This window comes from Ferruginibacter albus, from assembly GCF_020042285.1.
In the GTDB taxonomy this organism is placed as follows: Bacteria; Bacteroidota; Bacteroidia; order Chitinophagales; family Chitinophagaceae; genus Ferruginibacter; species Ferruginibacter albus.
The window spans coordinates 3192205-3249875 of the sequence record NZ_CP083388.1; the positions used below are offsets into that span (position 1 = coordinate 3192205).

The window sequence follows — 57671 nt, forward strand, 5'->3', positions numbered from 1 at the left end:
TTTCGCAAGCGCTGCAAGCGAATTATTTACGTCATTGGATTGTCATTTCTGAGTAAAAAAATAATGTGCATAATTTCATTTTTTATATGATAATTTTTCAGCACGCTTTTATCATAGCTTTGCAAACATTTTAAGTGTATGAAAAGAGGAATTATTTTAATGAATCTTGGCTCGCCTGATTCGCCGGAAGTAAGCGATGTAAAGCGCTACCTGCGTGAGTTCTTAATGGATGGAAGAGTAATTGATGTTCCTTTTTTAATACGTAATTTTTTAGTGAAAGGAATTATTATTCCTGCCCGTGTAAAAAATTCTGCTGAAGCTTATAAAAGCATTTGGACAAAAGATGGTTCTCCGTTGGTTCATCTTACTAAACAATTACAAGAGCAGGTTCAGAACGAATTTGAAGAGCTTGTTGAAATTGCGATGCGCTATGGCAATCCAACACCAAATGACGCATATAAAAAATTACTACAAAAAGTTCCCGGCTTAGATGAAGTAATTCTATTGCCTTTGTATCCTCATTACGCTATGAGCAGCTATGAAACGGCAGTAGAATACATGAAAGAAGTTCACAAAAAAAATAAGTATTCTTTTAAGCTTACTACAATACAGCCTTATTACAATAACGAAGAGTATATAAATGCATTGGCGGAAAGCATTCGTCCTTATATAGATAAACAATATGACCATTTATTGTTCAGCTATCATGGCATTCCCGAACGACATATTCATAAAAGCGATGTTACCCAATCTCATTGCTTATCATCTGATGCCTGTTGTGAAATAGATTCGCCGGCGCATGAATTTTGTTATCGCCATCAAGTACGACAAACAACGAAGCTGGTAACAGAAAAATTAAATTTACCTGCTAATAAATACAGCATTTCTTTTCAATCAAGATTAAATCAAAAATGGCTGAAGCCATTTACGGATGTACGTTTTCAGGAAATGCCCAAAGAAGGAGTAAAAAAACTATTGGTCGTTTGTCCTGCCTTTGTAAGTGATTGTTTGGAAACATTGGAAGAAATAGCAGAACGTGGTAAAAAAGAGTTTTTACATGCAGGTGGTGAAAGCTATGAAATGATCCCTTGCTTAAATGTTCATCCGCTTTGGGTAAAAGCAATTGTTAAGTTGATCGAAAGTCAAGAGCTGGAAGTTGGAAGCCAGGCTTCGGAATTATCAAGCACCAATTAATAAACAGCATGGAATACATACTCGCTCTACATATCATTTTCATTGTAACGTGGTTCAGCGGTATGTTCTATATTGTTCGTTTGTTTATTTACAATACTGAAGCGGGAGAAAAAGAAGAAACAGAAAAACAAATCCTTCGCAAACAGTTTACTATAATGATGAAACGCTTGTGGTACATCATTACATTACCATCTGCTATTCTTACATTAATATTTGGTCCATTGGTTTGGTATACCTACTATAATTTTTCTTTACCACAATGGCTGGCAATAAAACTGGTATTTGTTTTTTTGTTGTATGTATATTTTATTACACTACATATAATTTTTAAGCAGCAGGTAAAAGGAGTTTTTAAATTCACTTCTCAACAACTTCGCATATGGAATGAGATCTCCACTATCTTTTTAATTGCTATTGTTATGTTGGCTGTAGTAAAGCAAGGCATCAGTGTTGTATGGGGATTAATTGGATTGGTATTATTTATTGTTGTGTTGATGAGTGCGGTTAAGATTTATAAATTACTAAGAAAAAATTGATCGCTGTATTTTATTAATCTATCAAAAGCTTTCGCCATTCATTTCCTTCTGCTATTGATTTTAATTCCTCATTTCTAATCAAAAGAAACCTGGTCATATAATTTTTCAAGAATATTATTTCCGCTAATTTTCCTAAAATGCCTAACGGAGCTTTAAACTCGAAAGTATCTGTCATTTTAGTTTTCCCATCAAGTTTTTCAAATTGATGCACATGATTCATAGATGAAAATGCACCTTTGATCATTTTATCTGCAAATAAATTTGGCCTGTCAAATTGCGTGATCTCTACCGTTAAGTTTTGATAGATACCTAAGTGTTTTGCTCTCCAGGTTACTGTTTCACCTAAATTAATTAACCCGGAAGTTCTTCCTGAAATGGCTTCTTCATTTGTTCCTTTTGTAGAAAGTTTGTGTAGGTCTATGCTTCTTGCTAAATCAAAAACTCTTTCAATGGGAGCATTTATAAATGTTTCAAGATGAATTTTTGCCATTTGAAAATTAGTAGCTTTTTATCTTCCAAATCCAGGCATTCTTCCCATTGGCATTTTGTTCATCATTTTCATCATGCTCTTCATTTGTTCAAATTGCTTTAGGAATTGATTTACTTCATTCATATCTCTTCCACTGCCTTTTGATATACGTGTCTTGCGGCTTGGACTTATCAGGTCTGGATTACGACGTTCTTCTAATGTCATAGAGTTTATGATCGCTTCAATTCCTTTAAACGCATCGTCTTTAATATCTACATCTTTCAATTGCTTGCCTACGCCTGGAATCATTCCCATCAAGTCTTTCAGGTTTCCCATCTTTTTTATCTGCTGCAATTGCGTTTTAAAATCTTCAAAGTCGAATTGATTTTTACGGATCTTTTTTTCTAATTTTTTTGCTTCTGCTTCATCAAATTGTTCCTGCGCTTTTTCTACTAAACTCACAATATCTCCCATACCTAAGATACGTTGCGCCATACGTTCGGGATAGAACACATCCAATGTTTCCATCTTTTCGCCACTGCTTACAAACTTGATCGGTTTCTTAACCGTGTATTTAATAGAAAGTGCCGCACCACCTCTTGTATCACCATCCAGCTTCGTTAATACAACGCCGGTAAAATCCAACTGTTCATTAAATGCAGCAGCAGTATTTACTGCATCCTGCCCTGTCATACTATCTACTACAAATAATATTTCCTGTGGATTGATAGCAGCTTTAACGTTCGCAACCTCAGTCATCATCACTTCATCCACTGCTAAACGACCGGCAGTATCTATAATAACCACGTTCTTATTTTTTGTCTTTGCTTCTTTTATAGCATTTAATGCAATGCTTACTGGGTCTTTATTTTCACGTTCGCTATAAACATCTACATTTATTTGTCCGCCCAATACTTCCAATTGATCGATCGCCGCAGGACGATAAATATCTGCAGCAACCAACAATGGCGATTTACCTTTTTTTGTTTTTAAATAATTCGCCAGCTTACCGCTGAACGTTGTTTTACCACTACCTTGTAACCCTGCAATTAAAATAACAGCAGGATTACCTGTAATTGTAAAGCTGCTTTCTTCGCCGCCCATTAGTTCGGTTAGCTGATCCTGCACGATCTTCGTCATCAATTGCCCGGGACTAACCGCTGTTAATACTTTTTCGCCTAATGCTTTTTCTTTTACAGTATCGGTAAACTCTTTGGCTATTTTATAGTTCACGTCCGCATCAACCAATGCACGACGAATATCTTTTACTGTATTGGCAATATTGAGTTCATTAATGCGGGCCTGACCTTTTATATTTTTAAAGGCTCTGTCTAATTTTTCACTTAAACTTTCGAACATGATATTTAGTTTGTGAATAATGAATTGTGAATAGTGAAATGTCGTCGGGTTTAAAATAAATCAACCTTATTTCACCATTGACTATTCATCATTAACTTGATGAATATTGATATGCCGTACAAGTGAGTGACACAACGATGTTGCTATCTGCACATCTGCCCGGACAATAATTAAAATAAAAAAGTGAACCGAAGTTCACTCTACTATTAAGTTTGCAAATGTATGAAAATCTTATGTTCCCAAATAAGTGCGCAATAACTTGCAGCGGGAAGTTGTACGCAGCTTGGTAATAGCCTTGTCTTTTATCTGGCGTACTCTTTCTCTTGTAAGATTAAAACGCTCTCCGATATCTTCCAGACTCAGCGGATGATCTACACCAATACCGAAGAAGAAACGAATTACTTCTTTCTGGCGATCGGTTAATGTGCTTAATGAACGTTCTATTTCTGTTTTTAAAGAAGCTTTGAAATTAATATCCATGTCGGTGCTGTCAGCATTGGGATTTGCCAGCACATCAATTAATGTACTCTCTTCACCATCACTTAATGGCTGATCCATACTTACGTGACGGGCAGATGCGCCTAATGTTGCGGCTACTTCTTCTGTTTCCAGGTCTAACAGTGTTGCTAATTCTTCAGCAGTCGGTTCACGTTCAAACTCCTGTTCTAATTGTGAAAACGCCTTGCTGATGCGGTTTGTAAGCCCTACTTTATTTAAAGGTAAACGTACAATTCTTGATTGTTCTGCCAACGCTTGTAAAATACTTTGACGTATCCACCAAACAGCGTAAGAAATAAATTTGAACCCTTTGGTTTCATCAAAGCGTTGTGCAGCTTTTATTAAGCCTAGATTTCCTTCGTTGATTAAGTCGGGAAGTGTTAATCCCTGGTTTTGATACTGCTTGGCAACAGATACTACAAAACGTAGATTGGCTTTGGTAAGACGGTCTAACGCGGACTGATCGCCTTGCTTGATACGAATAGCCAGTTTCACTTCCTCCTCGGGAGTAATCAATTCAACCTTGCCGATCTCTTGTAAATATTTTTCAAGACTCTGGCTCTCACGATTAGTGATCGACTTCGTGATTTTGAGCTGACGCATACTCATGGGTTGGTTGGTTTTGGTTTATTGTTAAGATGATTATTTTAAAAAATATTCAGCAAATCGTTAGGCTTTTTAAAGCTCATCTCTACATTAACGTAATTTATATCATTTTAATATGTGACCAAAATTTTATTTTAACAAAAGTCAAATTTTTGGGGTAGGTATTTGGATGTTTAAGAAAAAACACATTGCCATTTAACAAAAAATACTTGCTAAAAATATTTTGTTAGCAAGTATATTTTCCTATTATTGCAGCATTCAAAGATTATTTAATTAAGTGGAATGAGTAAAAAAGCGCTTTACACCCTGGAATACCCGGTTAGATGTTCGCCTGGAATATTGTATGATTTCTTAAGTACACCTGCCGGATTGCAAGAATGGTTTGCTGATAAAGTAAATGAAAGAGATGGTATTTTTAGTTTTTCGTGGAATGGCTCTGATGAACAAGCAGAATTATTGGAAAGTGAAGAAGACAATTTTGTACGTTTTCATTGGTTGCATGCACCTAAAGATGAATACTTCGAGTTCAGTATAGAAAAGTCGGAAGTTACCAATCAAACGATCCTTAAGATCAAGGATTTTGCAGATAAAAAAGATATTAAAGACTCCAGTCAACTTTGGGAATACCAGGTGAAAGACCTTTTCCATCGCCTAGGAAATTAATTCTTCAGCAAGTTTATTAATTGCAAAAATGACTGCTTTATAAAAGCAGCTGTATCATTCCATTGTTCTACCGGAATTTTTGCAGCAATTTTTAGAAAAGAGTAACTGTTAAGCATAACCGAAAACTGCTCGGCAGTAAACTCTTTTATGGGCCTGTAATTATCTTCCTCAAAATGATGCTCCCACGGGTCATTAGCAATGCATATCCAAAAATCATGTTGTTGTAACGATGAAAAGCTTTGTTGAATAGTGCTTAAGGTTTTTTCTTTTATCTCTCCCGACAACTGTAAGTGAATGCTGAAAAAATTGCCCCACCAAAACATGGTGCGAATTGCCAAGGTTTTTTCTTTCTCAAAACAGCGGGGATAATCCAATATTACATAAGGCAGTAGCTTATAATTTTCTCCCTTGGATATTTTAGGACTCATTGCATATGCTTCTTCAGGAATTTTATCCTTTTCGTTGTTGATCCGGCTTTGCATCCATTCTGCCTCTTTTCCGAACAATGCATATACTTTATCAATTATAGCATGCTTAGTTAAAATCCAGTTGGTATTGCTTACTAATTCAAGTTCCTTATCAGAAAGAGTTATTTTTGTTTCCTGTTCCATTTATTAAAGATACCACGATAGTGGAATTTGGAATATAAGCATCGTGATAAAAAAATTAGATAAACTTATTCTTAAAGCCTTCATCGGACCATTCCTCGCAACATTCTTTATTGCGTTTGTTGTGTTAGTAATGCAAAACCTTTGGAAGTATATTGATGACCTGGTTGGAAAAGGGCTTGACTTCATTACCATTGGAAAATTTTTGTGGTATGCCGGCGCTACGCTGCTCACTTTATCCATGCCGATCGCTATTCTCATTTCTTCTATAATGACGTTTGGTAATTTGGGCGAAAGCTTTGAATTGGTTGCTATTAAATCATCGGGCATTTCGTTGTTACGCTTTATGCGACCCATCATTTGGGTGTCTGTTCTTCTCTGCTTTATCACTTTTTTATTTGCCAACTATGCTATTCCTTATGCTAACCTGAAATTCAAAACACTCTATTACGATATTAAATACAAACGACCGGCACTGGATCTGCAGGAAGGAACTTTTTTTACTGCCATTCCTAACTATGCTATTAAAGTAGGCAAAAAAGAAAAAGACGGTAAAACCATCCATGATGTAGTAATCTTTGAACAACAAAATTCTTTACGTGATAACAGTATTATTGCCAAGCAAGGTGTAATGAAGATCTCTGATGACCAGCGTTTCCTTGAATTTATTTTACAAAATGGCACCCGTTACCAGGAACGTGGTAATTTGTATGATACAAGTACGGAATTCATTATCACTCAATTTAAGGAATACAAAAAATTATTCGATCTCTCATCACTTGCATTAGCTAAAACATCCGACAGTATTTTTAAGAATGATTCAAAAATGCGCAGCGTTCGGCAATTGGGATATATAATTGATTCGGTAAAAAAAATAAATGACAGTTTAAGTGCAAGAGGAGCCAGAGAGGTTGACCGAAACTTTCATTACTTAAAAAATCCGGCAGATCCTATTTGGAAAAAATATCCTGCTATTGCTTCATCTACTAAGAACATCAAACTTTTTCCCGATTCCCTGGAAGAAAAAGTTTACTACAATGCAAGCTATCGAGCCAACAGCATAAAAAGTTCTTTGCAGTACTATGCCTCCGAAGGAAAGTCCAATGATAATGAACTGCGGTCTGACCATGTGGAATGGCATAGAAAATTTTCTCTATCCTTTGCCTGCCTGGTGTTGTTTTTTATCGGTGCTCCGTTAGGCTCCATCATTCGCAAAGGAGGCTTTGGTATGCCGTTGGTGTTTGCCATTATCTTTTTTTTAGTGTTCCACTTGTTAAATATGTTTGGCGAAAAATTTGCACGGGAAGGCATATTACCCGTATATGCAGGCATGTGGTTGCCGGTGCTGGTGTTAAGTCCTGTCGGAATTTTTCTTACGTATAAAGCCATGCACGACTCCCAATTATTTAATAAAGAATTCTACAATCGTTTACTAAAGAGGCTGAAAGCATTTTTAACATCCCGCAATAAAAATACAGCGCCGGAAAGCCGGTAAGAGGTTTGGTATTTTATTTATTATTCTTAAGGTCTTCCCGGCAAATTTTCTGCGTACATTTATGTTCTAAACACATTTGTATGAAACCTTCATCTCGCAGAAAATTTTTAAGCGATAGTACCAAGATCGGGTTGGGTTCTTTACTTATTTCTCCAACGATCGTATCAGCTTTAAACAATACTTCTTTTTCTAAAAAAGATATTTATTTTTTGCCAACAACAGGATTTAAACAAGAGCCTTTATCATATGCCTACAATGCATTAGAGCCTTATATTGATGCGCTTACAATGGATATTCACTATAACAAGCATGCATCGGCATATTGTAAAAATTTAAATGATGCAACCATTGCAGAAAAGGTGGATGTCACTAAACCGGTAGAAGATCTGTTAGCTACTATTTCAAAATATTCTGCAAAAATGTTGAACAATGCCGGCGGTCATTACAATCATGAATTGTTCTGGAAATTATTATCTCCTAAAGGCGAAACAAAACCAACCGGAACATTATTAGCTGCTATTGAAAAAGACTTTTCTTCCTTCGATAGTTTTAAAACAAAGTTTGCAGATGCAGCAAAAGCAAGATTTGGGAGCGGTTGGGCATGGCTGATCATCAACAGCGACAAGACGCTTGTCATTACTTCAACTCCTAATCAAAACAATACTTTAATGGATAATGCCGAAGTAAAAGGTTTTCCTTTATTAGGTCTGGATGTTTGGGAACATGCCTATTACCTGCATTATCAAAATAAACGTGCAGATTACATTGACAGCTTTTGGAAGATCCTTAACTGGGATTATGTACAGCAACGATTTGATTCAATTAAATAATTATAACATGGAGAATTTGTATTAAAAAGATACTCATTATAAATTCTTCTCTACTCATTTATCTTCGTAAAAAATTATATTATGCAGGTTTGGAAAGATTACCAGGAAAAAAATAAGGATCGGTTTTTAAATGAACTATTGGAGTTATTAAAGATACCAAGCATCAGCGCTAAGAGTGAACACAAAGATGATATGCAAAGATGTGCTGAAGCAGTTAAGCTACGTTTATTAGAAGCCGGTGCAGACAAAGTAGAAATTTTTCCTACAGATGGGCATCCTGTTGTTTATGCAGAAAAAATTATTGATGCTACAAAACCAACTGTATTGGTATATGGGCATTACGATGTGCAACCTGCAGAACCTTTGGAACTTTGGCACAGCGGACCTTTTGAGCCCGTTATAAAAGACGGTAAAATATTTGCCCGTGGCAGTTGTGATGATAAAGGACAAGTGTACATGCATGTAAAAGCATTGGAAACCCTGGTAAAAACAAACACGCTTACCAGCAATATTAAATTTTGTATTGAAGGAGAAGAAGAAGTTGGCTCTCCTAATTTGGGAAAATTTGTTTCATCACATAAAGAATTATTAAAAGCTGATTGCATTCTAATAAGCGACAGCTCGATGCTTAGTTTGGATACGCCAAGCATTGATATAGGTGTGCGTGGGCTAAGCTATATTGAAGTAGAAGTAACAGGACCAAATCGAGATCTGCATAGTGGCGTGTATGGCGGTGCAGTAGCAAATCCAATTACTATTTTGTCAAAGATGATCGCAAGTTGTCATGATGAAAACAATCATATAACTATACCGGGTTTTTATGATGATGTTTTGGTAGCAACTGATGAAGAAAGAAAATTAATGGCTGCAGCGCCGTTTGATGCAAAAGAATATGCAGCTGATCTTGGTGTAAAAGAATTGTTGGGAGAAAAAGATTTTACTACTAATGAAAGAACAGGCATTCGTCCAACATTAGAACTGAATGGCATTTGGGGTGGCTACCAGGGAGAAGGCGCGAAAACAGTTTTGCCATCAAAAGCCACTGCAAAAATCTCTGCCCGTTTGGTTCCCAATCAATCTTCAGAAAAAATAACAAAAATGCTTTTAGATTATTTTAAAAGCATTGCGCCACCGTACGTTACCGTTAGTGCATTTGAACATCATGGCGGTGAACCTTATATCACACCTATTGACAGCAAAGCTTATCAAGCTGCTGCAAAAGCAATTGAGTCTACATTTAATAAAAAACCTATTCCTGTTCGTGGCGGCGGCAGCATTCCCATCTGTGCTTTATTTGAAAAAGAATTGGGAGTAAAAATCGTTTTCATGGGTTTTGGCTTGGATAGCGATAATCTTCATAGTCCGAATGAAAAATTCAATGTAGAGAATTTTTATAAAGGCATTGAAACCATTCCTTATTTCCACAAATATTTTGCAGAGATAAAATAGTAGATTTTTTTATCGTTTTCAACGTAAAATCTCGATGTTTCATCATCGTAGTTTTACTTTTTTACGCTTAAAACCGTTAATACACATTTAACATTGCACCTTTGGGTATAATTATTTTAATCCTCTAAAACCCTTTACACCAAAGGGTTTTAAAATTCATAAATCGTTCTTAGCGTCCAAAAAACAAGCGAATTATAAATTTATCCGCCATACGCTTCGGTATATCTTTGCGTTATAATTACACGATGACAGTTGAAAAATACTGTTACTTATAAAAGAAAAGTAGAATCCGACAACGCCTTTTACACTCTACCTTATAAGTTGCTCACATAGATAGCAACGTTGTTTTCCATAAAAATTTTTGGTTTAAAGCTTTAACCTGAAACAAGAAACAAGAGTATATCATTTTTTAAAAACATTTCAATTATGAAAAAAACAATTAACCGCTTTGTAGCAATAGTAGCTTCTATTGTTCTTAGCATTCCTGCAACATCTTCTGCATTTGCAGCAGGCAAAGATTCAACAACTGTAACAACAGCTCCTGCAGCTTTGGAATTTGTTGGAAAAGTAGACAATCAACCGGTTTTCCGTGTTAAAGTATTGGACAGCGCCAATCCTGCTAACATAACCGTTACTGTTACAGACGACAATGGAACCGTATTAACAGAAAACACGCTGAAATCAACTTCTATTCGCTTTGTTTTATCAGACGATGTAAGAAATGTGCCTTTGCATTTTTCTATTTATGATAGAGCAACAAAAGCAACTTCGGTTTACAATGTAAACCCAAGATTTAAAATGGATGAAAACTTTGATGTAACAAAACTTTAAAACAGTGAGCTAATGCTTAGCACATTTGTTTGTCAAAGAAAAAAATAGCGCAAAGACAATTGATTATTCGTCTTTGCGCTTTATAAAAATTGAAGAATATTTAAGAATTAGTCGCTCTTTTTATCAGACGACTTTTTATTGTCTTCGTCCATTATCTTTTTAAGCTCATTCGGGTCTTGTATCACTTTGGTCATTAACTGCATAAAAGCAGGACATTTCATTGCCAATTCAATTCCCAGGCTTTTGCCCCATTGCTCCATCTTCTCATTGTCTGTCATATCTATTCCTGCTGCGGTTGCATACTCCATCATAAGCGTCATGCCGTCCGATACAAAGCATTGCAAAAAGGCAGATTGTGCATCTTCAGTTGTTTTTATCGTGCTTTTATCGATCTTGCTGATACAGGTACAAATCGTATCCAGCAATTGCTTTCTTAATACTTTGGCTTTGGCTGAATCTACCTGCGCAAATGCGCTATTTGCAGAAAGCACAACAGTTAAAAGAAAGAAAATTTTTACAGTTAGCTTTTTCATCTTATAATTTTTTACAAAGAAAAGGGTTTTTATTGATTGATGAAAAATATGACAATAAGGATATTTTACTATTATTTTTCCGAAAGGCTTTACCCTTTATTTAGCACCGGGCAAACAATGGGTACGCAAATAATTCGAGTATAATGTGGAAAGATGTTGTCGCGTTCCTATCCCTTCGCTAATGCTATGCGTACGATTGGGGTATTCCATAAACTGGAATTGCTTATTGTACTTGATCAATTCATTCAACAAAGCTTCCGCATTATCGTAATGCACATTATCATCACCCGAACCATGTACGTATAACAAATTTCCCTGCAGGTTTTTTACATACGTTAAAGGAGATGTTTTTACGTAATCTTCCATATTTTCCTGCGGCAGCCCCATGTAGCGCTCTGTATAAATATTATCGTAAAACAATTCATTGGTAATAGCAGAGATGGCGATACCTGTTTTAAAAATTTGCGGATATTGGCATAACAGGTTCAAGGTAGAAGCCGCGCCACCACTCCATCCCCAAACAGCCACACGATCTTTGTCAAAGTAAGGACGTTCCAATAATTTCTTTGTAGCCATCGCCATATCCCTGATATTTACGATGCCTATTTTGCGATAAATTGACCTTCGCCATGCCGATCCTTTTAAGGTTGGCGTACCCCTGTTATCTACTCCAATCTGTATATATCCGTCTGCACCCATGTCACCATCATATAAAAAATTTTGCTGATTTCCATAGCTGTCATCTACGGTAGAAGCACCCGGCTCTCCATAAACATACAGCACTACAGGGTATTTTTTTGTGCTGTCAAAATTCAGAGGCTTATTTATCCATACATCCACTGTAATGCCATCTTCCGTAGTAACTTTTGCATACTCAATATTTACAGCAGTATCAATCGTTTCATTTTTTTCTATGCTGTTCATTTCATCAACCGGTTTGCCATCGGGTAAGGTTACCCATTCTCCAATAGGGTTAACATTATGACTGCTGAACTCATGTTCAGCAAATTTTCCATTAGAGGATATGTAGTAATCATGCACTCCCTTCATACCTGCCGGCGATACCAATACTGCTTTACTCTTACCATCCATTTTTACACGATACAAATACAATTGGGTGGCATTATCGGGCGAAGCCATAAAATAAATTGTATTGCTTGCTTCATCAACGGCTTTGATATTAGCAATATCATATTGTCCATTGGTGAGCAATGTCTCCGTTTTACCATCCCTGCTTACTTTATAAATATGACGCCATCCATCTTTTTCACTTACCCAGATAAACTCCTTCCCGTTATTTATCCAATCCCAGCCTGTCGGATCATCATCATCCCAACGGCTTTTAATATCGATCCACGCATTATCATTTTCTTTATAAAACGTAGTACTGCTTCCGCTTGCAGCATCGCAATATATTAGTTTACTCTCCTGCTGTTTACGATTTAATTGTTGCACTACTAATGTATTTGCATCTGCCCATTCCATGCGAGGCAAATAATGTTGACGTGGGTCGCCTTCGATATTCATCCATTGTGTTGCGCCACCACTGGCATTTACAACACCAATACGAACAGGTGACGGCGATTCGCCTACTTTTGGATATTCCACCGGGATAACCTTTGAATAAACCGAGTCCGTTGTATTCAGCATATAATAATCTCTTATCTGTGTTGCATCCACCTGCCAATATGCGATCTTCTTTCCATCAGGGCTCCAGCGAAAGCCATCTCTGCAGCCAAACTCTTCTTCATACACCCAATCAAAAGTCCCGTTGATCAATTTTCGTGTACCGTCAAACGTTAGTTGTACCGAAGTACCGGTTGCAATATCTTCTGTAAATAAGTTATGTTCGCTTACATATGCTACACTTTTCCCATCAGGAGAGATCTTTGCAAACATCAACGACTGCGCAGGCTTACCTTTTCCAACCTGGGTCAATTTTTTTTGTGCAATATTTAATACCCAGTAATCGCCTTTGGTGCGATAGCGCCATACTTTTGCCGAGTTGGTAAATAATAACACTGTATTATCATCATAAAAACTAAACCGCTCTACTTTTAATGCAGTGGTACTTCCCGCAGGAATTAATAATTGTTTGGAAACAAACGTAACAGGCTCCCCTGTCTTAATATCGATCTTATCAATTTCATTTTGGTTAAGATGATAAAAACTATTACCATCTTTTGTCCAATTGATCGCTTTACGTGGATATTGTGCAACAACTGCGTTGGTAATTATAAAGAATACAAACGCTAGAATAAAACGTACTATTTTACAACTCATAAAGGCGGTTTTTAAGAACTAAATTAAGTAAATACACCAACTGCAGCGTTACCGTTGGTATAAAAGCTTTTATTTTTGTGCAATGAAGATCGATATCATCAGCGTAGTACCGGGATTGCTGGAAAGCCCTTTTGCGCATTCCATTATGAAACGTGCAAGGGACAAGGGTTTACTGGAGGTAACCTGTTATAATTTGAGGGATTATACCAATTACCCCCGTGCACAGGTGGATGATTACCAGTTTGGCGGCGGGGCAGGAATGGTGATGATGATAGAACCGCTGGTAAATGCTATTGAGAGCCTGCAGGCAAAAACAAACTATGATGAAATAATTTATTTAACGCCCGACGGTGAACGACTGAACCAGAAAACAGCGAATCAACTTTCATTAAAGAATAATTTATTGCTGATCTGCGGGCATTATAAAGGTATTGACGAGAGAGTACGGGAACATTTTATTACCAAGGAAATTTCTATCGGCGATTACGTATTGAGTGGCGGAGAGTTAGCCGCCGCCGTTATGGTAGATGCTATCGGCAGGTTGATACCCGGTGTATTGAACGATGAAACATCTGCATTGACAGATTCTTTCCAGGATAATTTATTAGCACCGCCGGTTTACACTCGCCCCGAAGTTTTCCGCGACTGGAAAGTGCCGGATATATTATTAAGCGGCAACCATGCAAAGGTTGAAGAATGGCGACAGGAACAGGCTTTGCAACGTACAAAAGAAAGACGTCCGGACTTATTGGATTAGTTTGAGAAATATTTTGCAGGTAAGTTGCACAATGCTATCTTTGCCGTCCGAAAAAATGCCGCGTTGGTCAAGGGGTTAAGACGCCTCCCTTTCACGGAGGAATCACGGGTTCGAATCCCGTACGTGGTACTAAAAGCCTGTTAGCAATAACAGGCTTTTTCATTTATCCCAAATGCCCGTAATTAAATATAAAAACCTTTCGTAAAGACCCCTTATAATACAGCTCTAGGATCACCCGATGAAGCTCTACATAAGATTGCTGTAAAACTTCCTCAGCATGATGCTTGAATGAACGATATTCTCTATACATGGCATTTTTTGCAATATCTGGTACATAATCTAAGCTAAGGTTTTCACCTATCGCCCGTTCATAAGCTTTATAAAAGCTCAATGTATCAAAGGCAGGAAATTTACTTCGCTCTGCTTCGGGAACAGAATCTATTAAGAATCCACCAAGCTTATTATCGTAACGAAGCGTATCATACGGAGAATTATACAATATCCAGTCTGTTAATAACGGATCGGGGCCCATACTTGAAACACAATACCTGTTTTGATGCTTCATTAATATATAGAAAGTTGAGTCGCATTCAGGATAATCAATTTTTAATAGCCGCTTCTGAATATCTCCTGAAGCCGGTCCATGAAGATCGATGATCACAGTATCATCTGCTATTGACATATCGCTGCAATTGCAACTATCAATATCAAACGAAAAACTCTCATTAGACATTTCACATTTAGGAAACCATGCAGTATCATTTTTAGCAGTATTAGCAGTAGTTACCCCCAAGACTTTATCCTTTGCTTTGCGTGAGCAGGCTGTTAAACCCGCAAGAATAAATAGTACAATGAATGTTCTCATGTTGTCAGTCAGTAAAAAAAATTATTCAAAGTATTCGATACGTCGATAAATGGTATAGGAGATCAATTCAGGATCTTTGTATTCTTTATTTTTAATGAACTGTCGCGCCAGCCAATTGCCATTTTTATCATATTGAAGATAATTAACAGAATACATTAAAACAGAATCATTATTCGGTCGTCGTAAATAGATCAAACTGTCATAACCGTTTTGATTTTTAATGACAGCATACTGTTGTTCATCATAAATTTGACTTGGATTAATTCCTTCAAGAAAGGCATTCATTAAATAGTTTTTTCCGTTTTTAACAGAAACATATTTTTTATACTTTTCCAAAGTAAAGTGATTCTCGTCGTCGATTATTTTATTGTACACTACCTCGCTTAACGTATCCCCTGCTTTATAATAGGTTCTTGCATATTTTTCTTTGGATGATGTTTGGGTTATGGTCAATGAATCTTCATCTCTTTTAAAATTAATTTCAGAACCATCCATTGCATATGGTGATGGATTAATATTTTCGATCTTTATTAACTCTCCTGCTTCGTTAAAAGTATGCTCGTGATAATTAGTGTTTTGCTTTGCGAAGGTTTCGAAAGTAGCCGTTGCACTTAAGCCTATGCCAACGTTTATCTCAGCAAAGGTTTTTACTTTACCGTGAAGACCAAAAAAGCTTAGATCACTACTGGAATATTTTTTCTTCTTTTGGCTGCAGCTTATTACACCGATCATAAGTGGCAATAGAAGGATATATCTTGTTTTCATGTTTGTTGATGCTTAGTTGATATGATAAACTTTTATGAAGATAATGCTCCATAAAAGTATTACGATCTATTTTACAACGACTGTTTCCCAGCCATCATAATCTCCGTTACACTTTTCTGCTTGCTTGCGAAGCTTTAATGTTAATTGGCTGATAGAATCAATATCTATTTTATCTATTCTTGACACCTGTAAAGAATATGGCATAGAACCGGACTTCCCTTTGTCTTTAGCTTCTATTTTGAAATTATTTTGTTTGGCATATTCTTCAAAGCAATTTCTGTCTGCCACTGTTTTAAAATAGATCCAATGGTCTACTTTTCTTTCTTTAATTAGTTCATCTCCCTGCTCCTGCAGTTTCATAATAACTTTTTGGTTTAGCATGTATTCATAAGTTTCTTCGTTTGGATAAAGAAATTGCAGGTATGCTTCCCAACTGCTGTCTGTTTTAATAGTAATATAAGGCTGATAGGTTTTAAACTGCCGGCTGTACATTTTTTGCAGCTTATCCCGTATTGTAAGTGTATCGTTCACATAATAATACTCAAGACGTTGGCATTGATAGGTAAACGTGCCGACGATTTCATTCTTCACCGTCCTGTTCATTATAGCTTGTACAGAATCAGAGATGTTATACAACGCACTAAATTGTTCACCGGTAGGAAAGCCTTCACTGGTACAATCACTAAAGGTGACTCCTGTTATCACCACATAAGGCAAGCTATGGACCGGAGCTTTTTCTTTAGCGCTGATATTGATCGTGGTAGAGCCTGCGCCTTTTTCATATTGCGCCAGGTAAACATCCCACTTGTCTACTTGTGCATGCACTATGGTGAAACAAATTAAAAGAACAGCAAAAAGAAAAATGATTTTGTATTTCATATTGAGTAAAAGCTAATATAGATTGATTTTTAGTTGTATCCAACAAATGATTTAAAAGCCAACCTAACGATCTCATGTGTAGTTTTTATAGCAAAAGTCGTAGAGTTTGATGTTAGAATCGTGGAGTTTATCGATAGAAACTACGATTTTATCTATTACGGTGGGAATTTGATAGCAAGAATTGACGGTTTTGATGATAGAATCGACGACTTTGACCATGAAATCGGTGTTTTTGACGATGAAGTCGACGACTTTAATGATAGAAACGGCATTTTGATCGTTAGAATCTACGTTTATTGTATACAAACTGCAATTATTGTTAGTTATTATGGCAACTTGTTTTTGTAAGCGCAGGAATCTGTCCTGTGTTTATGTGTTATTGAACTAACAATTTTTGCTAAGTAACGTAGCGGCACAGGACGGAGTCCTGCGCCTAAAGGAGTAATTATTGTTAGTTATTATGGCAACTTGCTTTTGTAAGCGCAGGATTCTGTCCTGTGTTTATGTGTTATTGAACTAACGATTTTGCTAAGTAACGAAGTGGCAGAGGACGGAGTTCTGCGCTTAAAAGGGTGGTTATTTCCGTATATTAATTAAACATTCTCTATTAATTGGTTCTTTTACTAAGCTAACTTCAACAATCGATGCCTCATGTATTTCATTAATGCATTTGATATTATTATAAATATCTCCAGCAAAATGATTACATTCAACATAGTTCGATTTGCAAATTGAGCAAACTGATTTTGTTGCTATTCCGGTTAAACTGGCACCTTTTATCTTACCTTCTCTAATTTTCCTTTTAACCGAATTGTCTAAAATGATTGCATCATCAAATTCTAATGTTGAATAAGTAGCCTTTAATCTACACCATCCAATAACTTTCGGCTTGTGATTAATAAATATAGGAGTAGGTAAGTTTATATAAGGACTTTTGAGAGAGAAACATTTATCAAAATCTTCTTTGACTTTTTCGCTCTTTTTCTTTTTGTCTTTTATTTCGCTTTTACTAATTATCTGTTGGTTTAAATTTATTATTATTGAATTATCTACTATGATAATATTATTTTTAATGTCTTCTGTTTGATTCCATTTGTCTATTACTTTTTGAATATAGTTGCTCAAAATATTAACAATAATACCCGTTGGAATACCTATTAAAAATGTATAAACTGGATTATCAAAGAATTCATGGAAGCCTTTTTTATAGAGGTATTCAATTGGCTGATCGTTTTCAGGAGTTACAATTATCTCATAACCATTTAATCTTAATTCTTTGATAAGTTCTAACGTACCCTTAGTAACCAGCTTTCTATTTGGAAATCTTGTTTCATAAGGATTGAAAGATTCAATTTTAATTTTTTGTGTCATCACATATTTCGATTTATTGGCTTAGCAATAGCTATAATTTACTACTAAAGTTTATATTAAGCGACTAAACTATATCACACTACCAATATAGTATCATTTGCATAATTAGCATAATCGCAAATAAGTTTAATAGAGTTACATACTGTACAAGTGAGTGACACAACTCTGCTTAATTAAAATATATAAACCCGTTACAAAATATTCAATAAACAATGCTCAATATTCAATGTTCAAGTATATAAAACACAAACCCCCTTTTCTGCAAAGGGGGCCATACAACCTATAATTACCAAACACAAACAACAATTCAACTTTTAAAAAGAAAAATCCATACAGAGCTATCTGTATGGATCGTGTATTAGTCGGGTTTTTTACCTTCTAAAAAAGTATTGATGCTGCTGATCTCTGCCTGGTTATTATTATCTGTTTTTACGGTATAGTTACTGTAGAAACTTTCTACATCAGCAATCTGATTATGAATTTCCATATTGCGGCGAAGATAAGCCGGTACCGTTTCAAACTCATTATTCGGATCGGCTGCGTTGATGTTGAATGACAAATTACGCAACTTCGCTATGCGTTCTATAGCCCGGCGCCTAAGCTCCTCTGTTTCGTCCTGCATCGCAGGCTCCTCAACATTGGACATCAAGATGGGCTGAGTCTGTTGCATTGGCTCTTGCTCCGCCGCTTCATGGGATTCTTTAACCACCAACTGCAATTCAGCCTCCGGTTCGTCTTCCTTCAGCGTCAACTGCATGGCGGCTGGTTCCTCCACAGTCTTCTTGGATTCATGTGCTGGTTTGTCCTCCGCATATATGTTCGAAGGCTTCACCAAATATCCACCTGCAGACGACGCAGATGTGCTAGCTTCTTTATTCGTTATGGAAACTTCTTCTTTACGGGAGTTTTCTACGGGTTGAGGCTTTTCGGAAGGGATGGGAATTGTAGGTATATCAAAATGTACTACGGGTACCTGATCTTGTGCCGAAGATATCTCAAAAAACACAGGTTCGTCCTGCGATTTTTCCACAGTAGTTTTACTAAGTAATTCTACTTTCTCTGTTTCATCATTTTTTATTATCTGGGCTTCGGGCTCAGTTACGGCAGCTGGCGCCTGCTCTTGTGGTTGCAGAGAGAATACTTCTTTTGTTTCCACTGCCGTTTCCTGAATTGCCTCTACTTTATTTTCAATAACCGGTTCTTCTGTTTTTTCATCAAACAATAAGACCGGTTGAGGTTCTTCTTGCTTTTTGATTGATTCCTTAGCAGGCATCTCCAAGGTCATTACGATCTTATCGTCTTTTACTTCTTCCTTAGCTGCTGCTTTATTAAACGGATCTTTATGTTCAAAGCCTGTTGCTATTAATGTAATACCAATGTGATTGCCTAATGTATTATCATAACCTAAGCCTAATATCACATCTGTATCTTCTCCTGCCTGGCTTAGTAAATAATTTTGAATCACTTCTACTTCATCCATGGTGAATTCAGTTTCGCCTTCGGCAGAATTGATATTAATAAGTATCCAACGTGCACCTTTAATATCATTGTCGTTCAGCAATGGCGAGTTCAATGCATTTTCAATTGCCATTTGCGCCCTGTTTTCGCCTTCGGCAGATGCATTACCAAGAATAGCCACGCCACCGTTTTTCATCACCGTGCATACATCCGCAAAGTCAACATTAATTTGACCGGTGCTGCCAATAACATCCGTGATACATTTTGCTGCCGTTGCCAATACATTATCTGCTTTGCCAAACGCTTCTTTCATTTTTAAATTACCGAATTGATGACGCAGCTTATCATTGCTGATAACCAACAACGTATCTACATGGTTCTTTAATGAAAGGATGCCTTCTTCTGCCTGCGCCAATCTTTTCTTTCCTTCATAAGAAAAAGGAGTGGTAACAATACCAACTGTTAGTATGCCTAAGTCTTTACAAATTTTTGCAAGGATAGGCGCACCACCTGTTCCGGTTCCACCACCCATACCGGCAGTGATGAAAGCCATCTTGGTATTTACTTCTAATATGCGTTTGATCTCTTCCAGGCTTTCTTCCATTGCCTGCCTGCCGATAGAAGGATTGGCACCGGCTCCCAGTCCTTGCGTTAAGTGTGGCCCTAACTGAATTTTGTTAGGCACTTTACTTTGTGCAATTGCCTGCGCATCGGTATTGCAGATAATAAAATTTACACCTTCTATGTTTTGTGAAAACATGTGGTTTACCGCATTGCTTCCACCACCACCAACACCAATTACTTTGATGATGGAGGATTGTTCTTTGGGCAAATCAAAATGTATCATGTGCTTGTTATTTGTGGGTTAGTATAGTAAAAAGAACTTTGTATAATTGACCTCTTCAAAGCCTCTCCTTCAGGAGAGGTTTGGCATGCTTATAATTGTGCATCTTCTTCTTCCTTGAACATATCTATTAAACCGTTCTTGAAAGAATCCATGAAACCTTTTAATGTTTTACGTTGCTTTACTTTTACAACTCTTTCTTCCTGTACAGGCGTGTCGATCACTTCATCAACAGGTTGTTGTTGTAATTCTTTTGGCACTTCAATTTTGATGAACGATTCTTCAAACTGCTGATTATTGTTTTCGTAATCGTTGTAGCCTTTTAATATTAAGCCGATACAGGTGCTGTACATTGGTTTGGCTAATTCATCAATATGTCCTGATGCCAGGTGTTCATTAGGAAAGCCGATGCGTGCATTTAACCCTGTAACATATTCTGTTAACTGGATCAAATGTTTTAATTGTGAGCCACCGCCTGTTAGGATGATACCACCATTCAACATGCGACTATCCAAACCAACTTGTTTTAAGTGATAAGAAACGAAATCCATTATCTCGCTCATTCTTGCCTGAATGATATTAGCCAGATTCTTTACAGAGATTTCTTTGGGTGCCATTCCACGTAAACCGGGAATAGTAATAAATGCATTTGCTTTTGCTTCATCGCTTAATGCACTACCAAACTGAACTTTCATTTGTTCTGCCTGTGTTTTTAAAACACCTAAGCCTGTTTTAATATCGTTGGTAATGTTTTCACCACCGAAAGGAATAACAGCTGTATGTTTTAAAATGCCTTCATAAAAAACAGCCAGGTCAGTTGTACCGCCACCGATATCAACGATGGCAACGCCTGCTTCCAGATCCTGGTCACACATAACAGCAGCAGCACTTGCCAATGGTTGCAACACCAGGTCTTTTGTTGCCAAGCCTGATTTTTCTACACTGCGATTGATATTGCGGATAGCATTTTTATCGCCGGTGATGATGTGAAAGTTTGCTCCCACTTTTACTCCGCTGTACCCGATCGGGTTTGGTATGTTTTGAAAATTATCTACGGTGAATTCCTGTGGAATTACATCGATGATCTGATCGCCTGCAGGAATGTAGGTTCTGTATTGATCTGCCACTAAGCGATCAATTTCATCCTGCTTAATTTCTTCTTCTACATTTTGACGAACGATATCGCCACGTGTTTGTAAGCTTTTAATGTGGTGTCCCGCTATACCAACGTACACATCATTAATAGTAAGACTTGGATTGGATGCATAACAGTTTTCCAAAGCCTGTTGAATTGCCTTAATCGTTTGGTCGATATTTAATACCATACCATGTTGAACACCGTTGCTATTGGCTCTCCCAAAGCCCAGTATTTCCAATTTTCCGAATTCATTTTTACGACCGGCAATGGCCGCAATTTTTGTAGTTCCTATATCGAGGCCTACAATAATGGGTTGTTCCTGGTTCATAGTTGTATGTTTTGTGTTTGTGTTTTAATGGTGGTTACTATGTGTTTGTTTAATAATCGTTGTTGGGTTTTGTTGTTTGTTTTTTGGGTTCCTTGATCATTGGTTTATTAGTAGCTGCAGGTTTTGGTTTGTCAACAGGTTTGGGATTTGAAATAGTAGTCTTTGGTTGTTGTGTATAAGGTTTAGTATCCGCTGCTTTATCTTTTATAACAGGTGGTGTTGTTTTTACAGGTTTCGGATTGGTTGATTTTGGTTTTACAACTGCTTTAACCGCAGGCTTTGTAACTGTTGCCGGCTTTGGCTTTTCTACAGGAGCTGATTTTGGTTTCTCAACAGGAGTTGGCTTAATCTCTACCGGTTTAGGAACCCACGCTGAGGGCAATTGAGCACCATTACTTTCTTCATCATCTCTTTGCATCGATTGCTGAATCAAATTTTCATCTGTAGTATTATTCTCATTATCAGCTGCAAAAGTTTGCAATGAATCATTTGCTGCCCGTTCTGCATTTGCAGCAATTTGTTGCATCATTTGTATAGTATGCAACGAGTCAACACTCTTATCATCTGCGCCACGCTTTTTAGCAACTATTTCATTTTTATATTGAACATTTACCTGGCTATAATAATTCCATCCCGCTTGCGGCATTACCTGCTGATAAAATACTTTCAGCTTTCTTAATTTTTCAGCTGCATCTGTTGCGTCGCCAAATACAATGGTCGTATTACCGATCTTAGGTACCATGTCAAAAGTCTTTTGCGGCGTGATGTCTACCTGATCGATCATTGCCATGCAAAAAGCATTTTGCTGTAATGCAAGGCTGATCGTTTGTATATCCTTTAATAAATTGCTATCTGCTTTTGAACGGGCTTTATCTGTAGGAAACCCTGTAAACACAGGCAATCTTGCAGAAAACTTTTCACTTAATGGCAATATTGCGTTGGATGTATCAATGTAAAAGGTTGTTTCATTGTTGGCAAAAATTCTTGCTACCGGCTCTCGCTCAGTGATCTTTATTTGCAGCACATCATTATTATCAAAGAACAGCTCAGCTTTTTTAACCCATACATTTTTCTTCAATTTCGTTTCCATTATCTGCAGATCAAAACTGCTGATGCCTTTACCCACGGGATCTTCTCCTTCCAATACTTTAAGTGAATCCAGGATATCCTTTTTATCTACAAAACAATTATTCTGTACATCTTTAATAGTTATGTTCACGCCTTTACAACGTTGCGTATTTTTTTTCTGAACTGCAGCAACCAACAATACCAGCGTGCCGGCGCCAATACACACCCACAGTGTGGTTAACATCCATTTGATCGCTATTTGTTTTTTAATTGCCACCTTAATTTTTTAGTAGTTGTTTTATTGGTTCAACTAACGTATCAATATCTCCTGCTCCTGCTGTTATTACTAATTCTCTTTTATTATTTTTTACCCAATCCAATAATTCTTCTTTTGATTTGACACTTTTGTTTGCTTTCGCAATTTTATTTACGATCATTTCACTGTTCACTCCTTCTATTGGCAATTCTCTTGCAGGATAAATTGGCAAAAGAATCACTTCATCCGCTAATGCCAGCACTTCTGAAAACTCATTGGCGAAATCTCTTGTTCGTGTATATAAATGCGGTTGAAATATTACCGTACATTTTTTATCCTTGAACAAAGAAGTGGCACCGCTTAATAATGCTCTCAACTCTTCGGGATGATGTGCGTAATCATCAATGAAGATTGTAGAATCATTTTTAAGGATATACTCAAACCTTCTTTTTACTCCTTTAAAAGAACTTACAGCTGCTTTTATTTTTTCATCATCAATTTTAAGATGATGCGCTACTGTTATAGCTGCTGTTACATTTTCGATGTTGTGCATACCGCCCATGTTTAGCACCACATCTTTAAAAGTCCATTCTTTCATTACTACATCAAACCGATAACTTCCGTTTTCTATTTTAATGTTAGTTGCACATACATCGGCATTATTTTCATTTACGCCATAATGTAAATGCTGGCTTCCCTTTAGTTCATTGCCTCTTGATAATCCAAACTTGCTTACCAATAAACCACCGGGCTTTATTTTACTGCTGAAATCTATGAACGCTTGTTCAACTGATTCTGCTGTTCCATAAATATCCAAATGGTCTGCATCCATTGCTGTTATTATCGCAACATCAGGGCTTAATTTCAAAAAACTTCTATCGTACTCATCAGCTTCTACTACACATACATTGTTTTCGCTGCTCCAAAAGTTACTGTTATAGTTAGCTGCAATTCCTCCTAAAAAAGCATTGCAACCGTAGCCACTATCTCTTAAGATATGTGCCACCATTGTGCTGGTAGTAGTTTTGCCATGCGTGCCGGCCACACATATATTAAAAGAACTTGTTGTTATTGCTCCTAAAACATCACTGCGCTTTACCACCTCATACTTATTATCCCTGTAATAATTTAATTCTTTATGATCTGCAGGAACAGCAGGTGTGTAAACAACTAACTGCGCCTCTTTATCAATCAACCCAACATTGTCTTCGTAGTGTACTTTGATTCCTTCTTTGCTTAATTGCTCAGTAAGTATTGTTGCTGTTTTATCGTAACCACTTACTACAACTCCCTTTGAATTAAAATATCTTGCTAAAGCACTCATTCCAATTCCACCGATACCAACAAAATAAATCCGCTTTATAGTAGTTATGTCCATCACTTTATTGTATTCAAAATTTCGTTGGCAATAATTTCGTCTGCGTTTGTTATTGCCAGCTTGCTGATATTTGCTTTTAATTCTTTTTGTTGCTGTTCATCTTTTGCCAAATGGATCACCGTTGAAACAAGCTTATCTTTTGCTTCGTTATCTTTTATGATCAATGCTGCATGCTTATTAACCAGGTTCATTGCGTTGGCAGTCTGATGATCCTCTGCTGCGAATGGAAAAGGAACAAATACAACCGGCTTTTTCATTACACACAATTCAGCAATTGACATAGCACCGCTTCTACTTATCACTACATCGCCCGCTGCATAAGCATAATCCATCTGCGTTATAAAATCATTTACCCACACATTGCTTTTATTTTCTCCAACTGCTTTGTATTGCGCTGCTGTTGTTTTTCCCGTTTGCCAGATCAATTGAAAATTATTTTTTTCAAATTCATCCAGATGTATTGCCAAGCCTTCGTTAATGCTTCTTGCTCCCAGGCTACCTCCAATTGAAAGGATGGTTTTTTTATTTACATCCAATCCAAAAAATTTAATCGCTTCTTCTCTTGTTACATTATTATTTGAAATGTTGGTACGAACAGGGTTTCCCGTGATCACGATTTTATCCTTCGGAAAAAATTTTTCCATTCCATCACTGGCAACAAATATTTTATTGGCTTTTTTTCCTAACAGCATGTTGCTTTTACCTGCAAAAGAATTGCTCTCATGTATAAAAGTCGCAATGCCTTTAGTTTGCGCCAATTTCAATACCGGATAGGTTGAATAACCGCCTACACCGATAACTGCTGTTGGATCAAACTGCTTAAATATTTTTCTTACCTGTATAAAACTTTTAAGCAACTTAACCGGCAAGCCAACATTTTTTATCAAAGAACTTCTATTAAAGCCTGCTATATCCAATCCTTCTATCTTGTAACCTGCTTGTGGTACTTTTTCCATTTCCATTTTTCCTTTTGCACCAACAAATAGTATCTCAGTTTGTGGCTGCAATTTTTTAATTGCATTGGCAATTGCAATTGCAGGAAAAATATGTCCGCCTGTTCCACCGCCTGCTATAATTATTCTGTTCGTCATGCTCAATTCGTTGTTGCTGCTGAAGTGAGTGACACAACGATGTTGAATAATGATATATCGCTCACTACAAAAAAACTAATTAGCACCTACAACTGCTGCTTCAACAACAGGTTGTGCTTGCTCTCCTTCTAATTGCTCCACGTTTCTTGCTACACTTAATATAATACCGATAGATAAACAAGTGAATAAGAAGCTACTTCCTCCCATACTTACTAACGGCAACGTAACTCCCGTATTTGGAAAAAGCCCAACGTTAACGCCCATGTTGGCAATGGCTTGTATCACCAGCGTAAAACTCAATGCCAGCGCCAGGAATGCACCAAATGCATACGGGCACTTTCGATAAACACGGATACATCTATACAAAAACAACAGGTATATTAATACGATAATTATACCGCCGATCAATCCATACTCTTCCAATATGATGGCATAAATAAAATCGTTATAAGCTTGCGGCAAATAATTTCTTGCCTGGCTATGTCCCGGACCTAAACCAAAAAAGCTTCCATTAGCGATAGCAATTTTTGCCTGGTTTATCTGGTACATTTTTTCGTTCTGATCTTCCTTACTACTGTATAAAAATGTTTGTATGCGACCTATCCAGGTTGGCACACGACCGGCCGCTAATATTGCGGGCAGATCCTTTTGCTTATGCTGCTCTTTGTCGTAGTATTTTACTGCGATCATTATCAATAACACAACAGGTATCAATGCAATACCCATTGTTGCCAATATATGCTTGGTACTTACCCTGCCGATAAACATAAGCATGAAACTTGTTCCTCCTACTAATAACGCCGTTGATAAGTTTGCCGGGGCAATCAATAAAACAATTGATGCAACAGGTATTAAAACCGGCAAGAATCCTTTTTTAAAATCTTTGATTACATTTTGCTTGCGACTTAATTGTCGGCTGAGATACATGAATAGCGCCAGCTTCGCTAAATCAGAAGTCTGGAATGTCATATTAATGACAGGTAATTTTATCCAACGGCTTCCTGCATTCAATTGCACACCAAACAATAATGTATACAGTAACAATGGAATGGAGATCAGAAATAATATCAATGCTACTCTTGAATAAATAGTATAGTTTACTCTATGTGCAAAGTAGATTATTACTACTCCCAAAATGATAAAGCCTAACTGCTTGAATAAATAGCTTTCGGTACTCTTACTATATTTATATGCCAATGAACCGGTACTGCTATACACTACCAACAAACTCACCAATGTAAGTAATACTACTACTGCCCAGATAACACGATCGCCCTTGGTTTTATTAACCAGCTTATTACTAACATTGATGCCGCTTAAATTACGTAGCGGAGAATCTGCAGATGGTGATATAATACTTTTAAATGTCATTCGCCTTTTTCGATATTATAATTCTTTTACTGCTTGTTTGAATTGCTTGCCTCTATCCTCATAATTCTTAAATAAATCAAAACTTGCGCAGGCAGGACTTAATAGAACAACATCTCCTTTGTTTGCAAAATGAAATGCTGCCTGTACTGCTTCTTGCGCACTACCTGTATTTACAATTAAGGAAACCGTTTCGCCGAAAGCTTCGTGTATCTTTCTATTATCAATTCCCATGCAAACAATTGCTTTCACTTTTTCTTTAACCAAATCTTTTAATAATGTATAATCATTACCCTTGTCAACGCCGCCCAATATTAATATAGTTGGCTTTTCCATGCTCTCTAACGCAAACCAGGTACTGTTTACGTTCGTTGCTTTGCTATCATTAATAAACTCTACGCCTTTGATAGTAGCTACCGGTTCCATGCGATGCTCTAAACTTTGAAATGTTTGCAATGCATCACGTATGGCTTCTTTTCGTATATCCACTACCGTTGCAGCCAGGCTTGCTGCCATGCTGTTGTAGTTGTTATGTTTTCCTTTGATGGCGAAGTCAGAAATGTTCATTTGCATTTCTTCGCTTTTCCATTTAAGGTGCAATTTTGCATTCGTTAAGTACGCTCCCTGTGGCAGTGATTTGTTGTTCATGGTAAATGGGGCTAGAGTTGATTTAATGGGAAAACCGGGCATGGCTTTCATAGTTATTTCATCATCCAGGCAGTAAATGAAAACATCTGCTGCCTGCTGATTCATGGTGATACGGAATTTGCTGTCGATATAGTTTTGCATCTTGTAGTCATACCTGTCCAAATGATCTTCTGTAATATTGGTAAGTATCGCTACGTCGGGACGAAATGTTTTAATGTCATCTAATTGAAAAGAACTTATCTCTGCCACATACAATTCTTTGGGATCTTCTGCAATTTGCTTGGCGAATGAATAACCAATGTTGCCTACCATTGCACAATCAGCACCCCCGGTTTTACATATATGATAGGTTAATGCAGTAGTAGTGCTTTTACCGTTACTACCGGTTATTGCAATTATTTTGCTATTGCCTTTATAACGAAATGCGAATTCGATCTCGCTTATAACAGGAATACCTTTTGCTCTTATTTTCTTTACTAATTCAGTTTTTTCAGGAATACCGGGACTCTTCATTACTTCATCCGCATTTAAAATCTCCGCTTCGCTGTGCTGCGCTTCTTCAAAACGGATATTATTTTCCGTTAGTTCCTTTTTGTAATTTTCTTTCACAGTTCCGCCATCACTTACAAAAACGTCGTACCCTTGCTGTTTAGCCAACAAGGCAGTGCCAATTCCACTTTCACCTGCACCTAATATGACGATTCTGTTGCTCATGCTTTCTTTTTTGTGACAAACATTGGTTCATTGTTCATCATCCTTGTGTCACTCTCTTGTACGACATAACACTTGTCGTCATTTATCACGTAACGTGATAAAAAATTGGTTCTTCAACAGCATAGAATTTAACAGGTCATTGGTGTTCTCCACAGCAGTACGGTACTTTTCATAATATTGGCTATTCATTGAAAAACTTAGTCAGTTTTCTGGGCTACTTTGGTTTTTCAACTATTTTCAACAATTCAAAAGAATCGCAATTGTTTTATCTCAACTTTAATGTAACAATAGCAGATATCACACACAATATTGTAACTATCCAAAACCTTACTGCTATCTTGCTTTCGTGATACCCGAGCTTTTGATAGTGATGATGCAGCGGACTCATTAAAAATATCCTTCTGCCTTCTCCATACTTTTTCTTAGTGTATTTGAAATAACTCACCTGGATCACTACGCTCAAATTCTCTACTAAAAACACTAAACAAAAGATCGGTATCAATAATTCCTTACGAACAATAATTGCCAGCGCTGCAATAATTCCACCCAATGCCAGGCTCCCTGTATCTCCCATAAAAACCTGTGCCGGGTAAGCATTGTACCATAAGAACCCGATGCATGCTCCTACAAACGCCGCAATAAAAATCGACAGCTCTCCTAAATTGGGTATGTACATTATATTCAAATATTCCGCTAATCTTATATTGCCACTAACGTAAGCGAATATCCCAAGAGAAATACCTATTATCGCACTTACTCCTGTTGCCAATCCATCCAGCCCATCCGTAATATTTGCCCCATTTGAAACGGCCGTTACTATAAATATTACAATAATGATATAGAGTATGTATGCATAATCCGTCCAGCTTTTAGGCAACAACTTTGCATAATTGAATTCGTGGTTCTTTACAAAAGGAATAGTAGTGATCGGCGTTTTTACTTTTACAAAAAAATGCTGCTTGCCATCTACCATTACCATACTTACCGAATCATTCACTAGTCTTTCTCCACGACTCAATACAGAATCTTTACTTGGAGTGCTCATCGGATTATACTCACGCATCACTACTACATTTTGGTTGAAGTAAAGCGTAGCGCCCACTATAATTCCCAACATCACCTGCCCGAATATTTTAAACTTACCCGCCAGCCCGTCACTATCGCTTTTCTTATACGATACTCCTTTTTCCTGTGCTTTTCTTTTAGCTCTTATCTTTAAAAGATCATCGGTAAAACCAATAGCACCCAGCCATACGGTACATAAGATCATCAATCGTATGTAAACTTTATGCAGGTCTGCCAGCAATAAGGTGGGTATCAAAATACTTAGGATGATTATGATGCCGCCCATGGTTGGCGTTCCTTTCTTCTGTTGCTCTCCTGCCAAACCCAGGTCTCTAACACTTTCGCCTAACTGTTTTCTTTGTAAAAACTTGATCAGCTTTTTACCAAACACAGATACTATCACTAAACTTAAAATAACGGCTAACATCACCCTGAACGTAATGAACTGGAACAATCCACTGCCCGGGAATTTTATCCCATTTTTTGTTAACCAATCAAATAAGTAATACAGCATCGTTTCAATTTACTAATTCGATAATGCGCTAATACGTATCGAACAGTTTTCAAAATCTTGTTTATTCTTTGTGTACTAAAAATTAGCACATCAATCTATTTATCTAATAGTTCAAATACTTCGCTTAATACTTTCTTGTCGTCAAAATCATGTTTCACTCCTTTTATCTCCTGGTATTTTTCGTGCCCTTTTCCAGCGATCAAAACAATATCTTCTTTAGCACTAAGGCTCACAGCCGCTTTGATCGCTTCTCTTCTATCGGTTATAGAGATATATTTTTTTCTTGCAACCACGCTTACACCTGCTTCCATATCTTTTATAATCTGTTCAGGCTCTTCACTACGTGGATTATCAGAGGTAAACACTACTCTATCACTGTATTCACAAGCAACTTCTGCCATTATCGGCCGCTTGGTTTTATCTCTGTCTCCACCACATCCCACCACAGTTATTATATGCTCATATCCTTGTCTTAATTTTTTTATAGTTGCCAGTACATTTAATAAAGCATCCGGTGTATGTGCATAATCAACAATTCCGATGACCTTATCATTTTTACTTACCATGTAATCAAATCTTCCTTCTGCACCGGTAAGCGTACTTAATACCTGCAACACTTCATTCTTATCCTGTCCTAAACAAACTGCGGCACCATATACTGCTAATAAATTATAGGCGTTGAATTCACCGATCAAACGGAAATACACTTCCGTTTCATTCAGCATCATGTGCAAACCTGCGAGTGAATTATCCAAAATCTTTCCTTTAAAATCAGCCATTGTTTTAAGGCTATAGAAATATTTTTTTGCACTCGTATTCTGTAACATCACCGCTCCCCTTTTATCATCAGCATTGCTTATTGCAAAAGCGGATAAAGGCAAGCTATCAAACCACGATTTTTTTACCCGGATGTATTCATCAAATGTTTGATGATAATCCAAATGGTCGTGCGTAATGTTACTGAACAATGCGCCTGCAAAATGTAATCCTGCTATTCGATGCTGATGAATCGCATGACTACTGCATTCCATAAACACATATTCGCAACCACTATCAAGCATCTGCTTCAATAAAGCATTTATACTTACCGCATCGGGAGTTGTATGTGTAGCCGGTAACACTACATCTCCGATCTGGTTTTGAACTGTACTCATCAATCCACATTTGTAACCCAGCGCTGAAAACAACTTCCACAATAAGGTAGCAATAGTTGTTTTTCCATTAGTGCCTGTTACACCGATGAGCTTTAATTTAAAAGTTGGTTCTTCAAAGAAATTATGACTTACAACTCCGGCTGCGATGGCAGAATTCTCTACCTCGATATAGGTTATATTGTTTTTTATAGTAGCGGGAAGCGTTTCGCAAATAATTCCGATTGCTCCGTTTTCAATTGCTTTTTCAATGAACTGATGACCATCTGCTGCGTGACCTTTTATAGCTATGAAACAACTACCTGTACTCACTTTCCGGGAATCTATCTGCAAATCCCTGATCTCGATAGCAGCACTACCTGTTATAGAGCGGATATTTGCTTTATATAAAATGTCTTGCAACATGTTAGTTTAATACTAATGCAATCGGTTGACCTTTTTTAAATGCTGTTCCGGCTATGGGTAATTGGTTCACAACTTTTCCCTTACCCGAAATCGTTACTTTAAACCCTTTATTCTCCAATAAATACACTGCATCTTTTAAACCCATACCAATTACGTTTGGCGTAATAGGAGTAGAATTAGAAAAATATACGGGCGTATTTAATACCGTTGAATTACTTTTCATATTTGCCGTGCGCCAGTAACCACCTACTGCAGAATCCATAAACGGCATTTTCAAATCGCTGTAGATCGAATTCAATTCGTTCTTTAAACCGTAATAATTATAATTACTTGTATCAGCCTTTGAAGGCGCTATATATTTACCTGTACCAACAAAACGTGAATAAATCCGATCGCTTATTTCTTTAAAGACTGTTCCCGATACATCTGCACCATAGATCAATTTTGATTCATTACTATTTTGAATTACTACAGCTATCGTGTACAGAGGTTTTTCTGCAGGAAAGAAGCCAATGAATGATGCCTGGTAAATTTTATTCCCTTTGTTATATCCTTTGTTATTCAAAGCTGTTACTGCTGTTCCTGTTTTGCCTGCAATAGAGTATAAGCTGTCGTAAATCTTATGCGCTGTACCATGAGCACTATCCACTACTGCGATCATACAAGCTTTTAATTGTGCCAATGTTTCATCGCTGCATATTTTTTCTACTACTACTTCCGGTTGAAATGTTTTCACATCGATGCCGTATTCACGAATTGAATTCACGAGATAAGGCTTCATCATCTTTCCATTATTAGCAATGGCATTGTACACCATTAACATATTCAACGGCGTCTCCAGCACTTCATATCCATGTGCCATAAACGGAATTGTTGTACCACTCCACGTTTTGCTGTTTGCTTTCTTTACTATCGGAAAGCCGGAAGATGCAGTAATATCTACACCGGTCAATGTATCTAACCTTAAACGGTGTATATGTTCAATGAACTTGGCGGGTTGATCATGATAATACTGATCAGCGAGTTTTGCAAAAGCCACATTGCTACTGCGTGCAAACGCATCCTGAACCGTTATCACTCCTGTACCCAAATGTGAATCTGCAATACGCAAGCCGTGAAAATATTTTACACCTCCTTCGCAATCCACCTTTGTATTTATATCTACATATTTATCTTCCAGCAAACTCATTAACGTAACTGCTTTAAAGATCGAACCTGGCTCTGTACGCTTTCCGATCCCGTAGTTCAGATCTTCCGTATAAGTTCCATCCGGTTGTTTGCCCAGGTTAGCAATGGCTTTTATTTTACCTGTTGCTGTTTCCATTATAATAGCTGTACCATGCAAGGAATTGTTGCCTGCCACCATTCTCATCAATGCATTTTCTGCCACGTCCTGCATGTAAGTATCTAATGTTGTAATAATATCTTTACCATTTTCAGGTTCCAGCTCTGCGCCTTCAACAGGCATATACGAACCCGCTACATAACGCATCAAACGCTCACCGGTAGTGCCTCGTAAAAAGCTGTCATAGCTTTGTTCCAGTCCAACATTTTTTGAGCTGTTCAATCTTGATAAGCCAACTGTTCTGTTTGCTAATAATATGTAAGGATTAATTCTTTTATCACGAGGGTCGATAATAAAACCGCTTTTATTTTTTCCTAATCTCACCAGAGGAAAATCTCTTAGCTGTTGATATTGGTCGAATGATATTTTTTTCTTTAATGCATAATACCTGTCTTCATTCTTATAAGCCAATTGCAATTCTTTTTTGTATTCATTGGCTGTTTTATCCTGGAATAAATTTGCCAAGCATATACTTAAGGAATCTACATTTTCTTTAAATCGTTTACCTTCTTTCTCTCTTAATCCGTCTGCTAAAAAATCAATATAGATATCAAATATGGGAACAGATGTGCTAAGCATATTCCCGTCTTCGCTATAAATAGTTCCTCTTTCTGCATCCACAGCCATGTATTTTAAATGCATGCTATCTCCCATGCCTTTAAAATATTTTCCCTGCACCCGCTGAATATAGAAAGCCTTGCCCACTACTACCGTTCCCAGTATTATTATCCCTATAAAACAGAGATAAACACGCCACAATATGTCTTTCTTTATTTCCATTTTTTATTCTGCGGACAGAATACAAATTTTCGTATAACCGTATATGTTATTGGTAAATCAATTTTCATAGGTAGCAGTATTAATTGTTATTGGTTTCTGAAGCTGAATCTGTTTTCAATGTTACGGGAGGGCGTGTCATTCCTTTTAATCCCAGCGGCTCAACCACTCTTTCCAATTCACTTGCCTTGCTTCTGAATATTACTTCGCTCTTTACTGTTTTATAATCGTACTCCAATTCCTTAATATGTTTTTCCGTTGTTGCAATATTTCTTGCCAGCTTATCAGAATAATGCCCATTATAGATATATAGAACAGCCAGTATTGCCAGAAAAAAGAAGAAAGGAATGTTCTTTACTACCCATTGGGAGTTTAACCATTTTTTCCAATCAATCTTTTGTGATGATTGATTCGCTCCTTGTATTGTTTCCTCTTTGTTCATTTATATTTATAGTTGCTCAGCAACTCTTAGTTTAGCACTTCTTGCTCTTGAGTTATTTTTAATTTCTTCTGCTGTTGGCACCACCGGTTTTTTTGTAATGATCTTAAACGGGCTTTCTGTTTTGGTACCATACACTTCATCCACCTCCGTTTCGGAAAATGTTCCGCTACGAAAAAAATTCTTAACTATCCTGTCTTCCAGTGAATGGAATGTGATAATGGCGACCCTGCCGCCGGGCTTTAATGTTGCAGGTATTTGTTGCAGTAATTCTTTCAAAACTCCCAGTTCGTCATTTACTTCAATACGCAGTGCCTGGAATACCTGGGCAAAATACTTTTGGGGATTCCCTTTCACCGCTGAACTAACTGCTTGCTTAAATTCATCAATTGTTTGAAAAGCAGTCAGGCGCCTTTGTTCAACAATTGTTTTAGCCAGTGTTTTTGAATTGGTTACTTCGCCATATTGTTCAAACATCTTATGCAATTGCTGTTCAGTAGAGTTTTTTAGGATGTCCGCTGCCGTTATTTGCTGCTGCTGATTCATACGCATATCTAAGCTGGCATTAAAACGAATAGAAAAACCTCTTTCCGCTGCATCAAACTGGTGACTTGAAACACCCAGGTCCGCTAATATTCCATCCACCTTAGTTATTTTATGCAAGCGCAAAAAGCGCTGCAGGTGGCGAAAGTTTTGCGGAACAAAAATGATTCGTTCATCTTTCGGCAAATTTCTTTCAGCATCCTTATCCTGGTCAAAACCGATAAGCTTACCCTGTTCGTTTAATTGTTGTAATATGGCCCGGCTATGTCCGCCGCCGCCAAACGTGCAATCAACATAAACACCATCAGGTTTAATGTTTAAACTTTCTATGGCTTCCTTTAGTAAAACCGGTATGTGATAATTGCTTTCCATTAATCGATTAAGATTAATTAGTATTCGCTTTATTCATCACTTCATTTGCCAGCTTACTAAAGTCTTCCGGTGAAAAAGATTCAAAGAACTGTTTATACTTACTTGTATCCCAGATTTCAATTTTATTTACCGCTGAAACCAACACGATGTCTTTTTCCAAACCGGCGTATTCCGCCAGGTTTTTAGGAATCAGCAATCTTCCGGCAGAATCCAACTCTAATTGAGTAGCTCCGTTCAAAAAAGAACGGCGAAACTCTCTTACTTTTGGGTCAAAATCATTCAACTTGCTGATGTCGGAAAATATAGGCTCCCAACTCTGGATTGGGTATAAACTGAGGCATTTTTCCATTCCCCGGTTTATCACAAATTGGCTTGAAGCATTTTCGGGTAGCTGTTTTTTGAAGCCAACAGGCAGCAAAAAGCGCCCCTTAGCATCCAGCGTAACCTCGTATTCTCCAAGAAAACCAATCATTTACAGAGTTTTGTTTCTAAAAAGATAAATATTTCACACAAAATAACACTTTTTCCCACTTTTCCTACAAAAAAAGTCAAAAATTCTTTATCCACAGCCTAAAAAGTGCTATAGAATTAGATTCAGAAAGATTTTAAGCAAATCTTCTGTGAATGAAATGTAGATTAAATGTGGATTGTGGTGGATTACTGTGGATTATTCACAGATTCTGCCAAAGGAAGCAGGAGTGTAAAAATGCTTCCTTTACCCAAAGTACTTTCGGTTTTGATGGTTCCATTATGGGCATCAATGATCGTTTTTACATAACTCAGTCCTAACCCAAAGCCTTTAACATTGTGCACATTACCGGTATGTGCCCGATAAAATTTTTCGAAAATATGATGCAATGTTTCTTTGCTCATACCAATTCCATTATCAGAAATGATAACGCAAAATTCTGTGCCTAAATTTTTAGTGGTAAGTTCTATATTGAGTTCTTCTTTTGAATATTTAACGGCATTGTCCAGGAGATTGTTGATCATATTGGTAAAATGCACTTCATCTGCCATTATCCAGTCATTCTCTGCATCGAAATGAATTCCCAGTTTACCTTGTTTTTCTGCAACCTGTAACGAAATATTATTAATAGCGCTTTCAATCATTGTATGCGCATGTAATTTTTTTAAATTGAGTTGAACTTCCTGCTTATCCAATAATGCTGCCTGCAAAATAGTCTCCACCTGCTTGTTCATGCGCCTGTTTTCCTCTTTGATCACTTCCATAAAGTAGTGCATTTTATTCCTGTCCTGCTCTACCTTTTCATTACGCAATGCATCTACCGCCAGGGAAATAGTGGCCAGCGGTGTTTTAAATTCATGCGTCATATTATTAATAAAATCAGACTTTATTTCACTTAACTTCTTTTGCTTTAATAATGCCCTTATTGTAATAAAGAAAGTAGCAATGATGATAAGTGTAAATAGCACAGACACTACAATAAGCCATGTCATTGACTTTAATATAAAGCTTTTAACATGAGGCACGATTACCATCAGTACTTCCTGTGGCTCTGCATTTTCTGATAAATTATCTGATTGATATTCTAAAGGAGCTATCTGCACTTTATTGTTTACAGTATCGGTATAAAGCTTAAAAAAATTATCCGATACCAGTTCTGTACCTGTAATGGACAAAGAGCTGACTGCAAACTCGAAGGGAACTTTATGAAGATTTTCTTTATCAAAAGCTTTGCGAACTATTTGTTGTATCTCATCTTTATTAAATCGCTGTACAACTGTGGGCCGAAAAAACTCGGATTGCAGCTTGTCGGTACCAAAAAGCGGATTAACCTTACGTTCGATAGGATATAAGCCTTTGCTTTCTTCCATCAGGTCTTCCGACGCATGATAGGTAGCCATTATTAAATGTTCATCAAACTTTTGCTCTTCCGATCTTAAGGAGCCACGTATCCATAATACCTGAAAAAAAATGAGCCCCAACAACGAAAGCAATATCAAAACTGTTATGATGGGGAAAATTTTTTTCATTCTGCAAAAATAACCTCGTTCTATTTTAAGTGCCTAAGATAAAACAATTGCGATATAAATTTAACTAAGGTTTAGAAGTTCTCCATATCACACAAAAAAATAAGCTGTAATATTAGTTCAGAAAAAAATAAACGATTATTTTAGAAATATGATTCAACCTGCAGCAGGCATATTATTGATAGCTGATCCGTTCTTAAAAGACCCCAACTTTATGCGCACGGTGGTATTTCTGTGCGAACACCAGACAGAAGGCACTTTTGGCTTTGTGCTGAATAAATTGGTTGACCAGACATTGGACGAATTACTGGCTGATTTTGATGGATTTACCATTCCGGTATATTACGGAGGCCCGGTACAAATGGATACTTTACATTTTTTGCATCAATACCCCGAAGAAATACCCGGTGGCAGTGAAGTGATGAAAGGCGTTTTTTGGGGCGGTGATTTCGATATTCTTTCTTCTCTTATCAGAAACAAAGCGATCGACTTGAACAAGATACGTTTTTTTATTGGCTACAGCGGCTGGAGTAACGGACAGTTAGACGATGAGATGAAAGAAAAAACCTGGCTAACGACAACGGCAACACGAAGACTTATCTTTCATGAAAATCCTGACGAAGTATGGAAAGACAGCCTGAAACATTTAGGTGGTGATTATGAGATGATGATAAACTTTCCGATCGATCCGCAATTGAATTAAAATATATAAACAGCTTTATCCCAATTGGTACTTTATCGTTTATTGAAAATTCCGGCAAGAATTGCTTTTCGTATTTATTGCAAACAGCTTGTGATAAATAAAAAAGAAGTTTTGCGATATAAAGGACCATTATTGATCGCCGCCAACCACTCCAACTCATTTTTAGATGCAGTTATTTTAGCTACTCTTTTTGAACAACCTATTTATTCGTTGGCAAGAGGAGATGTTTTTGTCAATTCGTTTTATACCAAACTATTGACCTCTGTAAATATTTTACCTGTATATAGAATCAGCGAAGGTGCCGAAAACCTACATCGAAACTACAGCACATTCAATGCCTGCGAGAAGATCTTTCAACATAACGGTATTGTGCTTATTTTCAGTGAAGGCAGTTGTAGTAATGAATGGCATTTGCGACCGTTAAAAAAAGGAACAGCAAGATTGGCTTTGCAATGCTGGGAAGCTGGTATCCCATTAAAGGTTTTGCCAACTGGTATCAATTATAATTCGTTTACTACTTTCGGAAAAATTATTGAGCTGGATTTTGGTAATATTATTACTGAAAAAGATATTGATACAGACAACTCCCATGGCAAAAGCATTGCTTCTTTTAATACTATACTTCAAACCGAATTACAACCAGCCGTTATAGAAATAAGTACTACAGACAAAGCAAGTATAAAAAAATATTTTTCTTATAAAGTATCTTTATTAAAGAAGATCATATTGGCAATTCCGGCTTTGTTAGGATTTATTGCTCATGCTCCTTTATATTTTCCGATAAAAAAAATTGCTTATAATAAAGGTAAAGCTACACATCCGGATCATTATGATTCCTTTTTAGTTTTTCTTTTATTTTTCTCTTATCCATTTTACTTAGTGTTAATTGGTTTGTTGGTTTATTGGATCGTTGGTGGCGTTTGGTGTATAAGTGTTTTATTATTACCTTTTTTTGCATGGAGTTGCCTGCAATTGAAAAATAATTAATTCATGATAAGGAACTTATGCTATTGTATTTTATTGAGTTCTGTATTTCTTTCCGCATGTAAATACAAACAAAACAAAGAAACGCTTTGTAAAAAAAAGTTCATTAAGTATCCTGTTGAAAAAATTGATAATAACCAAAATAGACTTTTTAATCTTACGGATATAGATAATGGTATAAACGACTCATTGGAGATCCGTATTTGGCCATATCAACATCTTAGTTATGATGCCCGAATGATCGATATCAAAATTGGTAACGATTCTGTTTACTCTGCCTGGGTTTACTACACTAAAAAATGTGTTCAATTATTGAATGATGGTAGCAGCATAGCTCCCGACGGGACTATATCATATGAAAAAGTCAGCTTTCAAAGCAGGCAATTATTTCCTGTTTCCGGGTGGAAGGTTTTTTATGATTCTTTAAATAGATCCGGAATTATGCAACTACCTACCCAGGATTCAATTAAAAACCACCCTCATAATGGCGGCGTATTGGGAGAATCTTATGTAATTGAATTTGCTACAAAAAATAGTTTCCGGAGAATACATTACTATATTTTTGGTGCCGATGAGACGCATCCCGAATGTTGGAAAGTATTTAATTTCATAGCCTTTCTGCAAAAACAATTTCGTGAAGATTATTGGTGGCCACAACCTATTGATTAATAAAAAAGCCTGCGCAATGTGCAGGCTTTTCTTTAAAAAATATTTATCTACGCTTCGTTTGCCCCTTCTACTAATACGGTAGTTTTATTATTCAATACCTCAGCAAAACCACTTTGAATAGAATAAGAAACAGTTGAATGTTTATCTTTCAATATTTTTAATGTTCCGGTTTTTAAAGCACTTACCAGCGGAGCATGTTTGTCCAATACTTCAAACAACCCGTCAATGCCCGGCAATTGTACGCCGTATACATCGCCACTGAATAATTTACGTTCCGGAGTTAATATTTCTAAAGTCATAATTAAGCTTGTGCCTGCGCCATTAATTTTTTACCTTTTTCTATTGCATCTTCCAAAGTACCTACCAGGTTGAAGGCTGCTTCAGGATATTCATCCACTTCACCATCCATGATAGAGTTAAAACCACGGATCGTATCTTCAATCGGTACCAATACACCTTTTAAACCGGTAAATTGTTCTGCCACAAAGAAAGGCTGTGATAAGAAACGTTGTACCTTACGGGCACGGCTAACTGTTAATTTATCTTCATCGCTTAATTCATCCAAACCAAGAATAGCAATGATATCCTGCAATTCTTTATAGCGTTGCAAGATCAATTTAACTCTATTGGCAGTATTATAATGTTGTTCTCCAACGATAATAGGAGTCAAAATTCTTGAAGTAGAATCCAACGGATCAACCGCAGGATAGATACCAAGATCTGCAATCTTACGACTCAATACCGTTGTAGCATCCAAATGCGCAAACGTAGTTGCCGGAGCCGGATCGGTCAAATCATCTGCAGGTACATATACCGCTTGTACTGATGTGATAGAACCGTTTTTAGTAGAAGTGATACGTTCCTGCATCAATCCCATTTCTGTTGCCAATGTTGGTTGGTAACCCACCGCAGAAGGCATACGACCTAACAATGCCGACACCTCAGAACCTGCCTGTGTAAAACGGAAGATATTATCTACGAAGAAAAGAATGTCTTTACCTTGTCCTGTACCATCTCCATCACGGAAATATTCTGCAATTGTCAATCCGCTCAATGCCACACGAGCACGGGCTCCTGGAGGTTCGTTCATTTGTCCGAACACGAAAGTTGCTTTACTTTCTTCCAAGCCTTTTACATCCACAGCGCTCAGATCCCATCCACCTTCTTCCATGCTATGTTTGAATTTGTCGCCGTAGTTCATAATGCCTGCTTCGATCATTTCACGCATCAAATCGTTCCCTTCACGTGTACGTTCACCCACACCTGCAAACACTGATAAACCGCTATACGCTTTCGCAATATTGTTGATCAATTCCTGGATCAATACTGTTTTACCAACACCGGCACCACCAAACAATCCGATCTTACCACCTTTTGCATAAGGCTCGATCAAATCGATAACTTTAATCCCGGTAAATAAAACCTCTGTAGCAGTACTTAAATTTTCAAACAAAGGAGGAGTTGCATGTATTGGGCGACCATTTTCTTTGCTTACTTGTGGTAAACCGTCAATTGCATCGCCGGTTACATTAAATAAACGACCTTTAATAGCTTCGCCGGTTGGCATTGCAATAGCTTTCCCGGTATCAATTACCTTTAATCCACGAACTAAACCTTCAGTTCCGTCCATCGCAATAGTACGCACTGTATCTTCTCCCAAATGCTGTTGCACTTCCAATACCAGCTTATCGCCGTTCTCTTTTATAATTTCCAATGAATTATAAATATCAGGAAGTTGTCCATCGCTGCTGAACTGAACATCCACCACCGCACCAATGATCGATTTGATTTTACCTGTATTAGCCATATTTATAGGTATTTTTAAATTTTGCGCAAAGGTAAGGGTTGAAGGGTGAAAAGTAAAATGAATTTGAGGAATGTGGATTACAAATTTTGAGGTGAAAATCGTAGCGAGAAATATGGCTTTGGGCATTTGTTCGCTGCTTTTGTAAAATGTACGAACTTTGGCTGTAACCGATTAATACACAAACAAAACAGCAATAATAATTGTAATATAATAGATGCCTGTAGAACGTACTCTCATTCAATTAATGAATTAGTTTAAGATTGATCCCGGCAACATGGCCGATGTTTTAGTTTTTTATAAAAGCAGGTAATCATACAAATCATAAAAAGATCATGGTTCAAACAAAAAAAATAGAATGGAAGGTGGAAGGAATGGATTGTAATAATTGTGCCATTACCATTTCAAAATATTTGAAGAAAGAAGGGTTACAAAACGTTACCGTAAACTTTATTGGCGGCGATGTAAGTTTTGACCTGGATGACAAAACCTCCACGGATAAAATAAAGAACGGAATAGAAGATCTGGGCTACCACGTAGCACATCATCACGAAGCAGCTGTTGAAAACAAAAGATCATTTTTTAAAAATCATTTTCAACGGTTTCTTTTTTGCTTACCGTTTACAGCAGTGTTGCTCTTGCACATGCTTCCATGGCATATTCATTTTTTAATGAACGGCTGGATACAAATGCTCATATGCTTACCGGTATTCCTTTTAGGAATGAGCTATTTCGGAACAAGCGCTTATCGTAGCTTAAGTAAAGGTGTTCCCAATATGAATGTGTTAATTGCAATGGGCGCTTTGGCGGCATTTGTATATAGTTTTATCGGAACTGTTGCTAATTGGGGCATGGATTATTTCTTTTACGAAACAACTGCTACTATTATCACTTTGGTTTTTTTAGGAGAATGGATCGAACATAAATCTTTACAAATAACACAAAAGGAATTAAACAAATTAGCCGGTCAGCAAAAAGTAATGGCAAACATGATCGCTTTTGATGGCGACCATAAAGAATTAATTTTTCCTGTAGAGAATACACAGTTGCATGTTGGTGATCTTATCTTAATTAAAAATGGCGAGCAGGTACCTACTGATTGTAAAATTTTATGGGGAAGTGTACATGCTAACGAAGCGCTGTTAACCGGCGAAAACAAGCCTGTACAAAAAGGAATTAAAGATCCGTTGATCGGTGGCAGCATTATTATTGAAGGTACTGTTAAAGCGCAGGTAACTGCCGTTGGAAAGGATACCGTGCTAAGTAATATTTTAAACCTGGTAAAACAAGCGCAGCATGAAAAACCTCCCATGCAACAATTGGCGGATAAGATAAGCGCTGTGTTTGTGCCTTTGGTTATAGGCATTTCAATAGCCGCATTTGTGTTGAATTATTTTATTCTGCATGTAGATGTATCGCATTCGTTGATGCGTAGTATAGCCGTACTCGTTATATCTTGTCCTTGTGCAATGGGATTGGCAACACCGGCAGCTATTGCAGTAGGCTTGGGAAGAGCAGCACGCAACGGTATATTATTTCGTAATGCTAAAAGCTTAGAGCTGTTTAAAAACATAAGCATGGTAGTATTTGACAAAACAGGAACACTAACGAAAGGTGAACTAAAAATTTCCGGCTTCGAAACTTCTGTTTTAAAGGAAGATGAATTTAAAAGAGTGGTTTTTTCTTTAGAAAAATATTCCAATCACCCTATTGCTAAAGCAGTAGCAAACGAATGGAAAACAAATAATATTATCAACTGGAAAAATGTAGAAGAAGTAAAAGGTGTTGGTATTAAAGCAGAAGATAAAGAAGGCAATAGCTATCTATTGGGTTCTCATAAAGTAGCAAACGTTATTGGTGATACTAAACATACTTCTTACTTATTAAAAAATGATGAACAGATCGGCTGGTTTGATGTAGAAGATGAAATAAGAACAGAGGCAAAAGAAGTGGTTAGCTATCTTCATTCAAAAAAAATAAAAACATATTTATTAAGTGGAGATAATGAAAGCGCCTGTAAAAAAGTTGCTGCTGCCTTAGGTATTGAAAATATTTTTGCAGAGAGATCTCCTGAAGAAAAATTAAAGATCATCGAGCAATTGAATAAAGAAGGTTCGACAGCAATGGTGGGTGATGGCATTAATGATGCACCTGCTTTGGCAAAAGCTACTATTGGTATTTCTATGAGTGAAGCTACCCAAGTAGCTGTACAAACTGCGCAGGTAGTTTTGATGAACAAAGGCATTCAGAATTTACCATTGGCATTAGGATTAGGAAAACACACATTCGGCACTATTAAAGAAAATTTATTTTGGGCATTTATTTATAATATAGTTGCCATCCCGGTTGCTATTTTAGGTTTGTTACAACCCGGTGTTGCTGCTTTAGCGATGGGCTTTAGCGACGTTGTGCTGGCAGCAAATTCTGTTCGTCTTAATTACAGGAAAGTGGTTTAACAAGTCGTGAAATGTGAAGCGTGAGACGTGAAGCCAAAACTGTATATTTATAAAAATTTATGCTACTTGGCTTAAAGCACAAGCAACTTGTTCTTTACAAAACTGCAGGGCAATTAATTAAAGAAGTATAGGTTAACAATGCTCTTGCCTGATTCGGAAAAATTCAACTTGGTTTCACAAGTTAGAAGAGCAGCATTATCAGTGAAATTAAATCTGGCTGAAGGTTCCTCCAGAAAATCTAAAGTAGAAAGAAATCGTTTCTATGAAATAGCAAGAGGTTCTGTTGTAGAAATTGATGCGGCGGCTGAAGTTATGCTGGATCTGGAATTTCTCACTCCCGATAATATTGAATTGTTGGGCGAATTATTAAACAGGTGTTTCAGCATGCTTAGTAAACTCATAAATTAGCATTCTTTTCATTCTCGTTTCACGACTGACGTTTGACGAACATTCTTTATTATGCAGGATATACATTCCATTCTAAAACAATATTGGGGTTATGATTCTTTTCGCTCTATGCAGGAAGATATCATTAATGCCGTATTGGAAGAGAAGGACGTATTGGCATTGTTACCAACCGGTGGCGGAAAATCTATCTGTTTCCAGGTGCCGGCTATATTGAAAGATGGCATATGCTTGGTCGTTAGTCCTTTGATCGCACTAATGAAAGACCAGGTAGAAAATCTAAAAAAAAGAGGAATACCTGCACTGGCAATTTACTCAGGCATGAGTTACGTAGCGCTAAAGAAAACATTGGAAAACGCAGCGTATGGTAATTATAAATTCCTTTATGTTTCGCCCGAAAGACTAGAGACTGAATTATTTTTAGAATATCTTCCTGCCATCAATATTAACCTAATTGCTGTTGACGAAGCACATTGTGTATCACAATGGGGATATGATTTCCGTCCTCCTTACTTGCGAATTGCCGCTTTACGGGAGCATATCCCTGATGTGCCTATACTGGCGCTAACAGCATCTGCTACACTCAAAGTTCAAAATGATATTTGCGAAAAATTATTATTTAAAAAAGATCAACAACGTTTTCAAAAGTCATTTGAGCGGCCGAATCTTTCTTATAGTGTTTTCAACATTGCATCCAAGCAAAATAAATTAATTGAGATACTTACCAATGTAAAAGGCAGCGCCATTGTTTACTGCAAAAGCCGAAAGCATACCAAAGAGGTTGCTGATCTTTTAAAACTTAATAGTATTAATGCAGATCATTATCATGCGGGACTTACAGCTGATGAACGCAATTCAAAACAAGAAAACTGGATCAACAATAAAATAAGAGTAATTGCCTGTACCAATGCATTTGGAATGGGTATTGACAAACCGGATGTAAGAGTAGTTATACATTATGATATGCCGGATAGTTTAGAGAATTATTACCAGGAGGCAGGCAGGGCTGGTCGTGATGAAAGAAGAGCTTATGCTGTGTTACTATACAGTGCAAAAGAAACACAGGAATTATCAGAACAAGGCAGCATACGTTTTCCTGCTACAGAAACAATCAAGACTGTTTATACTGCTATAATGAATCATTTACAGGTTGCAGCAGGTGTAGGAGAAGGACTTAGTTTTGATTTTGACCTGATGACATTTTCCAATGCGTTCAAGCTTAATGTACTTACTGCTACTTATGCTATTAAAACGTTGGAACAGGAAAATGTGTTAACCTTTAATGAGATTTTCTTCAAACCTTCTACTTTGGTATTTACTGCTACCAAAGAGCAGTTGAATGAATTGCAAAATACTCATCCTGAATTATCAGAAATCTCCAAAGGTTTATTACGAACTTATGAAGGCATATTCGATTTCCCCACGTCTATTAACGAAAGGCAATTAGCCACTTTCTTAAAAAAGCCTATTACAATGATCTATGCGAAACTGAAAGAGTTAAGCAGATCAGGTTTTGTAGATTATACACCACAGAAAGATAAACTCCAGCTTACCCTGCTGCAAAACAGAATGTATGCCGACAACTTTCACTTGAACCTGGGAAATTATGCGGAACGCAAGAACAATTTTGAACAACGTGCAAAGACGATGATCAGCTATGTTGCGGATAATAAAACTTGCCGCAGTCAATCAATTGCTGTTTATTTTAATGATCTATCCGTAAAGGAATGTGGCGTTTGCGATACCTGCATCAATAAAAAAACGGTAGAAATAACTAAAGAAGAGTTTGAAAAAATCGCCGGTCAAATTTTACAATCTATCAATCAGCAGCCATCACAGGCAAAAGATCTATTGAATAATAACCCTACGATTAAAAAAGATAAGTTCTGGAAAGTAATAAGCTACTTACAATCTGAAAGAAAGGTGGTGGTTGATAGCGAAGGATATATCAGGAAAGGATAAAAATAAAAAAGGGACCAAGATAGAAATCTAGTCCCGCTTTAAAATCCAATATCCTATGAAAAACCGAAACGAAGATAAAGCAGAAATCGGGATTGTGCAAGAATATTTACTAATAATTTATAAAAATTTGACTTTTGAACGGCTTTTACACATCTACTATTTCAGATTAAACTACTGACAATCAACGATTTAAATGTTTGCGGTTTTGTTTAAAAGAAACTTTTTTTACTTTTTCCACCTAAGCCCAAAGAGCCCAATAAAGATCTGACTATAGTATTTCCTGCGGTGCGGGCCATACTTTTTACCACGCTATTATCTAATATTTTTTCTACCATAGAGGGTTCTTCTTTTTGCGCTTTGCCTCCAGTAGTGGGTGGAGGATTATCTGCCGCCTGCTGTAATTTAGCAGTAAGCATTTCATAAGCGCTTTGACTATCTATTACCTGGCTATATTTAGCTACAAGCTTTGATCTACTTACGATTGTATTTATTTCCACATCCGTTAATACGTCCATTCTGCTGCGTGGCGCACATAGCATAACCTGCACTAATGGTGTTGGAACACCGGATTCATTCAACATCGTTACTAATGCTTCTCCAATACCTAATTGAGTGATAAGATCTTCTGTTTTATAAAATGTTGTTTCAGGATAGTTTTCAGCTGTTTGTTTAATTGTTTTTCTGTCTGCAGCTGTAAATGCACGCAAGGCATGTTGCACTTTTAAACCCAACTGACCTAATACACTTGCAGGAACATCCATTGGGTTTTGTGTACAAAAGAAAATACCAATACCTTTTGAACGTATCAATTTTATAATTGTCTCTATCTGCTCCAATAAGGCCTGGCTCGCTTCATTAAAAATCAAATGAGCCTCGTCAATAAACATTACCAGCTTAGGCTTATCTAAATCGCCTGCTTCAGGGCAACTGGCATATAATTCTGCCAGTAATTGCAACATAAAGGTTGAAAACAACTTAGGCTTGTCCTGCAAATCGGTAACCCTTAATATGTTGATCATCCCATGCCCGTCATCGCTTATGCGCATAAGATCATCCACTTCAAAACTTTTCTCTCCAAAGAAAAGATCAGCACCTTGTTGCTGTAATTCTATCACTTTACGTAAAATAGTACCTGTGCTGGTGGTAGAGACGTTACCGTATGTTTTTTTCAATTCATCTTTTCCCTCGTCGGTTACGTATTGCAATACTTTAATAAAGTCTTTCAGATCCAACAAGGGCAATTTGTTGTCATCGCAATATTTAAAGATCATTGCCACTACTCCTTCCTGCGTATCATTCAACTCCAATATTTTACTTAATAAAACCGGGCCAAACTCACTAACGGTAGCACGCAAACGAACTCCAGGCTGATTGCTTAAACTCAATAGTTCAGCAGGAAATTGAGACGGCTTATATTCCATGTTCAATTGCTGATAACGTTCCTTTACCTTATCATTAACCGTACCCATTGCAGCAATCCCACTTAGATCACCTTTAATATCGAGCAGCAATGTAGAAACACTGGAATCGCTCAGGTATTCGCTTATCATTTGCAGGGTTTTGGTTTTACCTGTTCCCGTAGCACCGGCAATCAATCCATGCCGATTCATTGTTTTCAATGGAAGATTTACAGGCGTATCTGCAAGCACTTGTCCATCCAGCATTGCATTGCCTATTCTTACCGATTCGCCTTTAAACGTGTAACCCTTATTGATCAACTCTGTAAAATCATTCTTGTTAGCCATACTAAAAATATTTACCGAAAGATACAATGTTTAGAAATTCACTTGTTGTTTTTTATGCGTCCATTCCTCTTGTCCAATATGATGATAAAACAGAGCCCGGCGAAAATTCACCGGGCTCTATAAGTCTTATTTCTTGTTTTTATCTTATTATTACTTTATCTGTAAAAGAAGCGCCTCTATCCGAAAAAAGCTTTACTACATACATTCCTTTAGCCATGCTTGGCGGCAATCGTACCTCCAGGTAAGATTGATTTAAAGTAACTTCTTTTTCAAAAACAATATTTCCGCTTACGTTTATTACGGTTACGGCTCGTATATTTTCAGCAGAATAAATATGCAATACATTGTCTTGTATAACGGTTGGGTAAATTAACCTGCCATTATAGCCTGTATTATTCAATTTAACTACAGGAGACAAGGTGTAATTGCCATCATTCTGTATTATTTTAAGCCTAAAATAATTTTCATTTGAGTTGATGATACTCTTATCATCATTAGAATAAGTATAATTATTTTCAGCATTATTATTGGCAGGTATGGCAGCAATGGATGTAAATTGTACTCCATTAAAGCTTTGTTCTATTTCAAAGGATGAAGTGTTTATTTCATTAGTGGTAGTCCAATTAAAATTTATTTTATCAATTTGCTTGTCGGCTGTAAAGCTCAATAATTTTACAGGAAGTGCGCCATCCACACCGATCTTATAAATAGTTCCGTTTAAAGAAGTTAAATACAGGTCTCCATTAGTGTCTTCGCCAAAGCTGCTTGCGGGTGAAGGCCAATGGGTTTGCCGGGTAAAAAACCAACCACCGCTACCATCAGATTTTGCCAACCAGCCGTTTGCCGAAGTGTAATCTGTAAACAAATAATATCCCTGCAATGCATCAATATTACCCCGGTAAAAATAACCGCCCACAATGGCTATACCTCCGGTATCATTATGAGGGTATTGAAATATAGGAAATACATAATTGCCCATTGCCCCGCAACCGGAAGTATTGTAAGTGCTGTTGCCTTCATAGCATCTCCAACCATAATTCAAGCCACCTGTATTATTTGCAGCCGTACGAAAATTCACTTCTTCCCAAACACTTTGACCCACATCAGGCAACCATAGATCGCCGGTCTGTTTATCAAAGCTCCAACGCCATGGATTACGTAATCCCAAAGCCCATATCTCTTTCTTAACATTCACATCTGTACTGCTTGCATAAGGATTGTCTTCCGGAATAGTATAGTAGGGCGGCGTGGAAAAAGCATCTACATTAATGCGTATCAATTTCCCCAATAATGAATTCAGGCTTTGGGCTGTATTTTCAGGATTGCCTCCGCTGCCACCATCGCCGGTGCCGAAATACAAATCACCATCTTTCCCAAAGTTCAATTTGCCGCCATTGTGATTGGCGTAAGGTTTTGTAATGGTCAACAATATTACACCGCTTGACGCATCTGCAATATTCGCATCTCCTTCACTTACTCTATATCGGGCTATTGTAATTGAACCGGAGGTATTGGTGTAGTAAATAAAAAAATAACCATTAGTACTGTATTGCGGATGAAATGCAATGCTTAACAGTCCACGCTCTCCGTTACTGGGATCATAATCTGTTAAGGAAGCAACATTTAAAAAAGGGGTAGATAAAACACTTCCATTTTGCAATATCCGAACAGTGCCTGTTTGTTCTACAATGAACAACCTACCTGTTCCATCATTAGCAGATACAATATCAACAGGCTGCGATAAACTCGTAGCAACTGAAGTGAACTTGATAATGGGAGCTTGTGCAAAAAGTCCAAGGTTTGTAAAAAGCAATGTAAAGTATAGGACGTAAATTTTGATATTCATATCGTTGAATTTATACCTTGTAAAGTACAAATTCAATGCCCGAAATCTACGTCCTACCTGTAATTCACTTCGTTGAGTTAACTTAATATTTTTTCAATAGCTGATAGCTCATCTTTTGTAAAGCTCAGTTGATTCAGGCAATCTAAATTATCATCCAGTTGTTTAACCGAACTTGCGCCGATCAATACAGAGCTAATTCTTTTATCTTTCAGCAGCCACGCTATTGCCATTTGTGCTAATGATTGCCTTCTATTTGTTGCTATTTCATTAAGCTGAGTAATTTGTTTTAATCTTTCCTCTGTTATTTCCGATGCCTGCAAATAACCGGAGGCTTTTGCTGCTCTTGAATCAGCCGGAATCCCTTTTAAATATTTATTGGTTAACATTCCCTGCGCCAATGGTGAAAATGGAATACAACCAATCCCCTCTTGCTCCAATACATCCAGCAGGCCATCTTCTACCCAACGGTCAAACATGGAGTATCTTGGCTGATGAATGATACAAGGTGTTCCTAATTGTTTTAAAATATCAACAGCTCTTTTTGTATCTGCAGGCGAATAGCTGGAGATGCCCACATACAAAGCTTTTCCGCTTCTTACTGTATGATCCAATGCCATCATGGTTTCTTCCAACGGCGTATCAGGATCAAAACGATGCGAATAAAAAATATCTACATAATCTATTTGCATACGTTTCAAACTTTGGTCTAAGCTTGACAATAAATATTTACGGGAACCCCACTCGCCGTATGGACCGGGCCACATATTATAACCGGCTTTGGTGGAAATAATTAATTCATCTCTTAGATAATTAGTAAAATCTCTTTTTAAGATCTTACCAAAATTTTCTTCGGCGCTACCGGCTTCAGGGCCATAATTATTAGCGAGGTCAAAATGGGTAATACCTTTGTCAAACGCCCGGTGAATAATGCTTCTGCCATTATCAAAAACATCTACCGAACCGAAATTGTGCCATAATCCCAATGAAATTATCGGCAATAGTAAACCGCTTTTGCCACAGCGATTGTAAGTCATTGAATCGTACCTTGAAGGGGAAGGCGTGTACATAGTTTATTTGTTTATTGATTTAGTGATTTATAGTTTACCAGGCTGGCAATTCGTCTATCGCTTGAAATCGATCATCTATTTTTTCAAATCCAAAACAATAACTGCCGTTTGTAATAATTAAAAATTTTACCGGCAACGCAATGTGATAACGCAATATTTGCTGCAATACTTTTTCATTCAACGTCACATTCATTTCCTTACATTCTATGATCATCCATGCATTGGTATTTGCATCGTACACTACAATATCAGTTCGTTTCTTTAACTCTCCGAGTAACAGCCCTTTTTCAATTGCAATTAACGATGCAGGATATTTTTTTACTTTCGTCAGGTATTGCAAAAAATTTTGTCTCACCCATTCTTCCGGCGTTAGTACTATCCATTGCCTGCGTATCTCATCAAATATTAATTCCTTGTTATCTTCTTTTTTTATTTTAGGTTGATATGCAGGATATTCGATCTTGATCATTCTAACACGATGGAAATTATTGTATATTTATAAATAACAAATAAACGAATAAAGTTTCGCATGAAGACAAAAGAAGAGATAGTTAATAATTGGCTGCCCCGCTACACAGGAGAGAAATTAACCAACTTTGGCAAATATATACTACTAACAAATTTTTCCAATTATGTAGACTTGTTTGCGCAATGGAATAATGTAGAGGTAGTGGGTGCGGGTAAGCCTATGCAATGTGCTACTGCGGGCGATATTACTATTATTAACTTCGGAATGGGCAGCCCTACTGCAGCTACCGTAATGGATTTGTTGACTGCTATAGAACCTAAAGCGGCTTTGTTTTTGGGTAAATGTGGCGGACTTAAAAGACGTAATAAAATCGGCGATCTTATATTGCCTATCGCAGCAATAAGAGGAGAAGGTACAAGCAACGATTATTTTCCTCCGGAGGTTCCGGCATTGCCGGCGTTCATGATGCAGAAAGCCATTTCAACAACTATTCGTGATTATGAATGTGATTACTGGACAGGCACTGTTTACACTACCAACCGCCGTGTTTGGGAACACGATGAAGTGTTTAAAGAATATTTACAAAAAATTCGTGCATACGCCATTGATATGGAAACAGCTACCATTTTTACGGTAGGTTTTTATAATAAAATTCCAACGGGCGCTTTATTGCTTGTAAGTGATAGCCCAATGATCCCGGAAGGTGTAAAAACTGAAGAAAGCGATAAAAAAGTAACCGCACAATTTGTAGAGCGTCATTTAAAGATTGGCATTGATTCATTAAAGCAGCTCATCAACAACGGACTTACAGTAAGACATTTACAGTTTTAATTTTGGCACTTAGCTGTAGTACTGTAATTAAGCATCGTTGTGTCACTCTCTTGTACTGAATAATCTTTATTCATCTACCTTAATAGACAATAATTTATTTAATCTACAGACAACAATAAGAGAGAAGTTTGTCTCTATACTCTTATATTCATCACATTTCAAAATCTCCAACATGAAAAAATTACTTTTAGGGTCTTTTATTTTACTATTTTTTGCTGCAGCCTTAGCTATCGTAGAAGTTAGTTGTTCAAAAAACAATGTTTATGGTGATCCAATAACTCCAAGCCATAGTACAACTATTTTATTTGCCAAATTTGCATATTCAGTGCAAGGAATTGATACTACATATAGTGGATCTAACCTATTTGTTTGTAATAGCGATGGAAGTAATGTAAGACAAATTCCTATCCCTTTACCTGCCTCTTCAATAATAACCCCATTCATAAGTGGTATTGGAATACCTCCACATCTAACTCCTAACGGAGATAGTGTCATCTTTCAGGCAAGCAGTGGCAATCCTTATTACTTTTCAATATACAAATGCGCATTGGATGGAACAGGATTGATAACTATTGCTAGTGGGACAGGAAGCAAAGCTGAAATGCCAATACTTTGTGACGTTAAATAATTTATAGCAGAAATATCAATCGCTATCATAATTGCCTATCATTAAATGATAGACAATTTTTACATTTGCCAAATGCACAAAAAATTCTCTTATCAAGATTTATACAATTTCTCTAAAAATATATTCCTAAAGATCGGTTGCAATGAAACAGATGCAACAACAGCTACTAAAGTTTTACTGTCTGCCGATTTACGTGGTGTAGATAGTCATGGTATTGCACGGTTAAGCGGTTATGTACGTTTATGGGAAGTAAAAAGAATCAATGCATCACCCAAAATAAAAATAGTACATGAAACACCTTCTACTGCTGTTGTAGATGGCGACAGTGGATTAGGATTAGTAGTAGCCCCTGTTGCCATGCAAATAGCTATTGACAAAGCAAAAATTGCCGGCACGGGTTGGGTAAGTGTAAAAAACAGTAATCACTATGGTATTGCCGGTTATCATGCTATGATGGCTTTGGAAAATGATATGATCGGCATGTCAATGACGAACGCCTCTGCTTTGGTTGCTCCAACATTTTCTGTTGAACGTTTATTAGGAACAAACCCGATTGCTGTTGCAATCCCTGCCGGTAAAGAACAACCTTTTGTTGCTGACTTTGCAACAACAACGGCCGCCAACGGCAAGCTGGAAATCTTACAAAGAAAAAACTTAGATGCGCCTAGCGGTTGGGTACAAACGAAAGATGGTTTACCATCCAACAATGCCAACGAATTAAAAAACGGTGGTGCATTATTGCCATTGGGTGGCGATAAAGAACATGGCAGTCATAAAGGATACATGCTGGGTTCGATAGTAGATATTTTTTCTGCCGTATTAAGCGGCGCTAATTATGGTCCTTGGGTTCCTCCTTTTCCTGCGTATGTTCCCATGCCGGAGAATATGCCGGGTGAAGGGATTGGGCATTTCTTTGGCGCCATGCGAATAGATGCATTTCGCCCGGCGGAAGAATTTAAAGCCAATATGGATCAATGGATCCAACGTTTCAGCAGTGCTAAAACTTCTGAAGGTCATGAAAAAGTGATCATACCCGGCGAACCGGAAAGAGAAATGGAAGCAGATAGAATGCAGAATGGCATTGAATTATTACAACCTGTAATTGATGACCTTACTACACTTGGAAAAAAATTCGAGATCGAGTTTTAAATAAAACAAAAGTGCCGCTTCAATTAAGAAACGGCACTTCTTTCATCAAACAAAAATAAAAATTTTATACGGCAAAGCTTTCTCCACAACCACAACTTCTGCTGGCGTTGGGGTTATTAAAATAAAACCCTTTACCATTCAATCCATCACTGAATTCTAATTTAGTATTAACGAGGTATAAAAAGCTTTTTAGATCGCAAACGATCTTTATTCCATTGTCTTCAAAAACGTGGTCGCCTGCTTTTTGTTCGTTATCAAAATCCATTTTATAACTCAACCCACTGCAACCGCCTCCTACTACTCCTACACGTAAAAAATAAGTAGGGTCATTTGCAACACCTGCATCCTGCATCAAAGCAATTACTTTTTCTTTTGCTTTTTCACTGATGTATATTCCGTTTTCTGCGTCTACCATGTCAATAAAGTTTTACAATTATTATATAACGCTTTAAATTGGTTTTTGTTTAGTGCACCACACTCTCATCAAACTGAATAGCTTCCATTCCGTTTTTAGTACGATAATCGTTGATAGCAGCTTTGATCGCATCTTCTGCCAAAACAGAGCAATGTATTTTTACCGGAGGAAGGTTTAACTCTTCCACGATATCCATGTTATCTATTTTTAAGGCCTGATCAACACTTTTTCCTTTTAACCATTCTGTAGCTAAAGATGAAGATGCAATAGCAGACCCGCAACCAAATGTTTTAAATTTTGCATCGGTGATCATGCCATCAGCATTTACTTCAATTTGCAAGCGCATAACATCGCCACATTCCGGCGCTCCCACTAATCCTGTTCCTACGTTTTTTTGATTCTTATCCAATGTTCCAACATTCTTTGGATTTTGATAATGATCTATTACTTTTTCTGAATAAGCCATTTTTTATTTGCCCCAACCCCTAAAGGGCTTTTGTCTCTGCGGGTGCAAGCAGATTTTACATTTATAAATAATTCTCAAAGTTGCTTAAGCCAGGTTTCCTTTAATGGGCGAAAGGTTAATGATGTGCCCATTCAATTGTGTTCAGATCAATTCCTTCTTTATACATTTCCCATAAAGGACTCATTTCTCTTAACTTTAAAACTGTATCACTTATTGCCTTAATGGTATAATCAATTTGCTCTTCGGTAGTGAAACGTCCTAAACCAAAACGCAAAGACGAATGTGCTAAATCATCACCCAAACCCAATGCCTTTAAAACATAGCTTGGTTCTAAAGAAGCCGATGTACAGGCAGAGCCTGAACTTAAGGCAATGTTTTTATTAAAGCCCATCATTAACCCTTCTCCTTCTACATATTTAAATGAAATATTGCTTACATGCGGCAAACGCTGTTGACGGCTTCCATTTACATATGCTTCTTCCAATTTCAATAATTCTGTTTCCAGTTTATCTCTTAGTTTACTGATGCGTTTTATTTCTTCTTCCATTTCCAAACGACACAATTCGCAGGCTTTACCAAACCCTACAATACCGGGTACATTCAACGTCCCGCTGCGCATTCCTCTTTCATGCCCACCTCCATCAATTTGCGCTGTAACTTTTACTCTTGGGTTTTTACGACGAACATACAAAGCACCGATCCCTTTTGGTCCGTACATTTTATGTGCGCTGAAAGCCATTATATCAATGCCATCCTGCAATACATTCACCGGAATTTTTCCAACTGCCTGCGTAGCATCTGTAAAAAACAATGCTCCGTGTTTTTTTGCAATAGCGCTTATCTCTTTAACAGGTTGAATGGTTCCTGTTTCATTATTTGCATACATCACGGCTACTAAAATAGTGGTTGGTTTCATCGCTGCTTCTAACTCCTGCAGATCGATCAATCCTTCTGAGTTTACAGACAAGTAAGTAATTTCTGCGCCCAGTTTTTCCAGGTGCTTACAGGTATCCAACACTGCTTTGTGTTCCGTTGTAACAGTTATAATATGATTGCCTTTGCTGGCATACATTTCAAATACACCTTTTATTGCCAGGTTATCCGCTTCGGTAGCGCCGGAAGTAAAAATTATTTCTTTTGCATCAGCACCGATCAACTTTGCTACCTGTTCACGAGCCATATCCACAGCGCCTTCTGCCTCCCAGCCAAAAGCATGATTGCGACTGGCGGCATTTCCAAAATGTTCCAGGAAAAAAGGGGTCATTGTCTCCAAAACTCTTGGGTCCATAGGAGTAGTAGCATTGTTATCCAAATAAATCGGCAGTTTCAACATAAATCTTGCTTAATTTAAAGTGCAAAAGTATTACAAAACATTCTATTTTAGCTTAGAAAACGAAGAATAAGCGGGGCTTTTCCCTATTTCGTAACATTTTTTAATATATTTCGATGACGAATACTGAACATATTGGAATAGCCGTGAAAAGCCTGGATGTTTCTATTCCTTTATTTGAAAAATTGTTGAATACGACGTGTTATAAAACCGAAGTTGTAACATCGGAAAATGTGAATACCGCTTTTTTTAAGATGGGAGAAACCAAGATCGAATTATTAGAAAGTATGGTGCAGGATGGCGTTATTTCAAAATTTATAGAAAAGAAAGGGGAAGGACTTCATCATATTGCATTTGAAGTTGCAGATATTAAGTCCGAAATGGAACGATTAAAAAAGGAAGGTTTTATTCTATTGAATGAGGAACCTAAAAAAGGCGCCGACAATAAGCTGGTTTGCTTTGTTCATCCAAAGAGCAGCAATGGGGTTTTGGTGGAGTTGTGCCAAACGATACGCTGATTAATCAAACTGCAATATTGCTTCTTCATTACTTAGTTTTCTGGTGTGCTCAATTAAAATAATATGCGCTGCACCTGCTTGTTCAGCAACATCTCTCAAAGCTCGCTTTTCTATTTCAACCAACCCTCCTTCTACCGGCTCCATTTGTTGAATTAAAGCTTTTAGTGAATGCTGAAAAATGCCCCCTTTTCCATTCAGTTCTTTTAATATATCTCTTATCACTAACTCCAGCACATTAAAATCAGCTATAACTACTCGTTTTGTCGAAAACCCTTGCTCAGAAATTTTTGAAACAGTTTTGCCTGTTACAAGATTGGTGATCTCAACTTTATTGAAATATATTTTTATGTAGATCGGTATTCTTTTAAACAGCATTTCATTTAAAAATTACTACTGCAAATATGGATTATACTTTTTCTCTTCTTTTATTGTTGTAACATCTCCATGCCCGCTGTACACTTTAGTTTCATCAGGCAATACAAATAATTGGGTGCATATGCTGTTTATTAATGTTTGATGGTCGCCTCCCGGCAGATCTGTTCTACCAACACTTTGCTGAAACAACACATCGCCGCTGATAACAAAATTTTGCTTCGCACAATAAAAACTTACACTCCCCGGCGAATGACCCGGAGTAAATAATATCTGTAATTCATCTTCGCCAAACGTGATAGTAGTTCCTTCTTTTAAAAAGGCTAGTTCACCTGCATAATTGTCAAAAGGCATGTTATACAGTAAACCCGATGCAGGCGCAAATTCCAGTAATTGCTTTTCTTTTTCATGTATATGAAGCGTTAGCTTCCATGTTTCTGCAGCAAATTTATTCCCGAATACATGATCGAGGTGACAATGCGTATTCAATAATAATTTTGGATTCAGGTTGTTTTCTTCGATGAAATTTTTTAACGTTTCCTTTTCATCGTCAAAATAACATCCGGGATCTATAATGATGCAATCCTTTTCATCATTGTATAAAACATAGGTATTTTCCTCTATAGGGCTAAATACAAAGCTTTTAATATGTAACATTTTCCAAAGTTTGGCTGATTAAACCAATATTTTTACGATTGATTTGAATCAAGTAATTTTAGTATCAAATATCAAAGATAGCATGGGTAAATACATCAGAATATTTTTTCTAATATCCTCCCTCATATTTATTTCCTCTCAGTCATATGCACAGGTAAGTTCGGTTACGTTTGGAAAAAACAGGGTTCAATTCAAAAAATTCAAATGGCAATACTATCAAACTAAAAATTTCAACATCTATTTTACTCAAAACGGACAAGAGCTGGCAAAGTTTGCCGCACAAGTGGCAGAAGAAGAATTACCTGCA

At 37.1% G+C, this 57671-nt stretch carries 54 protein-coding genes and 1 tRNA gene (1 of these 55 running past the window's edge); 20 read left to right on the plus strand and 35 right to left on the minus strand.

What is annotated here, in order from left to right; all coding sequences use genetic code 11:
• The first annotated feature begins 138 nt into the window (after nt 1-138).
• Both hemH and K9M53_RS13620 read left to right on the plus strand, forming a co-directional pair.
• Nucleotides 139-1194 carry a ferrochelatase gene (gene hemH / locus K9M53_RS13615; RefSeq protein ID WP_224015827.1) on the plus strand — a complete coding sequence of 352 codons (1056 nt, stop codon included), beginning with the start codon at nt 139-141 and terminating at the stop codon, nt 1192-1194.
• Nucleotides 1195-1202: 8 nt separating this feature from the next.
• Nucleotides 1203-1730, plus strand: a complete 528-nt coding sequence (locus tag K9M53_RS13620; RefSeq protein ID WP_224015829.1) for a CopD family protein — start codon at nt 1203-1205, stop codon at nt 1728-1730.
• 13 nt (nt 1731-1743) lie between these two features.
• On the opposite strand, the gene K9M53_RS13625 is transcribed toward K9M53_RS13620, so the two are convergent.
• The 3 genes from K9M53_RS13625 to K9M53_RS13635 form a co-directional block, all read right to left on the minus strand.
• Complete coding sequence (locus K9M53_RS13625; RefSeq protein ID WP_224015832.1) at nt 1744-2220, minus strand: SRPBCC family protein; 477 nt, start codon at nt 2218-2220, stop codon at nt 1744-1746.
• An 18-nt stretch (nt 2221-2238) separates the two neighbouring features.
• A complete protein-coding gene (gene ffh / locus K9M53_RS13630; RefSeq protein WP_224015834.1) occupies nt 2239-3558 on the minus strand; it encodes a signal recognition particle protein in 1320 nt (439 codons plus the stop codon).
• 231 nt (nt 3559-3789) lie between these two features.
• Nucleotides 3790-4659: a sigma-70 family RNA polymerase sigma factor gene (locus tag K9M53_RS13635; RefSeq protein WP_224015837.1), complete on the minus strand. Its 870-nt coding sequence runs from the start codon at nt 4657-4659 to the stop codon at nt 3790-3792.
• A gap of 285 nt (nt 4660-4944) precedes the next feature.
• On the opposite strand from K9M53_RS13635, the gene K9M53_RS13640 reads away from it, so the two are divergent.
• Nucleotides 4945-5325, plus strand: coding sequence for an START-like domain-containing protein (locus K9M53_RS13640; protein ID WP_224015839.1), 381 nt, complete (start codon nt 4945-4947; stop codon nt 5323-5325).
• Here K9M53_RS13640 and K9M53_RS13645 read toward each other — a convergent pair.
• Complete coding sequence (locus tag K9M53_RS13645; protein ID WP_224015842.1) at nt 5322-5936, minus strand: hypothetical protein; 615 nt, start codon at nt 5934-5936, stop codon at nt 5322-5324. The two genes, K9M53_RS13640 and K9M53_RS13645, sit on opposite strands and share 4 nt — an antisense overlap.
• A 43-nt stretch (nt 5937-5979) precedes the next feature.
• Between K9M53_RS13645 and K9M53_RS13650 the strand changes: the two genes are divergently transcribed.
• The 4 genes from K9M53_RS13650 (at nt 5980) to K9M53_RS13665 (ending at nt 10538) form a co-directional block, all read left to right on the plus strand.
• The gene (locus K9M53_RS13650; protein WP_224015845.1) at nt 5980-7428 is read left to right on the plus strand and encodes an LptF/LptG family permease; all 1449 of its coding nucleotides are present in this window, start codon (nt 5980-5982) and stop codon (nt 7426-7428) included.
• 80 nt (nt 7429-7508) lie between these two features.
• Nucleotides 7509-8258, plus strand: coding sequence for a superoxide dismutase (locus K9M53_RS13655; RefSeq protein WP_224015847.1), 750 nt, complete (start codon nt 7509-7511; stop codon nt 8256-8258).
• An 81-nt stretch (nt 8259-8339) separates the two neighbouring features.
• A complete protein-coding gene (locus K9M53_RS13660; RefSeq protein WP_224015849.1) occupies nt 8340-9707 on the plus strand; it encodes a dipeptidase in 1368 nt (455 codons plus the stop codon).
• Nucleotides 9708-10133: 426 nt separating this feature from the next.
• Nucleotides 10134-10538, plus strand: a complete 405-nt coding sequence (locus tag K9M53_RS13665; RefSeq protein WP_224015850.1) for a hypothetical protein — start codon at nt 10134-10136, stop codon at nt 10536-10538.
• Between the two features lie 107 nt (nt 10539-10645).
• Here K9M53_RS13665 and K9M53_RS13670 read toward each other — a convergent pair whose 3' ends face one another.
• Together K9M53_RS13670 and K9M53_RS13675 are read right to left on the minus strand one after the other, a co-directional pair.
• Nucleotides 10646-11071: a hypothetical protein gene (locus K9M53_RS13670; RefSeq protein WP_224015853.1), complete on the minus strand. Its 426-nt coding sequence runs from the start codon at nt 11069-11071 to the stop codon at nt 10646-10648.
• Nucleotides 11072-11167: 96 nt separating this feature from the next.
• Nucleotides 11168-13354 (minus strand): S9 family peptidase, encoded by a 2187-nt coding sequence (locus K9M53_RS13675; protein ID WP_224015855.1) that lies wholly within the window; start codon nt 13352-13354, stop codon nt 11168-11170.
• A gap of 82 nt (nt 13355-13436) precedes the next feature.
• Between K9M53_RS13675 and trmD the strand changes: the two genes are divergently transcribed.
• Both trmD and K9M53_RS13685 read left to right on the plus strand, forming a co-directional pair.
• On the plus strand, nt 13437-14111 hold the full coding sequence (gene trmD / locus K9M53_RS13680) for a tRNA (guanosine(37)-N1)-methyltransferase TrmD (RefSeq protein ID WP_224015857.1): 675 nt from the start codon (nt 13437-13439) through the stop codon (nt 14109-14111).
• A 57-nt stretch (nt 14112-14168) separates the two neighbouring features.
• Nucleotides 14169-14240: transfer RNA gene (locus K9M53_RS13685), tRNA-Glu, on the plus strand.
• A 34-nt stretch (nt 14241-14274) separates the two neighbouring features.
• On the opposite strand, the gene K9M53_RS13690 is transcribed toward K9M53_RS13685, so the two are convergent.
• The 18 genes from K9M53_RS13690 to K9M53_RS13775 all read right to left on the minus strand — a co-directional run bounded on the left by K9M53_RS13690 (nt 14275) and on the right by K9M53_RS13775 (nt 36891).
• Nucleotides 14275-14976, minus strand: a complete 702-nt coding sequence (locus K9M53_RS13690) for a hypothetical protein (protein ID WP_224015860.1) — start codon at nt 14974-14976, stop codon at nt 14275-14277.
• Nucleotides 14977-14997: 21 nt separating this feature from the next.
• Nucleotides 14998-15741: a hypothetical protein gene (locus tag K9M53_RS13695; protein WP_224015863.1), complete on the minus strand. Its 744-nt coding sequence runs from the start codon at nt 15739-15741 to the stop codon at nt 14998-15000.
• A 66-nt stretch (nt 15742-15807) separates the two neighbouring features.
• Complete coding sequence (locus K9M53_RS13700) at nt 15808-16620, minus strand: DUF695 domain-containing protein (RefSeq protein WP_224015865.1); 813 nt, start codon at nt 16618-16620, stop codon at nt 15808-15810.
• A 576-nt stretch (nt 16621-17196) separates the two neighbouring features.
• On the minus strand, nt 17197-17991 hold the full coding sequence (locus K9M53_RS13705; protein WP_224015867.1) for a hypothetical protein: 795 nt from the start codon (nt 17989-17991) through the stop codon (nt 17197-17199).
• 358 nt (nt 17992-18349) lie between these two features.
• Nucleotides 18350-20296, minus strand: coding sequence for a cell division protein FtsZ (ftsZ, locus tag K9M53_RS13710; RefSeq protein WP_224015870.1), 1947 nt, complete (start codon nt 20294-20296; stop codon nt 18350-18352).
• 89 nt (nt 20297-20385) lie between these two features.
• Nucleotides 20386-21759 (minus strand): cell division protein FtsA, encoded by a 1374-nt coding sequence (gene ftsA, locus K9M53_RS13715; RefSeq protein ID WP_224015872.1) that lies wholly within the window; start codon nt 21757-21759, stop codon nt 20386-20388.
• 49 nt (nt 21760-21808) lie between these two features.
• Nucleotides 21809-23104 carry an FtsQ-type POTRA domain-containing protein gene (locus K9M53_RS13720; RefSeq protein ID WP_224015875.1) on the minus strand — a complete coding sequence of 432 codons (1296 nt, stop codon included), beginning with the start codon at nt 23102-23104 and terminating at the stop codon, nt 21809-21811.
• A 1-nt stretch (nt 23105) separates the two neighbouring features.
• On the minus strand, nt 23106-24461 hold the full coding sequence (murC, locus tag K9M53_RS13725) for a UDP-N-acetylmuramate--L-alanine ligase (RefSeq protein WP_224015877.1): 1356 nt from the start codon (nt 24459-24461) through the stop codon (nt 23106-23108).
• The gene (gene murG / locus K9M53_RS13730) at nt 24461-25552 is read right to left on the minus strand and encodes an undecaprenyldiphospho-muramoylpentapeptide beta-N-acetylglucosaminyltransferase (protein ID WP_224015880.1); all 1092 of its coding nucleotides are present in this window, start codon (nt 25550-25552) and stop codon (nt 24461-24463) included. The genes murC and murG overlap by 1 nt, the downstream gene beginning before the upstream one ends.
• Before the next feature lie 75 nt (nt 25553-25627).
• Complete coding sequence (locus tag K9M53_RS13735; protein ID WP_224015882.1) at nt 25628-26923, minus strand: FtsW/RodA/SpoVE family cell cycle protein; 1296 nt, start codon at nt 26921-26923, stop codon at nt 25628-25630.
• Between the two features lie 15 nt (nt 26924-26938).
• On the minus strand, nt 26939-28282 hold the full coding sequence (murD, locus tag K9M53_RS13740) for a UDP-N-acetylmuramoyl-L-alanine--D-glutamate ligase (RefSeq protein ID WP_224015884.1): 1344 nt from the start codon (nt 28280-28282) through the stop codon (nt 26939-26941).
• A gap of 265 nt (nt 28283-28547) precedes the next feature.
• Nucleotides 28548-29861 (minus strand): phospho-N-acetylmuramoyl-pentapeptide-transferase, encoded by a 1314-nt coding sequence (mraY, locus tag K9M53_RS13745; protein ID WP_224015886.1) that lies wholly within the window; start codon nt 29859-29861, stop codon nt 28548-28550.
• A gap of 95 nt (nt 29862-29956) precedes the next feature.
• A complete protein-coding gene (locus K9M53_RS13750) occupies nt 29957-31417 on the minus strand; it encodes a UDP-N-acetylmuramoyl-L-alanyl-D-glutamate--2,6-diaminopimelate ligase (RefSeq protein WP_224015889.1) in 1461 nt (486 codons plus the stop codon).
• 1 nt (nt 31418) lies between these two features.
• Nucleotides 31419-33542 carry a penicillin-binding protein gene (locus tag K9M53_RS13755; RefSeq protein ID WP_224015891.1) on the minus strand — a complete coding sequence of 708 codons (2124 nt, stop codon included), beginning with the start codon at nt 33540-33542 and terminating at the stop codon, nt 31419-31421.
• 79 nt (nt 33543-33621) lie between these two features.
• Nucleotides 33622-33981, minus strand: coding sequence for an FtsL-like putative cell division protein (locus tag K9M53_RS13760; RefSeq protein WP_224015893.1), 360 nt, complete (start codon nt 33979-33981; stop codon nt 33622-33624).
• Between the two features lie 6 nt (nt 33982-33987).
• Nucleotides 33988-34893, minus strand: a complete 906-nt coding sequence (rsmH, locus tag K9M53_RS13765; RefSeq protein ID WP_224015894.1) for a 16S rRNA (cytosine(1402)-N(4))-methyltransferase RsmH — start codon at nt 34891-34893, stop codon at nt 33988-33990.
• 13 nt (nt 34894-34906) lie between these two features.
• Nucleotides 34907-35365: a division/cell wall cluster transcriptional repressor MraZ gene (mraZ, locus tag K9M53_RS13770; RefSeq protein WP_224015895.1), complete on the minus strand. Its 459-nt coding sequence runs from the start codon at nt 35363-35365 to the stop codon at nt 34907-34909.
• 185 nt (nt 35366-35550) lie between these two features.
• Nucleotides 35551-36891 (minus strand): sensor histidine kinase, encoded by a 1341-nt coding sequence (locus tag K9M53_RS13775; protein ID WP_224015897.1) that lies wholly within the window; start codon nt 36889-36891, stop codon nt 35551-35553.
• 148 nt (nt 36892-37039) lie between these two features.
• Between K9M53_RS13775 and K9M53_RS13780 the strand changes: the two genes are divergently transcribed.
• The 3 genes from K9M53_RS13780 (at nt 37040) to K9M53_RS13790 (ending at nt 39244) form a co-directional block, all read left to right on the plus strand.
• Entirely contained in the window at nt 37040-37591 is a 552-nt protein-coding gene (locus K9M53_RS13780) for a YqgE/AlgH family protein (protein ID WP_224015899.1), read from the plus strand.
• Nucleotides 37592-37681: 90 nt separating this feature from the next.
• Nucleotides 37682-38578 carry a 1-acyl-sn-glycerol-3-phosphate acyltransferase gene (locus K9M53_RS13785; protein WP_224015901.1) on the plus strand — a complete coding sequence of 299 codons (897 nt, stop codon included), beginning with the start codon at nt 37682-37684 and terminating at the stop codon, nt 38576-38578.
• 3 nt (nt 38579-38581) lie between these two features.
• A complete protein-coding gene (locus K9M53_RS13790; RefSeq protein WP_224015903.1) occupies nt 38582-39244 on the plus strand; it encodes a hypothetical protein in 663 nt (220 codons plus the stop codon).
• Nucleotides 39245-39291: 47 nt separating this feature from the next.
• Here the strand turns inward: K9M53_RS13790 and atpC are convergent, their stop codons facing one another.
• A complete protein-coding gene (gene atpC / locus K9M53_RS13795; RefSeq protein ID WP_224015904.1) occupies nt 39292-39543 on the minus strand; it encodes an ATP synthase F1 subunit epsilon in 252 nt (83 codons plus the stop codon).
• A gap of 2 nt (nt 39544-39545) precedes the next feature.
• Nucleotides 39546-41051 (minus strand): F0F1 ATP synthase subunit beta, encoded by a 1506-nt coding sequence (gene atpD / locus K9M53_RS13800; protein WP_224015905.1) that lies wholly within the window; start codon nt 41049-41051, stop codon nt 39546-39548.
• 332 nt (nt 41052-41383) lie between these two features.
• Between atpD and K9M53_RS13805 the strand changes: the two genes are divergently transcribed.
• The 3 genes from K9M53_RS13805 to K9M53_RS13815 all read left to right on the plus strand — a co-directional run bounded on the left by K9M53_RS13805 (nt 41384) and on the right by K9M53_RS13815 (nt 45871).
• The gene (locus K9M53_RS13805) at nt 41384-43504 is read left to right on the plus strand and encodes a heavy metal translocating P-type ATPase (RefSeq protein WP_224015909.1); all 2121 of its coding nucleotides are present in this window, start codon (nt 41384-41386) and stop codon (nt 43502-43504) included.
• A gap of 168 nt (nt 43505-43672) precedes the next feature.
• The gene (locus tag K9M53_RS13810) at nt 43673-43912 is read left to right on the plus strand and encodes a four helix bundle protein (RefSeq protein WP_255580630.1); all 240 of its coding nucleotides are present in this window, start codon (nt 43673-43675) and stop codon (nt 43910-43912) included.
• 51 nt (nt 43913-43963) lie between these two features.
• A complete protein-coding gene (locus K9M53_RS13815; RefSeq protein WP_224015915.1) occupies nt 43964-45871 on the plus strand; it encodes a RecQ family ATP-dependent DNA helicase in 1908 nt (635 codons plus the stop codon).
• A gap of 209 nt (nt 45872-46080) precedes the next feature.
• Here the strand turns inward: K9M53_RS13815 and K9M53_RS13820 are convergent, their stop codons facing one another.
• From K9M53_RS13820 to K9M53_RS13835, 4 genes are all read right to left on the minus strand, one after another.
• Nucleotides 46081-47616: a helicase HerA-like domain-containing protein gene (locus K9M53_RS13820; RefSeq protein WP_224015918.1), complete on the minus strand. Its 1536-nt coding sequence runs from the start codon at nt 47614-47616 to the stop codon at nt 46081-46083.
• A 139-nt stretch (nt 47617-47755) separates the two neighbouring features.
• Nucleotides 47756-49462, minus strand: a complete 1707-nt coding sequence (locus tag K9M53_RS13825) for a PQQ-dependent sugar dehydrogenase (protein ID WP_224015921.1) — start codon at nt 49460-49462, stop codon at nt 47756-47758.
• A gap of 77 nt (nt 49463-49539) precedes the next feature.
• Nucleotides 49540-50529: an L-glyceraldehyde 3-phosphate reductase gene (mgrA, locus tag K9M53_RS13830; RefSeq protein WP_224015924.1), complete on the minus strand. Its 990-nt coding sequence runs from the start codon at nt 50527-50529 to the stop codon at nt 49540-49542.
• A 34-nt stretch (nt 50530-50563) separates the two neighbouring features.
• Nucleotides 50564-50998, minus strand: coding sequence for a type I restriction enzyme HsdR N-terminal domain-containing protein (locus K9M53_RS13835; protein ID WP_224015926.1), 435 nt, complete (start codon nt 50996-50998; stop codon nt 50564-50566).
• Between the two features lie 60 nt (nt 50999-51058).
• Here K9M53_RS13835 and K9M53_RS13840 point away from each other — a divergent pair, with 60 nt between their 5' ends.
• From K9M53_RS13840 to K9M53_RS13850, 3 genes are all read left to right on the plus strand, one after another.
• The gene (locus K9M53_RS13840) at nt 51059-51829 is read left to right on the plus strand and encodes an AMP nucleosidase (RefSeq protein ID WP_224015928.1); all 771 of its coding nucleotides are present in this window, start codon (nt 51059-51061) and stop codon (nt 51827-51829) included.
• A 172-nt stretch (nt 51830-52001) separates the two neighbouring features.
• The gene (locus tag K9M53_RS13845) at nt 52002-52457 is read left to right on the plus strand and encodes a TolB-like translocation protein (protein ID WP_224015931.1); all 456 of its coding nucleotides are present in this window, start codon (nt 52002-52004) and stop codon (nt 52455-52457) included.
• A 72-nt stretch (nt 52458-52529) separates the two neighbouring features.
• Entirely contained in the window at nt 52530-53606 is a 1077-nt protein-coding gene (locus K9M53_RS13850) for an Ldh family oxidoreductase (protein WP_224015934.1), read from the plus strand.
• Nucleotides 53607-53670: 64 nt separating this feature from the next.
• Here the strand turns inward: K9M53_RS13850 and K9M53_RS13855 are convergent, their stop codons facing one another.
• The 3 genes from K9M53_RS13855 to K9M53_RS13865 all read right to left on the minus strand — a co-directional run bounded on the left by K9M53_RS13855 (nt 53671) and on the right by K9M53_RS13865 (nt 55820).
• Nucleotides 53671-54021 carry a HesB/IscA family protein gene (locus K9M53_RS13855; protein ID WP_224015936.1) on the minus strand — a complete coding sequence of 117 codons (351 nt, stop codon included), beginning with the start codon at nt 54019-54021 and terminating at the stop codon, nt 53671-53673.
• Between the two features lie 49 nt (nt 54022-54070).
• On the minus strand, nt 54071-54487 hold the full coding sequence (iscU, locus tag K9M53_RS13860; protein WP_224015938.1) for a Fe-S cluster assembly scaffold IscU: 417 nt from the start codon (nt 54485-54487) through the stop codon (nt 54071-54073).
• Between the two features lie 115 nt (nt 54488-54602).
• A complete protein-coding gene (locus K9M53_RS13865; protein ID WP_315857664.1) occupies nt 54603-55820 on the minus strand; it encodes an IscS subfamily cysteine desulfurase in 1218 nt (405 codons plus the stop codon).
• A gap of 113 nt (nt 55821-55933) precedes the next feature.
• Between K9M53_RS13865 and mce the strand changes: the two genes are divergently transcribed.
• The gene (gene mce, locus K9M53_RS13870) at nt 55934-56335 is read left to right on the plus strand and encodes a methylmalonyl-CoA epimerase (protein WP_224015939.1); all 402 of its coding nucleotides are present in this window, start codon (nt 55934-55936) and stop codon (nt 56333-56335) included.
• On the opposite strand, the gene K9M53_RS13875 is transcribed toward mce, so the two are convergent.
• Complete coding sequence (locus K9M53_RS13875; RefSeq protein WP_224015941.1) at nt 56336-56710, minus strand: rod shape-determining protein; 375 nt, start codon at nt 56708-56710, stop codon at nt 56336-56338.
• A 15-nt stretch (nt 56711-56725) separates the two neighbouring features.
• Nucleotides 56726-57364 carry an MBL fold metallo-hydrolase gene (locus K9M53_RS13880; protein ID WP_224015942.1) on the minus strand — a complete coding sequence of 213 codons (639 nt, stop codon included), beginning with the start codon at nt 57362-57364 and terminating at the stop codon, nt 56726-56728.
• Nucleotides 57365-57446: 82 nt separating this feature from the next.
• On the opposite strand from K9M53_RS13880, the gene K9M53_RS13885 reads away from it, so the two are divergent.
• Nucleotides 57447-57671, plus strand: the 5' end (the start) of a protein-coding gene (locus tag K9M53_RS13885) for a ShlB/FhaC/HecB family protein (RefSeq protein WP_224015944.1). It continues 3156 nt past the right edge of the window; only the first 225 of its 3381 coding nucleotides appear in the window; it begins with the start codon at nt 57447-57449; the stop codon falls past the right edge of the window.

What these genes read in the sequence shown, in the direction of transcription:
- hemH (WP_224015827.1), top strand. Translation starts at nt 139, where the DNA reads ATGAAAAGAGGAATTATTTTAATGAATCTTGGCTCGCCTGATTCGCCG.
- K9M53_RS13620 (WP_224015829.1), top strand. Translation starts at nt 1,203, where the DNA reads ATGGAATACATACTCGCTCTACATATCATTTTCATTGTAACGTGGTTC.
- K9M53_RS13625 (WP_224015832.1), bottom strand. Translation starts at nt 2,220, where the DNA reads ATGGCAAAAATTCATCTTGAAACATTTATAAATGCTCCCATTGAAAGA.
- ffh (WP_224015834.1), bottom strand. Translation starts at nt 3,558, where the DNA reads ATGTTCGAAAGTTTAAGTGAAAAATTAGACAGAGCCTTTAAAAATATA.
- K9M53_RS13635 (WP_224015837.1), bottom strand. Translation starts at nt 4,659, where the DNA reads ATGCGTCAGCTCAAAATCACGAAGTCGATCACTAATCGTGAGAGCCAG.
- K9M53_RS13640 (WP_224015839.1), top strand. Translation starts at nt 4,945, where the DNA reads ATGAGTAAAAAAGCGCTTTACACCCTGGAATACCCGGTTAGATGTTCG.
- K9M53_RS13645 (WP_224015842.1), bottom strand. Translation starts at nt 5,936, where the DNA reads ATGGAACAGGAAACAAAAATAACTCTTTCTGATAAGGAACTTGAATTA.
- K9M53_RS13655 (WP_224015847.1), top strand. Translation starts at nt 7,509, where the DNA reads ATGAAACCTTCATCTCGCAGAAAATTTTTAAGCGATAGTACCAAGATC.
- K9M53_RS13660 (WP_224015849.1), top strand. Translation starts at nt 8,340, where the DNA reads ATGCAGGTTTGGAAAGATTACCAGGAAAAAAATAAGGATCGGTTTTTA.
- K9M53_RS13665 (WP_224015850.1), top strand. Translation starts at nt 10,134, where the DNA reads ATGAAAAAAACAATTAACCGCTTTGTAGCAATAGTAGCTTCTATTGTT.
- K9M53_RS13670 (WP_224015853.1), bottom strand. Translation starts at nt 11,071, where the DNA reads ATGAAAAAGCTAACTGTAAAAATTTTCTTTCTTTTAACTGTTGTGCTT.
- K9M53_RS13675 (WP_224015855.1), bottom strand. Translation starts at nt 13,354, where the DNA reads ATGAGTTGTAAAATAGTACGTTTTATTCTAGCGTTTGTATTCTTTATA.
- trmD (WP_224015857.1), top strand. Translation starts at nt 13,437, where the DNA reads ATGAAGATCGATATCATCAGCGTAGTACCGGGATTGCTGGAAAGCCCT.
- K9M53_RS13690 (WP_224015860.1), bottom strand. Translation starts at nt 14,976, where the DNA reads ATGAGAACATTCATTGTACTATTTATTCTTGCGGGTTTAACAGCCTGC.
- K9M53_RS13695 (WP_224015863.1), bottom strand. Translation starts at nt 15,741, where the DNA reads ATGAAAACAAGATATATCCTTCTATTGCCACTTATGATCGGTGTAATA.
- K9M53_RS13700 (WP_224015865.1), bottom strand. Translation starts at nt 16,620, where the DNA reads ATGAAATACAAAATCATTTTTCTTTTTGCTGTTCTTTTAATTTGTTTC.
- K9M53_RS13705 (WP_224015867.1), bottom strand. Translation starts at nt 17,991, where the DNA reads ATGACACAAAAAATTAAAATTGAATCTTTCAATCCTTATGAAACAAGA.
- ftsZ (WP_224015870.1), bottom strand. Translation starts at nt 20,296, where the DNA reads ATGATACATTTTGATTTGCCCAAAGAACAATCCTCCATCATCAAAGTA.
- ftsA (WP_224015872.1), bottom strand. Translation starts at nt 21,759, where the DNA reads ATGAACCAGGAACAACCCATTATTGTAGGCCTCGATATAGGAACTACA.
- murC (WP_224015877.1), bottom strand. Translation starts at nt 24,461, where the DNA reads ATGGACATAACTACTATAAAGCGGATTTATTTTGTTGGTATCGGTGGA.
- murG (WP_224015880.1), bottom strand. Translation starts at nt 25,552, where the DNA reads ATGACGAACAGAATAATTATAGCAGGCGGTGGAACAGGCGGACATATT.
- K9M53_RS13735 (WP_224015882.1), bottom strand. Translation starts at nt 26,923, where the DNA reads ATGACATTTAAAAGTATTATATCACCATCTGCAGATTCTCCGCTACGT.
- murD (WP_224015884.1), bottom strand. Translation starts at nt 28,282, where the DNA reads ATGAGCAACAGAATCGTCATATTAGGTGCAGGTGAAAGTGGAATTGGC.
- mraY (WP_224015886.1), bottom strand. Translation starts at nt 29,861, where the DNA reads ATGCTGTATTACTTATTTGATTGGTTAACAAAAAATGGGATAAAATTC.
- K9M53_RS13750 (WP_224015889.1), bottom strand. Translation starts at nt 31,417, where the DNA reads ATGTTGCAAGACATTTTATATAAAGCAAATATCCGCTCTATAACAGGT.
- K9M53_RS13755 (WP_224015891.1), bottom strand. Translation starts at nt 33,542, where the DNA reads ATGGAAATAAAGAAAGACATATTGTGGCGTGTTTATCTCTGTTTTATA.
- K9M53_RS13760 (WP_224015893.1), bottom strand. Translation starts at nt 33,981, where the DNA reads ATGAACAAAGAGGAAACAATACAAGGAGCGAATCAATCATCACAAAAG.
- rsmH (WP_224015894.1), bottom strand. Translation starts at nt 34,893, where the DNA reads ATGGAAAGCAATTATCACATACCGGTTTTACTAAAGGAAGCCATAGAA.
- mraZ (WP_224015895.1), bottom strand. Translation starts at nt 35,365, where the DNA reads ATGATTGGTTTTCTTGGAGAATACGAGGTTACGCTGGATGCTAAGGGG.
- K9M53_RS13775 (WP_224015897.1), bottom strand. Translation starts at nt 36,891, where the DNA reads ATGAAAAAAATTTTCCCCATCATAACAGTTTTGATATTGCTTTCGTTG.
- K9M53_RS13780 (WP_224015899.1), top strand. Translation starts at nt 37,040, where the DNA reads ATGATTCAACCTGCAGCAGGCATATTATTGATAGCTGATCCGTTCTTA.
- K9M53_RS13790 (WP_224015903.1), top strand. Translation starts at nt 38,582, where the DNA reads ATGATAAGGAACTTATGCTATTGTATTTTATTGAGTTCTGTATTTCTT.
- atpC (WP_224015904.1), bottom strand. Translation starts at nt 39,543, where the DNA reads ATGACTTTAGAAATATTAACTCCGGAACGTAAATTATTCAGTGGCGAT.
- atpD (WP_224015905.1), bottom strand. Translation starts at nt 41,051, where the DNA reads ATGGCTAATACAGGTAAAATCAAATCGATCATTGGTGCGGTGGTGGAT.
- K9M53_RS13805 (WP_224015909.1), top strand. Translation starts at nt 41,384, where the DNA reads ATGGTTCAAACAAAAAAAATAGAATGGAAGGTGGAAGGAATGGATTGT.
- K9M53_RS13815 (WP_224015915.1), top strand. Translation starts at nt 43,964, where the DNA reads ATGCAGGATATACATTCCATTCTAAAACAATATTGGGGTTATGATTCT.
- K9M53_RS13820 (WP_224015918.1), bottom strand. Translation starts at nt 47,616, where the DNA reads ATGGCTAACAAGAATGATTTTACAGAGTTGATCAATAAGGGTTACACG.
- K9M53_RS13825 (WP_224015921.1), bottom strand. Translation starts at nt 49,462, where the DNA reads ATGAATATCAAAATTTACGTCCTATACTTTACATTGCTTTTTACAAAC.
- mgrA (WP_224015924.1), bottom strand. Translation starts at nt 50,529, where the DNA reads ATGTACACGCCTTCCCCTTCAAGGTACGATTCAATGACTTACAATCGC.
- K9M53_RS13835 (WP_224015926.1), bottom strand. Translation starts at nt 50,998, where the DNA reads ATGATCAAGATCGAATATCCTGCATATCAACCTAAAATAAAAAAAGAA.
- K9M53_RS13840 (WP_224015928.1), top strand. Translation starts at nt 51,059, where the DNA reads ATGAAGACAAAAGAAGAGATAGTTAATAATTGGCTGCCCCGCTACACA.
- K9M53_RS13845 (WP_224015931.1), top strand. Translation starts at nt 52,002, where the DNA reads ATGAAAAAATTACTTTTAGGGTCTTTTATTTTACTATTTTTTGCTGCA.
- K9M53_RS13850 (WP_224015934.1), top strand. Translation starts at nt 52,530, where the DNA reads ATGCACAAAAAATTCTCTTATCAAGATTTATACAATTTCTCTAAAAAT.
- K9M53_RS13855 (WP_224015936.1), bottom strand. Translation starts at nt 54,021, where the DNA reads ATGGTAGACGCAGAAAACGGAATATACATCAGTGAAAAAGCAAAAGAA.
- iscU (WP_224015938.1), bottom strand. Translation starts at nt 54,487, where the DNA reads ATGGCTTATTCAGAAAAAGTAATAGATCATTATCAAAATCCAAAGAAT.
- K9M53_RS13865 (WP_315857664.1), bottom strand. Translation starts at nt 55,820, where the DNA reads ATGTTGAAACTGCCGATTTATTTGGATAACAATGCTACTACTCCTATG.
- mce (WP_224015939.1), top strand. Translation starts at nt 55,934, where the DNA reads ATGACGAATACTGAACATATTGGAATAGCCGTGAAAAGCCTGGATGTT.
- K9M53_RS13875 (WP_224015941.1), bottom strand. Translation starts at nt 56,710, where the DNA reads ATGCTGTTTAAAAGAATACCGATCTACATAAAAATATATTTCAATAAA.
- K9M53_RS13880 (WP_224015942.1), bottom strand. Translation starts at nt 57,364, where the DNA reads ATGTTACATATTAAAAGCTTTGTATTTAGCCCTATAGAGGAAAATACC.